General features: G+C 68.3%; 55 protein-coding genes, 4 tRNA genes and 3 pseudogenes (1 of these 62 cut by a window edge). 15 read left to right on the top strand and 47 right to left on the bottom strand.

Going from position 1 to position 55,315, the window contains the following annotated elements; all coding sequences use genetic code 11:
- The 7 genes in view from rplV to rpsJ are tightly spaced (at most 41 nt apart) and all read right to left on the bottom strand, a layout consistent with a single transcriptional unit that may run on beyond the window.
- Positions 1-78: the start of a 50S ribosomal protein L22 gene (gene rplV, locus ACWD02_RS41165; protein WP_016645177.1), read on the bottom strand. 270 nt of this gene lie to the left of the window's left edge; only the first 78 of its 348 coding nucleotides appear in the window; it begins with the start codon at positions 76-78; the stop codon falls past the left edge of the window.
- Positions 79-119: 41 nt separating this feature from the next.
- On the bottom strand, positions 120-401 hold the full coding sequence (gene rpsS / locus ACWD02_RS41160) for a 30S ribosomal protein S19 (protein ID WP_160506662.1): 282 nt from the start codon (positions 399-401) through the stop codon (positions 120-122).
- A 12-nt stretch (positions 402-413) separates the two neighbouring features.
- Positions 414-1,250: a 50S ribosomal protein L2 gene (gene rplB, locus ACWD02_RS41155; protein WP_451221524.1), complete on the bottom strand. Its 837-nt coding sequence runs from the start codon at positions 1,248-1,250 to the stop codon at positions 414-416.
- A 39-nt stretch (positions 1,251-1,289) separates the two neighbouring features.
- Positions 1,290-1,706: a 50S ribosomal protein L23 gene (rplW, locus tag ACWD02_RS41150; RefSeq protein WP_190084419.1), complete on the bottom strand. Its 417-nt coding sequence runs from the start codon at positions 1,704-1,706 to the stop codon at positions 1,290-1,292.
- Positions 1,706-2,359 (bottom strand): 50S ribosomal protein L4, encoded by a 654-nt coding sequence (gene rplD, locus ACWD02_RS41145; protein ID WP_363212684.1) that lies wholly within the window; start codon positions 2,357-2,359, stop codon positions 1,706-1,708. The genes rplW and rplD overlap by 1 nt, the downstream gene beginning before the upstream one ends.
- A 7-nt stretch (positions 2,360-2,366) precedes the next feature.
- Complete coding sequence (gene rplC / locus ACWD02_RS41140; RefSeq protein ID WP_363212685.1) at positions 2,367-3,011, bottom strand: 50S ribosomal protein L3; 645 nt, start codon at positions 3,009-3,011, stop codon at positions 2,367-2,369.
- Between the two features lie 13 nt (positions 3,012-3,024).
- Positions 3,025-3,333, bottom strand: coding sequence for a 30S ribosomal protein S10 (gene rpsJ / locus ACWD02_RS41135; protein ID WP_003948644.1), 309 nt, complete (start codon positions 3,331-3,333; stop codon positions 3,025-3,027).
- A 940-nt stretch (positions 3,334-4,273) separates the two neighbouring features.
- Here rpsJ and ACWD02_RS41130 point away from each other — a divergent pair.
- The 3 genes from ACWD02_RS41130 (at position 4,274) to ACWD02_RS41120 (ending at position 5,881) form a co-directional block, all read left to right on the top strand.
- On the top strand, positions 4,274-5,191 hold the full coding sequence (locus ACWD02_RS41130; protein ID WP_451221519.1) for a helix-turn-helix domain-containing protein: 918 nt from the start codon (positions 4,274-4,276) through the stop codon (positions 5,189-5,191).
- A gap of 88 nt (positions 5,192-5,279) precedes the next feature.
- On the top strand, positions 5,280-5,627 hold the full coding sequence (locus ACWD02_RS41125; RefSeq protein ID WP_451221516.1) for a hypothetical protein: 348 nt from the start codon (positions 5,280-5,282) through the stop codon (positions 5,625-5,627).
- Positions 5,624-5,881, top strand: a complete 258-nt coding sequence (locus tag ACWD02_RS41120; protein WP_451221514.1) for a hypothetical protein — start codon at positions 5,624-5,626, stop codon at positions 5,879-5,881. The genes ACWD02_RS41125 and ACWD02_RS41120 overlap by 4 nt, the downstream gene beginning before the upstream one ends.
- Before the next feature lie 12 nt (positions 5,882-5,893).
- Here ACWD02_RS41120 and ACWD02_RS41115 read toward each other — a convergent pair whose 3' ends face one another.
- The 16 genes from ACWD02_RS41115 to ACWD02_RS41040 all read right to left on the bottom strand — a co-directional run bounded on the left by ACWD02_RS41115 (position 5,894) and on the right by ACWD02_RS41040 (position 25,709).
- Entirely contained in the window at positions 5,894-6,400 is a 507-nt protein-coding gene (locus ACWD02_RS41115) for a hypothetical protein (RefSeq protein WP_451221557.1), read from the bottom strand.
- Between the two features lie 149 nt (positions 6,401-6,549).
- Complete coding sequence (tuf, locus tag ACWD02_RS41110; protein WP_160506655.1) at positions 6,550-7,743, bottom strand: elongation factor Tu; 1,194 nt, start codon at positions 7,741-7,743, stop codon at positions 6,550-6,552.
- Positions 7,744-7,895: 152 nt separating this feature from the next.
- Positions 7,896-10,022, bottom strand: a complete 2,127-nt coding sequence (gene fusA / locus ACWD02_RS41105) for an elongation factor G (protein WP_451221510.1) — start codon at positions 10,020-10,022, stop codon at positions 7,896-7,898.
- A 39-nt stretch (positions 10,023-10,061) separates the two neighbouring features.
- Complete coding sequence (rpsG, locus tag ACWD02_RS41100; RefSeq protein ID WP_003974303.1) at positions 10,062-10,532, bottom strand: 30S ribosomal protein S7; 471 nt, start codon at positions 10,530-10,532, stop codon at positions 10,062-10,064.
- Positions 10,533-10,534: 2 nt separating this feature from the next.
- Positions 10,535-10,906, bottom strand: coding sequence for a 30S ribosomal protein S12 (gene rpsL / locus ACWD02_RS41095; RefSeq protein WP_003948652.1), 372 nt, complete (start codon positions 10,904-10,906; stop codon positions 10,535-10,537).
- Between the two features lie 502 nt (positions 10,907-11,408).
- Positions 11,409-15,308 carry a DNA-directed RNA polymerase subunit beta' gene (locus ACWD02_RS41090; RefSeq protein ID WP_361837202.1) on the bottom strand — a complete coding sequence of 1,300 codons (3,900 nt, stop codon included), beginning with the start codon at positions 15,306-15,308 and terminating at the stop codon, positions 11,409-11,411.
- A gap of 96 nt (positions 15,309-15,404) precedes the next feature.
- Complete coding sequence (gene rpoB / locus ACWD02_RS41085) at positions 15,405-18,890, bottom strand: DNA-directed RNA polymerase subunit beta (RefSeq protein WP_451221505.1); 3,486 nt, start codon at positions 18,888-18,890, stop codon at positions 15,405-15,407.
- Positions 18,891-19,479: 589 nt separating this feature from the next.
- Positions 19,480-19,860 (bottom strand): 50S ribosomal protein L7/L12, encoded by a 381-nt coding sequence (gene rplL, locus ACWD02_RS41080; RefSeq protein ID WP_160506646.1) that lies wholly within the window; start codon positions 19,858-19,860, stop codon positions 19,480-19,482.
- Between the two features lie 113 nt (positions 19,861-19,973).
- Positions 19,974-20,504 (bottom strand): 50S ribosomal protein L10, encoded by a 531-nt coding sequence (gene rplJ / locus ACWD02_RS41075; RefSeq protein WP_363212695.1) that lies wholly within the window; start codon positions 20,502-20,504, stop codon positions 19,974-19,976.
- A 264-nt stretch (positions 20,505-20,768) separates the two neighbouring features.
- The gene (locus ACWD02_RS41070; protein WP_451221501.1) at positions 20,769-21,713 is read right to left on the bottom strand and encodes a hypothetical protein; all 945 of its coding nucleotides are present in this window, start codon (positions 21,711-21,713) and stop codon (positions 20,769-20,771) included.
- Positions 21,714-21,778: 65 nt separating this feature from the next.
- Entirely contained in the window at positions 21,779-22,672 is an 894-nt protein-coding gene (locus ACWD02_RS41065) for a hypothetical protein (RefSeq protein WP_451221498.1), read from the bottom strand.
- Positions 22,673-22,829: 157 nt separating this feature from the next.
- Positions 22,830-23,552 carry a 50S ribosomal protein L1 gene (gene rplA, locus ACWD02_RS41060; RefSeq protein ID WP_363212698.1) on the bottom strand — a complete coding sequence of 241 codons (723 nt, stop codon included), beginning with the start codon at positions 23,550-23,552 and terminating at the stop codon, positions 22,830-22,832.
- An 87-nt stretch (positions 23,553-23,639) separates the two neighbouring features.
- Positions 23,640-24,074 (bottom strand): 50S ribosomal protein L11, encoded by a 435-nt coding sequence (gene rplK, locus ACWD02_RS41055; protein WP_355803871.1) that lies wholly within the window; start codon positions 24,072-24,074, stop codon positions 23,640-23,642.
- 174 nt (positions 24,075-24,248) lie between these two features.
- Positions 24,249-25,160 carry a transcription termination/antitermination protein NusG gene (gene nusG, locus ACWD02_RS41050; protein WP_451221494.1) on the bottom strand — a complete coding sequence of 304 codons (912 nt, stop codon included), beginning with the start codon at positions 25,158-25,160 and terminating at the stop codon, positions 24,249-24,251.
- Between the two features lie 77 nt (positions 25,161-25,237).
- Positions 25,238-25,525 carry a preprotein translocase subunit SecE gene (secE, locus tag ACWD02_RS41045; RefSeq protein WP_190084400.1) on the bottom strand — a complete coding sequence of 96 codons (288 nt, stop codon included), beginning with the start codon at positions 25,523-25,525 and terminating at the stop codon, positions 25,238-25,240.
- A gap of 111 nt (positions 25,526-25,636) precedes the next feature.
- A tRNA-Trp gene (locus ACWD02_RS41040) sits at positions 25,637-25,709 on the bottom strand.
- A gap of 181 nt (positions 25,710-25,890) precedes the next feature.
- Between ACWD02_RS41040 and ACWD02_RS41035 the strand changes: the two genes are divergently transcribed.
- Both ACWD02_RS41035 and ACWD02_RS41030 read left to right on the top strand, forming a co-directional pair.
- Positions 25,891-27,117: a pyridoxal phosphate-dependent aminotransferase gene (locus ACWD02_RS41035; protein ID WP_451221491.1), complete on the top strand. Its 1,227-nt coding sequence runs from the start codon at positions 25,891-25,893 to the stop codon at positions 27,115-27,117.
- Positions 27,118-27,243: 126 nt separating this feature from the next.
- On the top strand, positions 27,244-28,263 hold the full coding sequence (locus ACWD02_RS41030) for an adenosine deaminase (protein WP_451221488.1): 1,020 nt from the start codon (positions 27,244-27,246) through the stop codon (positions 28,261-28,263).
- On the opposite strand, the gene ACWD02_RS41025 is transcribed toward ACWD02_RS41030, so the two are convergent.
- Complete coding sequence (locus ACWD02_RS41025; protein ID WP_451221485.1) at positions 28,253-28,852, bottom strand: TetR/AcrR family transcriptional regulator; 600 nt, start codon at positions 28,850-28,852, stop codon at positions 28,253-28,255. The genes ACWD02_RS41030 and ACWD02_RS41025 overlap by 11 nt on opposite strands.
- Before the next feature lie 87 nt (positions 28,853-28,939).
- On the opposite strand from ACWD02_RS41025, the gene ACWD02_RS41020 reads away from it, so the two are divergent.
- Positions 28,940-29,572 (top strand): NAD(P)-dependent oxidoreductase, encoded by a 633-nt coding sequence (locus ACWD02_RS41020; protein ID WP_451221483.1) that lies wholly within the window; start codon positions 28,940-28,942, stop codon positions 29,570-29,572.
- A gap of 19 nt (positions 29,573-29,591) precedes the next feature.
- On the opposite strand, the pseudogene ACWD02_RS41015 reads toward ACWD02_RS41020, so the two are convergent.
- The 8 genes and pseudogenes from ACWD02_RS41015 to ACWD02_RS40980 form a co-directional block, all read right to left on the bottom strand.
- Positions 29,592-30,665 (bottom strand): annotated as a pseudogene (locus tag ACWD02_RS41015) (UDP-N-acetylmuramate dehydrogenase); the annotation flags it as partial.
- A 60-nt stretch (positions 30,666-30,725) separates the two neighbouring features.
- A pseudogene (locus tag ACWD02_RS41010) lies at positions 30,726-32,146 on the bottom strand (DHA2 family efflux MFS transporter permease subunit).
- An 86-nt stretch (positions 32,147-32,232) separates the two neighbouring features.
- A complete protein-coding gene (locus ACWD02_RS41005) occupies positions 32,233-32,790 on the bottom strand; it encodes a TetR/AcrR family transcriptional regulator (protein ID WP_451221480.1) in 558 nt (185 codons plus the stop codon).
- 134 nt (positions 32,791-32,924) lie between these two features.
- Positions 32,925-33,353, bottom strand: a complete 429-nt coding sequence (locus ACWD02_RS41000) for a MaoC family dehydratase (protein ID WP_451221477.1) — start codon at positions 33,351-33,353, stop codon at positions 32,925-32,927.
- A 4-nt stretch (positions 33,354-33,357) separates the two neighbouring features.
- Entirely contained in the window at positions 33,358-33,822 is a 465-nt protein-coding gene (locus ACWD02_RS40995) for an FAS1-like dehydratase domain-containing protein (protein WP_451221474.1), read from the bottom strand.
- Between the two features lie 84 nt (positions 33,823-33,906).
- Positions 33,907-34,071 carry a 50S ribosomal protein L33 gene (gene rpmG, locus ACWD02_RS40990; protein ID WP_004571794.1) on the bottom strand — a complete coding sequence of 55 codons (165 nt, stop codon included), beginning with the start codon at positions 34,069-34,071 and terminating at the stop codon, positions 33,907-33,909.
- A 91-nt stretch (positions 34,072-34,162) separates the two neighbouring features.
- Positions 34,163-34,235, bottom strand: a tRNA-Met gene (locus tag ACWD02_RS40985).
- 48 nt (positions 34,236-34,283) lie between these two features.
- Positions 34,284-34,356: transfer RNA gene (locus ACWD02_RS40980), tRNA-Thr, on the bottom strand.
- Positions 34,357-34,709: 353 nt separating this feature from the next.
- On the opposite strand from ACWD02_RS40980, the gene ACWD02_RS40975 reads away from it, so the two are divergent.
- From ACWD02_RS40975 to ACWD02_RS40965, 3 genes are all read left to right on the top strand, one after another.
- On the top strand, positions 34,710-36,005 hold the full coding sequence (locus ACWD02_RS40975; protein ID WP_451221470.1) for an amidohydrolase family protein: 1,296 nt from the start codon (positions 34,710-34,712) through the stop codon (positions 36,003-36,005).
- Positions 36,006-36,079: 74 nt separating this feature from the next.
- A complete protein-coding gene (locus ACWD02_RS40970; protein WP_451221467.1) occupies positions 36,080-36,736 on the top strand; it encodes an NAD(P)H-binding protein in 657 nt (218 codons plus the stop codon).
- Positions 36,737-36,832: 96 nt separating this feature from the next.
- Positions 36,833-37,210 carry a nuclear transport factor 2 family protein gene (locus ACWD02_RS40965; protein ID WP_451221464.1) on the top strand — a complete coding sequence of 126 codons (378 nt, stop codon included), beginning with the start codon at positions 36,833-36,835 and terminating at the stop codon, positions 37,208-37,210.
- Between the two features lie 40 nt (positions 37,211-37,250).
- Here ACWD02_RS40965 and ACWD02_RS40960 read toward each other — a convergent pair whose 3' ends face one another.
- Both ACWD02_RS40960 and ACWD02_RS40955 read right to left on the bottom strand, forming a co-directional pair.
- On the bottom strand, positions 37,251-37,487 hold the full coding sequence (locus ACWD02_RS40960) for a hypothetical protein (protein ID WP_451221461.1): 237 nt from the start codon (positions 37,485-37,487) through the stop codon (positions 37,251-37,253).
- 69 nt (positions 37,488-37,556) lie between these two features.
- Positions 37,557-37,638: transfer RNA gene (locus ACWD02_RS40955), tRNA-Tyr, on the bottom strand.
- Positions 37,639-37,840: 202 nt separating this feature from the next.
- On the opposite strand from ACWD02_RS40955, the gene ACWD02_RS40950 reads away from it, so the two are divergent.
- Entirely contained in the window at positions 37,841-38,329 is a 489-nt protein-coding gene (locus ACWD02_RS40950) for a YajQ family cyclic di-GMP-binding protein (RefSeq protein WP_055564526.1), read from the top strand.
- A gap of 132 nt (positions 38,330-38,461) precedes the next feature.
- Here ACWD02_RS40950 and ACWD02_RS40945 read toward each other — a convergent pair whose 3' ends face one another.
- The 10 genes from ACWD02_RS40945 to ACWD02_RS40900 all read right to left on the bottom strand — a co-directional run bounded on the left by ACWD02_RS40945 (position 38,462) and on the right by ACWD02_RS40900 (position 48,006).
- Complete coding sequence (locus ACWD02_RS40945) at positions 38,462-38,728, bottom strand: GlsB/YeaQ/YmgE family stress response membrane protein (RefSeq protein ID WP_190084388.1); 267 nt, start codon at positions 38,726-38,728, stop codon at positions 38,462-38,464.
- 135 nt (positions 38,729-38,863) lie between these two features.
- Positions 38,864-39,256 (bottom strand): YccF domain-containing protein, encoded by a 393-nt coding sequence (locus ACWD02_RS40940; RefSeq protein ID WP_363212715.1) that lies wholly within the window; start codon positions 39,254-39,256, stop codon positions 38,864-38,866.
- Positions 39,253-40,116 carry a zinc metalloprotease HtpX gene (gene htpX, locus ACWD02_RS40935; protein WP_451221456.1) on the bottom strand — a complete coding sequence of 288 codons (864 nt, stop codon included), beginning with the start codon at positions 40,114-40,116 and terminating at the stop codon, positions 39,253-39,255. The genes ACWD02_RS40940 and htpX overlap by 4 nt, the downstream gene beginning before the upstream one ends.
- A gap of 187 nt (positions 40,117-40,303) precedes the next feature.
- A complete protein-coding gene (locus ACWD02_RS40930; protein ID WP_451221453.1) occupies positions 40,304-41,842 on the bottom strand; it encodes an NADH-quinone oxidoreductase subunit N in 1,539 nt (512 codons plus the stop codon).
- The gene (locus tag ACWD02_RS40925) at positions 41,839-43,437 is read right to left on the bottom strand and encodes a complex I subunit 4 family protein (RefSeq protein WP_451221450.1); all 1,599 of its coding nucleotides are present in this window, start codon (positions 43,435-43,437) and stop codon (positions 41,839-41,841) included. Before ACWD02_RS40925 ends, ACWD02_RS40930 begins: the two co-directional genes overlap by 4 nt.
- A gap of 6 nt (positions 43,438-43,443) precedes the next feature.
- Entirely contained in the window at positions 43,444-45,438 is a 1,995-nt protein-coding gene (locus tag ACWD02_RS40920) for an NADH-quinone oxidoreductase subunit 5 family protein (protein WP_451221447.1), read from the bottom strand.
- Complete coding sequence (nuoK, locus tag ACWD02_RS40915) at positions 45,435-45,851, bottom strand: NADH-quinone oxidoreductase subunit NuoK (protein ID WP_451221444.1); 417 nt, start codon at positions 45,849-45,851, stop codon at positions 45,435-45,437. The genes ACWD02_RS40920 and nuoK overlap by 4 nt, the downstream gene beginning before the upstream one ends.
- On the bottom strand, positions 45,851-46,498 hold the full coding sequence (locus ACWD02_RS40910; protein ID WP_451221554.1) for an NADH-quinone oxidoreductase subunit J family protein: 648 nt from the start codon (positions 46,496-46,498) through the stop codon (positions 45,851-45,853). The genes nuoK and ACWD02_RS40910 overlap by 1 nt, the downstream gene beginning before the upstream one ends.
- Before the next feature lie 2 nt (positions 46,499-46,500).
- The gene (locus tag ACWD02_RS40905) at positions 46,501-47,061 is read right to left on the bottom strand and encodes a NuoI/complex I 23 kDa subunit family protein (protein WP_451221441.1); all 561 of its coding nucleotides are present in this window, start codon (positions 47,059-47,061) and stop codon (positions 46,501-46,503) included.
- Complete coding sequence (locus ACWD02_RS40900; RefSeq protein ID WP_451221551.1) at positions 47,062-48,006, bottom strand: complex I subunit 1/NuoH family protein; 945 nt, start codon at positions 48,004-48,006, stop codon at positions 47,062-47,064. It abuts the gene before it with no gap.
- Here ACWD02_RS40900 and ACWD02_RS40895 point away from each other — a divergent pair.
- A pseudogene (locus tag ACWD02_RS40895) lies at positions 47,924-48,109 on the top strand (hypothetical protein); the annotation flags it as partial. The gene ACWD02_RS40900 and the pseudogene ACWD02_RS40895 overlap by 83 nt on opposite strands.
- On the opposite strand, the gene ACWD02_RS40890 reads toward ACWD02_RS40895, so the two are convergent.
- The 3 genes from ACWD02_RS40890 to ACWD02_RS40880 are packed head-to-tail and all read right to left on the bottom strand — an operon-like array spanning position 48,027 to position 50,268.
- Positions 48,027-49,220, bottom strand: coding sequence for an NADH-quinone oxidoreductase subunit C (locus ACWD02_RS40890; protein ID WP_451221438.1), 1,194 nt, complete (start codon positions 49,218-49,220; stop codon positions 48,027-48,029). The pseudogene ACWD02_RS40895 and the gene ACWD02_RS40890 sit on opposite strands and share 83 nt — an antisense overlap.
- Entirely contained in the window at positions 49,217-49,888 is a 672-nt protein-coding gene (locus ACWD02_RS40885) for an NADH-quinone oxidoreductase subunit B (protein WP_451221435.1), read from the bottom strand. Before ACWD02_RS40885 ends, ACWD02_RS40890 begins: the two co-directional genes overlap by 4 nt.
- Positions 49,879-50,268, bottom strand: coding sequence for an NADH-quinone oxidoreductase subunit A (locus ACWD02_RS40880; protein ID WP_266863289.1), 390 nt, complete (start codon positions 50,266-50,268; stop codon positions 49,879-49,881). Before ACWD02_RS40880 ends, ACWD02_RS40885 begins: the two co-directional genes overlap by 10 nt.
- A gap of 212 nt (positions 50,269-50,480) precedes the next feature.
- On the opposite strand from ACWD02_RS40880, the gene ACWD02_RS40875 reads away from it, so the two are divergent.
- From ACWD02_RS40875 to ACWD02_RS40860, 4 genes are all read left to right on the top strand, one after another.
- A complete protein-coding gene (locus ACWD02_RS40875) occupies positions 50,481-51,698 on the top strand; it encodes a sensor histidine kinase (protein ID WP_451221548.1) in 1,218 nt (405 codons plus the stop codon).
- A gap of 157 nt (positions 51,699-51,855) precedes the next feature.
- On the top strand, positions 51,856-53,214 hold the full coding sequence (locus ACWD02_RS40870) for a sensor histidine kinase (RefSeq protein ID WP_451221545.1): 1,359 nt from the start codon (positions 51,856-51,858) through the stop codon (positions 53,212-53,214).
- 212 nt (positions 53,215-53,426) lie between these two features.
- Complete coding sequence (locus tag ACWD02_RS40865; RefSeq protein ID WP_451221542.1) at positions 53,427-54,086, top strand: LuxR C-terminal-related transcriptional regulator; 660 nt, start codon at positions 53,427-53,429, stop codon at positions 54,084-54,086.
- Positions 54,087-54,368: 282 nt separating this feature from the next.
- The coding region (locus ACWD02_RS40860) for a 2-oxoacid:acceptor oxidoreductase family protein (protein WP_451221432.1) at positions 54,369-55,315 on the top strand (947 nt) is incomplete at its 3' end.

Genomic DNA, 55,315 nt, shown 5'->3' with positions numbered 1-55,315 from the left:
GCCACGGATGAGGTCCACCACTCGGCGGGCCTTCATGGGCGTGACGCGGATGTACCGCGCCTGGGCCCTGGCTTCCATGGTTGTCCCTTCGGTGTAAGTCATAGTCGTTCCACCCCGCGCTAGCGGCGCTTCGACTTCCGGTCGTCCTTGACGTGGCCGCGGAAGGTGCGAGTCGGCGAGAACTCGCCGAGCTTGTGGCCGACCATCGCCTCGGTGACGAACACCGGGATGTGGGTCTTGCCGTTGTGCACCGCGATCGTGTGGCCCAGCATGGCCGGGACGATCATCGAGCGACGGGACCAGGTCTTGATGACGTTCTTGGAACCAGCTTCGTTCTGGACATCCACCTTCTTGATGAGGTGTCCGTCGACGAAGGGCCCCTTCTTGAGACTGCGCGGCATCTAAACCCGCTCCTAGCGCTTCTTGTTCGTCTTGCGGCGGCGGACGATGTACTTGTTGCTCGCCTTCTTCGGCGAACGAGTACGACCCTCCTTCTGACCCCAGGGCGAGACCGGGTGGCGACCACCGGAGGTCTTGCCCTCACCACCACCGTGCGGGTGGTCGACCGGGTTCATCGCCACACCGCGAACGGTCGGGCGAACGCCCAGCCAGCGCTTACGGCCGGCCTTGCCCCAGTTGATGTTCGACTGCTCGGCGTTGCCGACCTCGCCAATCGTGGCGCGGCAGCGGGCGTCGACCAGGCGGATCTCACCGGACGGCATACGAAGGTGGGCCATGGAGCCCTCCTTCGCCAGCAGCTGCACGGAGGCACCCGCGGAGCGGGCGAACTTCGCGCCGCCGCCGGGCCGCAGCTCGATGGCGTGGATGGTCGTACCGACCGGGATGTTGCGGAGGGCCAGGTTGTTGCCCGGCTTGATGTCCGCGCCCGGTCCGTTCTCGACCCGGTCACCCTGCGACAGGTTGCGGGGGGCCAGGATGTAGCGCTTCTCGCCGTCCGCGTAGTGCAGGAGCGCGATGCGCGCGGTGCGGTTCGGGTCGTACTCGATGTGCGCGACCTTCGCCGGCACGCCGTCCTTGTCGTGACGACGGAAGTCGATCACTCGGTAGGCGCGCTTGTGTCCGCCACCCTGGTGGCGAACGGTCACACGACCGGCGTTGTTACGGCCGCCCTTGCTGTGCAGCGGGCGGACCAGCGACTTCTCCGGCGTGGACCGCGTTACCTCGACGAAGTCGGCGACGCTGGAGCCACGACGGCCCGGCGTAGTCGGCTTGTACTTGCGGATTCCCATTTCTCAGTCCTCGTCCGATATTCGGACCAGGGCGCTCCGTTAGGAGGCCTGGCCGAAGATGTCGATACGGTCGCCCTCAGCAAGGGTCACGATCGCGCGCTTGGTGTCAGCGCGCTTACCGAACCCCGTGCGGGTGCGCTTGCGCTTGCCCTGGCGGTTGATCGTGTTGACCCCAGTGACCTTGACCGAGAAGACCGCCTCGACGGCCTGCTTGATCTGGGTCTTGTTGGCGCCGGGCGCGACGACGAAGGTGTACTTGCCCTCGTCGAGAAGCGCGTAGCTCTTCTCGGAGACGACCGGCTTGACGAGGACGTCACGGGGGTCCGTGAAGCTCTTGCTCAGCGGCGTCTCAACGGTGTTCTTGCCCTCGGTGGCGTGGCGCTTCGCCTTGGCGAGGCGCGCGGCCTTGGCGGCCTTGGCCGCCTTGGGGGCGATGCTCGGGTGACGCGTAGCCATCAGGCTTCGCTCCCTTCGGTCTCAGCGGCCTGGGGGCCAGACACGAAGGACTCGAAAGCAGCCTTGGTGAAGACCACGTCGTCCGAGACGAGCACGTCGTACGTGTTCAGCTGGCCCGGCTCCAGGATGTGCACCTGGGGCAGGTTGCGGGCGGAGAGCAGCGAAGTCTCGTCCGCGCGGTCGATGACCAGGAGCACGTTCTTGCGCTCGCTGACCTTGCCGAGCAGCGTCTTCGCGGCCTTCGTGGAGATGTCGCCCTCGACCACGTTGGTGACAACGTGGATACGAGCGTTGCGGGCCCGGTCGGTGAGGGCGTGGCGCAGGGCCGCGGCCTTCATCTTCTTCGGGGTCCGCTGCGAGTAGTCACGCGGCTGCGGGCCGTGGACGACGCCACCGCCGGCGAACTGCGGCGCACGGGTCGAACCCTGGCGGGCGCGGCCGGTGCCCTTCTGGCGGTACGGCTTCTTGCCACCACCGCGGACTTCACCGCGGCGCTTGGTCTTGTGCGTGCCCTGACGGGCAGCGGCCAGCTGAGCGACAACGACCTGGTGGATCAGCGGAATGCTGATCTTCTCGACGTCGAAGATCTCCGAGGGGAGCTCGACGGTCCCGGCCTTGTCGCCTGCCGGCGAAAGGATGTCAATGGTGCTCATCGGTTCCTCAAGCCCCCTTGGCCGCGGTACGGACCAGGACGAGGCCGCCGTTCGGACCGGGAACTGCGCCCTTGATGAGGAGCAGGCCCTTCTCCGCGTCAACGGCGTGAACGGTCAGGTTCTGGGTGGTGACCCGCTCGTTGCCCATACGGCCCGCCATGCGGAGGCCCTTGAACACGCGACCCGGGGTGGCGCAGCCACCGATCGAGCCCGGCGAGCGGTGCTTGCGCTGGGTGCCGTGACCGGCGCCGAGTCCCTTGAAGTTGTGACGCTTCATGACACCGGCGAAGCCCTTGCCCTTGCTCTTGCCCGTGACGTCAACCTTGACGCCGGACTCGAACACCTCGGCAGTAACCTCCTGGCCCAGCGTGTACTCGCTGGCACCGGGGGTGCGGATCTCCACCAGGTGGCGGCGGGGGGTCACGTCGGCCTTGGCGAAGTGACCCTTGAGGGGCTTGTTCACCTTGCGAGGGTCGATCTCGCCGAAGGCGATCTGGACCGACTCGTAGCCGTCGGAGTCATTCGTACGGACCTGGGTAACGACGCAGGGCCCGGCCTTGACGACGGTGACCGGGACGACACGGTTGTTCTCGTCCCAGACCTGGGTCATGCCGAGCTTCTCGCCCAGGACGCCCTTGATCTGCTTAGTCATCTGTCCGCGCCTCTCAGAGCTTGATCTCGATGTCGACGCCGGCCGGAAGGTCCAGGCGCATCAACGAGTCAACGGTCTTGGGCGTCGGGTCGAGGATGTCGATCAGGCGCTTGTGCGTGCGCATCTCGAAGTGCTCGCGCGAGTCCTTGTACTTGTGCGGCGACTTGATGACGCAGTACACGTTCTTCTCAGTGGGCAGCGGCACCGGGCCTGCGACCGACGCACCAGTGCGAGTCACCGTCTCGACGATCTTCTTCGCCGAAGAGTCGATGACCTCGTGGTCGTAGGCCTTGAGCCGGATGCGGATCTTCTGTCCCGCCATGGCTACTTGGTAGTCCTTTGTCTCGAAGGCTCTGGCTCCCGGGAGGCCCTTTTTTCTACTTCCTCCGACCCACGCGGTCGGGCGTGTCGCAGTCCCGCTCACGGAGATTTCCCGAAGGATTTCCCTGCTAGGGGCTGCGGCCCAGATGACCGCGGGTCCGGGGGAAGAAACCCACCGGGCGCCTGGTTGAGCTTCCGCACCGCACTTCCCAGAAGATTCCCGTACGTCCGCTCCAGCGCTGCCTGCGGGCTTCTTACGACCGTTTGGCAGATGGGGCGACGAGTACTGTGGGACTCGCTTCCGGTCCTCCCGGCGGGAGGCGCGCAGCATCGGCACTCAACCGAGCAACCCCGACAGTCTGCCATACGGGGCACGGGCCTGGCCAATCGAAGCTTGGGATCGTACCCGGCGGGCGGCGGGGGTCAAACCCGGGGTGACTCCCTCGGGGCCGATGGCGTCGACCCGGACGGGCGGCACCGCCCTGAAGAGGGCGCGCACAGCCACCGTAAGCATTCGCATAGTCACTGGACGTCGCAGAAGTCGAAGGCCAGGCTGACGGAGTGCCGTGCCTCAGGAAGCCGCCGGACTTCATGGTGGCTGGGCTCTCGCTCCAGCCCAAACTGAGCCTCACGCCACCGGAACCCGCACCCTCATGCTCCGGTACCACTGGCGCCTTTCCCCAAGAGACCTGAGAGGGAGAGAGAACCCGCCAAACCCCACTCCACCGCTGGCAGGAGCGCCCGCCCGAACGTCGTCGGCAACGACCGGGACCTCGGTCACTCACCCGAGTGAACATCACCGGCTCCGCTAGATTTCCGCTCCCCCAACTGCCTTAGTCTCAGCCCCAGTAGGCCAAACAACAGCAGACATGCGACGGCCCCCGCCGGGACTGCAATCCCGAGGCGAGGGCCTGACCACCGAGGAAGAAGAGAGCTTCCCGATGGATACCCGAAACCCTAGCGCGCCCCCGCGCGCCCAGTCCGCCGTTGGCGGCAGTCAATCCCACGCACGAGCGACCCGACGCCCCCGCAGGGGCCCGGACGCGCGGCGACGCCTCTACGGCGGCATCTCGCACGACAACACCCGCCACACCACCCGCTTCACGGTGATCGGCAACCACCTCACCCAGCACCAGGAGCTCTCCCTCCTGGCGATCGGCCTGGGCTGCCACATGCAGTCGCTGTCCGCCGGGGCCCGCGTCGACATCAAGACGCTCGCCGCCCGCTTCCCCGAGGGCGCGACCCGTATCGCCGCCGCCCTGCGCGAGCTGGAGGCCCACGGATACCTGCGCCGCGAACGCGAACGCACCCCCGCCGGCCGCATCGTCACCCGTACGACCTCCTGCAACCAGCCACACGCGGCTGCCCAGCGACGCTCGCACCCGACCGCCTCGCCGCAGGTCCCGCCGCCCGAGACCAACGGGACTCCGGTCCCACACACGCGCCCCAACCAACCCCGCCCCCTCCCCGCCGTACCGCAACCGGCCTTCCCCGCCTCCACCCTCCTCCAGCAGGCCGCCGACCTCCTCGCCGACCTGCGCCACGAGGACCCGCGCCTGCTGCTCTCGGCCCGCGACACCGCCCGCCTCGCCCCCGGCGTCGCCGCCTGGCTGGAACGCGACGTCGCACCCACCGCCGTACGCCACGCCCTCACCCACGACCTGCCCCCCGAGGGCCCCCGCCGCCCGGCCGCCCTGCTGGCCCACCGCCTGACAGCGCTCCTTCCACCCCCACCCCCCTTCCACAGTCCACCGCCCGCCCGGCATCCGCTCCAGAACTGCGACGCCTGCGACCGCGCCTTCCGCGCCCCCGAACCAGGCCGCTGCGGCGACTGCAACAGCTCCCCGTACACCCACTGACCAGGGGAAACACTCAGCAATGTTCGCGTCCCCGCACCCCGGGAGCCCCGGCCGACTAACCTGGCCAGTGCACTCCCGGGAGGACTCCATGAGCACGCAGGCCGATCACGGGCACGAGCTGGCGCCCCGCCCTGAGCAGACCCCGGACGCCCTGCGCGCCGCCCTCGCCGTCGTCTCCCCCGCGCGCCTGCCGGAGATGCAGCGGACCAAGGACGAGGCCTTCGCCAAGGCCGTCGAATGGCAGTCCCTCAGCCCCGTGCAGAGCTGGGTACTTGCCTGGGCCCGGGACATCGAGATCGCCCGCCGCCCCGACCTGTCCGCCCGGCACGCCCGCGCCACGCGGGATCTGGAGCATGAGGACGCCGCCGTCGCCCAAGAGGCATTGCGCGAGCTGAGCGCCGTCCTGGACGAGGCCATGAAGGCAGTACGGACTTGAGCTGGAGCTGGGAGTACGCCTTCGGGGCAGAGGAAGCCGCCCGCACCGCGTCACCAGCTTTTCTCGCCGAAGTGGAGCGCAAGGCCGCCGAGCTGGTCAGGGCGGCCGAGGCGCTGTACGTCCACGGACGCGGTCGCCAAGGCGTCGACCCGAAGGGTGGCGACATCACCGTTCCCGGCGGGATGTTCCGGTACCAGATCGTCGTACGCAGCGAACGCGTCTACGTCGTCCAGCTGACGTACCTGGGCTTCTGAGTCCTGAAGGCCTCAGAACGCCTGCAGATAGACCCGCGCCCGACCGGACTCGAGAGCCTGCACGTGGATCTCGACCCACTGAACCTTCTTACGGCGGCCGTCGTTGACGCAGGGCGGGCAAACGCCCGCCCAGCGCGTTCCCTTCAGGGTCTGCGGCTCGGCAAGACCCAGATGCCCGAAGAGCTCGGCCTTCGGCACGGCTTCCGCTTTACCTGCCCGGAGGGGCTCTTCGGAGTGCAGGGTTTCCGCGATGCCCTCGGCGTCCTTCTCGCCGGTGACAAAGGACAGGAGGTAGACGTCCCCCTGAGGGTTGACCTGAACTGCGCCTTTAACCTCGGCCGCCCCCTTGGGCACCGCCACCTCCATGAAGGCTGAAGCTTCGTCCGCTCCTGCCTCCTTGTCCCAGTGCCAGTCACGTCCTTCGGTCACCGGACGATCGCCCGTGTCAGGGACGGCACAGGCGGCGAGGGAGAGACCGACAGCCAGGGCCGCGGCAGAGCACGCACCACGTTTGATCATCACTGGTCCCCCTCGCGCCACGGTTACGGCTGCCAGCACGAAAGGGCCCGTACGACCAAGGTCGTACGGGCCCTCCCGTTACTGCGTGTACTGCTGTGCTCTCAGTTCAGAGCAACCGGGTCTCCCCGATCAACGCGCAAGCGAGAAGCTTACTTGTTGATCTTGGTGACCTGGCCGGCGCCGACGGTCCGGCCACCCTCACGGATGGCGAACTTCAGGCCCTCTTCCATCGCGACGGGCTGGATGAGCTCAACGGTCATCTCAGTGTTGTCGCCCGGCATGACCATCTCGGTGCCCTCGGGGAGGGTCACGACGCCGGTCACGTCCGTGGTGCGGAAGTAGAACTGCGGGCGGTAGTTGTTGAAGAAGGGGGTGTGACGGCCACCCTCGTCCTTCGACAGGATGTAGGCCTGGGCCTCGAACTCGGTGTGCGGCGTGACCGAACCGGGCTTGATGATGACCTGGCCGCGCTCGACGTCCTCGCGCTTGATGCCACGGAGGAGCAGACCGACGTTCTCACCGGCCTGGCCCTCGTCGAGCAGCTTGCGGAACATCTCGATGCCGGTGACCGTGGTGGTGGTCTTCTCGGTCTTGATGCCGATGATGTCGACGGTCTCGTTGACCTTGAGGATGCCGCGCTCGATACGACCGGTGACGACGGTGCCACGACCGGTGATCGTGAAGACGTCCTCGATCGGCATCAGGAACGGCTTGTCGACGTCACGCTCGGGCTCCGGGATGGACTCGTCGACAGCCTTCATCAGGTTGAGGACGGACTCACCCCACTCCTTGTCGCCCTCGAGCGCCTTGAGCGCCGAGACCTTGACGACCGGGAGGTCGTCGCCCGGGAACTCGTACTCGGAGAGGAGCTCACGAACCTCGAGCTCGACGAGCTCCAGGATCTCCTCGTCGTCCACCATGTCGGCCTTGTTCAGGGCGACGACGATGTACGGAACGCCGACCTGGCGGGCCAGGAGCACGTGCTCCTTGGTCTGCGGCATCGGGCCGTCGGTGGCGGCAACCACGAGGATCGCGCCGTCCATCTGCGCGGCACCCGTGATCATGTTCTTGATGTAGTCCGCGTGACCCGGGCAGTCGACGTGCGCGTAGTGACGCGTCTCCGTCTGGTACTCGACGTGCGCGATCGAGATCGTGATACCGCGCTGGCGCTCCTCGGGAGCCTTGTCGATCTGGTCGAAGGCCGAGGCCTCGTTCAGCTCGGGGTACGCGTCGTGCAGCACCTTGGTAATGGCGGCCGTAAGGGTCGTCTTACCGTGGTCAATGTGACCGATGGTGCCGATGTTGACGTGCGGCTTAGTCCGCTCGAACTTTGCCTTCGCCACTGAATCCTCCTGCGGAGTGGTTCTGTACGCCTTGCTTCATCGGCGCCAGGTGATCTTTGCTGGGATGCCGGGGTCCGAGGCATTCCGTCCGTAGAACGGTCGGAATGCCTCAGGACTTCCGGTGACAAGCCTAAAGCGTGAACTCGGGGGAGTTACTCGCCCTTGGCCTTCGCGATGATCTCCTCGGCGACGTTCCGCGGAACCTCGGCGTAGGAGTCGAACTGCATTGAGTAGCTTGCGCGACCCGACGTCTTGCTGCGGAGGTCTCCGACGTAGCCGAACATCTCCGAGAGGGGCACGAGGCCCTTCACGACGCGAGCGCCGCTGCGCTCCTCCATGGCCTGAATCTGGCCACGGCGGGAGTTGATGTCACCGATGACATCGCCCATGTAGTCCTCGGGCGTGGTGACCTCGACGGCCATCATCGGCTCGAGCAGCACGGGCTTTGCCTGGCGCGCGGCCTCCTTGAAGGCCTGCGAACCGGCGATCTTGAAGGCGAGCTCGGAGGAGTCGACCTCGTGGTAGGCGCCGTCGAGAAGCGTGATGCGAACACCAGTCATCTCGTAGCCCGCCAGGATGCCGAACTGCATGGCCTCCTGCGCACCGGCGTCCACCGACGGGATGTACTCCCGCGGGATACGGCCACCGGTGACCTTGTTCACGAACTCGTACGACGCCTCGCCGCCCTCGATGGGCTCGATCGCGATCTGCACCTTGGCGAACTGACCGGTACCACCGGTCTGCTTCTTGTGGGTGTAGTCCACGCGCTCGACGGCCCGACGGATCGTCTCGCGGTACGCGACCTGGGGCTTGCCGACGTTCGCCTCGACGCGGAATTCGCGCTTCATGCGGTCGACGAGCACCTCGAGGTGAAGCTCGCCCATACCACCGATGATGGTCTGGCCGGTCTCCTCGTCCGAGTGGACCTGGAAGGAGGGGTCCTCCTCCGAGAGACGCTGGATGGCTACACCCAGCTTCTCCTGGTCACCCTTGGACTTGGGCTCGATGGCGACCTGAATGACCGGCGCCGGGAAGTCCATGGACTCCAGGATGACCGGCTTCTTGTCGTCACACAGCGTCTCACCGGTGGTGGTCTGCTTCAGGCCCATGACGGCGACGATGTCGCCGGCGCCCACCGACTCGATCTCCTCACGCTTGTTCGCGTGCATGCGGTAGATCTTGCCGATGCGCTCCTTCTTGCCCTTGACCGAGTTCAGCACCGCGGTGCCGGCCTGCAGGCGACCGGAGTAGATCCGGACGAAGGTGAGCTTGCCGAGGTGCGGGTCGCTCGCGATCTTGAACGCAAGAGCCGAGAGCGGCTCCTCGTCCGAAGGCTTGCGCTTGACGACGACCTCGGGGTCCTTGACGTCGTGGCCCTCGATGGCCTCGACGTCCAGGGGCGAAGGCAGGTAACGCACGACCGCGTCGAGCAGGGGCTGGACGCCCTTGTTCTTGAACGCGGTGCCACAGAACACGGGGGTGACGGTGGTGTCGCCGCCCTTGCCGGAGGCGATGGTGACGCGGCGAATGGCCTCGTACAGCTGGTCCTCGGTGGGCTCCTGGCCCTCGAGGTACAGCTCCATCATCTGCTCGTCGTTCTCGGCGACAGCCTCGAGGAGCTTCCCGCGCCACTCTTCAGCGGCCTCGGTGTGCGTCGCGGGGATGTCGACGATGTCGTACGCCTCGCCCATCTTGGTCTCTGCGGACCAGACGAAGGCCTTCATCGTGACGAGGTCGACGACACCCTTGAAGTCAGCCTCTGCGCCGATGGGCAGCTGCATGACGATCGGGGTCGCACCGAGGCGGTCGACAATCATGTCGACGCAGCGGTGGAACTCGGCACCCGTACGGTCGAGCTTGTTGACGAAGCAGATACGCGGGACGCCGTAGCGGTCCGCCTGACGCCACACGGTCTCGGACTGGGGCTCAACACCGGCGACGCCGTCGAACACCGTCACGGCACCGTCGAGGACACGGAGCGAACGCTCTACCTCGACGGTGAAGTCGACGTGGCCCGGGGTGTCGATGATGTTGATGGTGTGGTCGACGTCGTTCAGCGGCCAGTGACAGGTGGTGGCAGCAGAGGTGATCGTGATGCCACGCTCCTGCTCCTGCTCCATCCAGTCCATCGTCGCGGCGCCGTCGTGAACCTCACCGATCTTGTACGAGACACCGGTGTAGAACAGGATCCGCTCGGTGGTCGTCGTCTTGCCCGCGTCGATGTGGGCCATGATGCCGATGTTGCGCACCTTGGCCAGGTCAAGTGAAGTGGTAGCCATATCGGCTCAGTCTTCTCTCGGTCTCGATGTGGGTAGCGACTACCAGCGGTAGTGCGCGAAGGCCTTGTTGGACTCGGCCATCTTGTGGGTGTCCTCACGCTTCTTCACAGCGGCACCAAGGCCGTTGGAGGCGTCGAGGAGCTCGTTGAGGAGACGCTCGGTCATCGTCTTCTCGCGACGGGCGCGGGAGTAACCGACCAGCCAGCGCAGGGCCAGCGTGTTGGCACGACCGGGCTTGACCTCGATCGGAACCTGGTAGGTCGCACCGCCGACGCGGCGGGACTTGACCTCGAGGGTCGGCTTGATGTTCTCGAGCGCGCGCTTGAGCGTGATGACCGGGTCGTTGCCGGTCTTCTCGCGCAGGCCCTCCATGGCGCCGTACACGATGCGCTCGGCGGTGGAGCGCTTGCCGTTCAGCAGCACCTTGTTGATGAGGGAGGTCACCAGAGGAGAACCGTAGACCGGGTCGATGATGACCGGGCGCTTCGGGGCGGGGCCCTTACGAGGCATTCTTACTTCTCCTTCTTGGCGCCGTAGCGGCTGCGGGCCTGCTTGCGGTTCTTGACGCCCTGGGTGTCAAGGGAGCCGCGGATGATCTTGTAGCGAACACCCGGCAGGTCCTTCACACGGCCACCACGCACGAGCACGATGGAGTGCTCCTGCAGGTTGTGTCCCTCACCCGGAATGTAAGCGGTGACTTCGATCCCGCTGGTCAGACGCACACGCGCGACCTTACGCAGGGCCGAGTTCGGCTTCTTCGGGGTGGTCGTGAACACACGCGTGCAGACGCCGCGGCGCTGGGGCGAACCCTCGAGTGCGGGCGTCTTGTTCTTCTCGACCTTGTCCTGCCGGCCCTTCCGGACCAGCTGCTGGATCGTAGGCACTACTTCTCCGGTTTCTGTGTGCCGAATGGTAAAGCTAACCTGGAACGTCGCCGACCCACGCGGTCGGGTGTGTCGAATCCTGCAGACTCCCGCCGCAAGGCGGATAGGAGCGCAGATTGCGGTGGCCGTTCTCGGACTCACACAGCGGCTGAAGACACGCGCGCGAGCCCAGGCACACCCCAGGCACAAGGTCTGAGCGTACCTACCTCATCGGGGTTGGTCAAAACAAATGCGATCGCCCCCGACACGCCGGGCATCTGGACGCATCAAGGACGCCTCCCGGGAAGGCTTGACAGCGGCCCTCACGGCCACTAAGCGGCCCAGAGTCGCAAGCCGCGGACCAGCGACTTCCACCCCCGGGAGCGGCTGCTCAGCCCCGCCGCGCACCCTCCCCCGGGATCGCGCCGCGCGCTATCAGGGCCGTGTCGTACGTCATACCACCGGGGAACGCCGAAGGGCGGCCACCCCCCTCGGGGTGACCGCCCTTCAACAGACCTGGGGCTTACTGGTTGTAAGGCCCGTAGTCGTAGTCCTCCAGAGGCACAGCCTGGCCCGACCCCGTCCCGAAGGGCGAGTAGTCGATGTCGTCGTAGCCGACGGCCGAGTACATCGCGGCCTTGGCTTCCTCGGTCGGCTCGACCCGGATGTTGCGGTAGCGGGAGAGACCCGTACCGGCCGGGATGAGCTTACCGATGATGACGTTCTCCTTGAGGCCGATCAGGGAGTCGGACTTGGCGTTGATCGCCGCGTCCGTCAGGACCCTGGTCGTCTCCTGGAAGGAGGCCGCGGACAGCCACGACTCCGTCGCGAGCGAGGCCTTGGTGATACCCATCAGCTGCGGACGGCCGGAGGCCGGGTGGCCACCCTCCGTCACAACACGACGGTTCTCGGTCTCGAACTTCGAGCGCTCGACGAGCTCGCCCGGCAGCAGCTCCGCGTCGCCGGACTCGATGATCGTCACGCGGCGCAGCATCTGCCGGATGATGATCTCGATGTGCTTGTCGTGGATCGACACGCCCTGGCTGTTGTAGACCTTCTGGACTTCGCCGACCAGGTGGACCTGGACCGCGCGCTGACCGAGGATCCGCAGCACGTCGTGCGGGTTGGTGGCACCGAAGGTGAGCTTCTGGCCCACCTCGACGTGGTCACCCTCACGCACGAGGACCTTGGCGCGCTTCGAGATCGGGAAGGGAGTCTCGTCGCTGCCGTCGTCCGGCGTGACGACGATCTTCTTGGTCTTCTCGGTCTCCTCGATACGGATGCGGCCTGCCGCCTCCGAGATCGGGGCGACACCCTTGGGCGTACGAGCCTCGAAGAGCTCGACGACACGGGGCAGACCCTGGGTGATGTCGTCACCGGCCACACCACCGGTGTGGAACGTACGCATCGTCAGCTGCGTGCCGGGCTCACCGATGGACTGGGCGGCGATGATGCCGACCGCCTCACCGATGTCGACCAGCTTGCCGGTGGCGAGCGAACGGCCGTAGCAGAAGGCACAGGTGCCGACCGCGGACTCACAGGTCAGGACCGAACGGGTCTTGACCTCCTCGACGCCGTTGGCGACCAGGGCGTCGATGAGGACGTCACCGAGGTCGACGTTCGCCGGCGCGATGACCTTGCCGTCGATGACGACGTCCTCGGCCAGCATGCGGGCGTACACCGAGGTCTCGACGTTCTCCGTCTTGCGGAGCACACCGTCCTCGCCCTTGACCGCGATCTTGAGCTTCAGACCGCGCTCGGTGCCACAGTCCTCCTCGCGAATGATGACGTCCTGAGAGACGTCGACCAGACGACGGGTGAGGTAACCGGAGTCAGCGGTACGGAGAGCCGTGTCCGCCAGACCCTTGCGGGCACCGTGCGTCGAGATGAAGTACTCGAGGACGGACAGACCCTCGCGGAACGATGCCTTAATCGGGCGCGGGATCGTCTCGTTCTTCGCGTTCGACACCAGACCACGCATACCGGCGATCTGACGCATCTGCATCATGTTTCCTCGGGCACCCGAGTCAACCATCATGAAGATGGGGTTCGTCTTGGGGAAGTTCGCGTTCATCGCCTCGGCAACCTCGTTGGTCGCCTTGGTCCAGATCGCGATGAGCTCCTGCGTGCGCTCGTCCTTGGTGATCAGACCGCGCTCGTACTGCTTCTGGACCTTCTCGTCCTGCGCCTCGTAGCCCGCGACGATCGCCTTCTTGGCCTCGGGGACCACGACGTCGGAGATGGCCACGGTGACACCGGAACGGGTCGCCCAGAAGAAGCCCGCCGCCTTCAGGTTGTCGAGCGTCGCCGCCACGATGACCTTGGGGTAGCGCTCGGCCAGGTCGTTGACGATCTCGGAGAGCTGCTTCTTGCCCACCGAGTAGTCGACGAACGGGTAGTCCTCGGGCAGCAGCTCGTTGAAGAGCGCGCGGCCCAGGGTCGTCCGCAGCCGGAAGCTGTCGCCCTGCTGGTACTCCTGCTCGCCCTCTTCGACGGCCGGCGGGGTCCAGCCACGCGGCGGGATGGTGCCCACCGGGAAGCGGATGTCGACCTTCGCCTGGAGCGAGAGCTCCTTGGCGTCGAACGCCATGGTCGCCTCGGCGGAGGAACCGAACGAGCGGCCCTCACCGATGACCTTGCGCTCTTCCTCGTCCGTCGTGAGGAAGAAGAGACCGAGAACCATGTCCTGGGTCGGCATGGTGACGGGACGGCCGTCTGCCGGCTTCAGGATGTTGTTCGAGGACAGCATCAGGATGCGGGCCTCGGCCTGCGCCTCCGCGGAGAGCGGCAGGTGCACGGCCATCTGGTCACCGTCGAAGTCCGCGTTGAACGCGGTGCAGACGAGCGGGTGGATCTGAATGGCCTTGCCCTCGACCAGCTGCGGCTCGAAGGCCTGGATGCCGAGGCGGTGCAGCGTGGGCGCACGGTTCAGCAGAACCGGGTGCTCCGCGATGACCTCTTCCAGGACGTCGTACACGACCGTGCGGCCGCGCTCGACCATGCGCTTCGCCGACTTGATGTTCTGCGCGTGGTTGAGGTCAACCAGGCGCTTCATCACGAACGGCTTGAAGAGCTCCAGTGCCATGGCCTTCGGCAGACCACACTGGTGCAGCTTCAGCTGCGGGCCGACGACGATCACGGAACGCGCGGAGTAGTCCACACGCTTGCCGAGAAGGTTCTGACGGAAACGACCCTGCTTGCCCTTGAGCATGTCGCTCAGGGACTTCAGCGGGCGGTTACCGGGACCGGTGACCGGGCGACCACGACGACCGTTGTCGAAGAGGGCGTCCACGGCCTCCTGGAGCATGCGCTTCTCGTTGTTCACGATGATCTCGGGAGCACCGAGGTCGAGAAGCCGCTTCAGACGGTTGTTGCGGTTGATGACGCGGCGGTACAGGTCGTTCAGGTCGGAGGTCGCGAAGCGGCCACCGTCCAGCTGCACCATCGGACGCAGGTCCGGCGGGATGACCGGCACGCAGTCGAGCACCATGCCCTTGGGGCTGTTGCTGGTCTGCAGGAACGCCGAGACGACCTTGAGGCGCTTGAGCGCACGGGTCTTCTTCTGGCCCTTGCCGGTACGGATGATCTCGCGAAGCCGCTCGGCTTCCTCATCCAGGTCGAACGACTCAAGGCGCTTCTGCAGTGCAGCGGCACCCATCGAACCGTCGAAGTACGTGCCGAAACGGTCACGCAGCTCGCGGTAGAGCAGCTCGTCACCCTCCAGGTCCTGGACCTTGAGGTTCTTGAAGCGGTTCCACACCTCGTCGAGACGGTCGATCTCGCGCTGCGCACGGTCACGCAGCTGCTTCATCTCACGCTCGGCACCTTCGCGCACCTTGCGGCGTACGTCGGCCTTGGCGCCCTCGGCCTCGAGCTCGGCCAGGTCGGTCTCGAGCTTCTTGGCGCGGGCTTCGAGGTCGGAGTCGCGACGGTTCTCGACCTGCTGGCGCTCCACGGAGACGTGCGCCTCCAGGGAGGGCAGGTCACGCGTACGGCGCTCCTCGTCCACGAACGTGATCATGTACGCCGCGAAGTAGATGACCTTTTCGAGGTCCTTCGGGGCGAGATCAAGCAGGTAGCCGAGGCGCGACGGGACGCCCTTGAAGTACCAGATGTGCGTGACAGGGGCGGCCAGCTCAATGTGGCCCATCCGCTCACGACGCACCTTGGCGCGAGTTACCTCGACGCCGCAGCGCTCGCAGATGATGCCCTTGAAGCGGACACGCTTGTACTTGCCGCAGTAGCACTCCCAGTCCCGGGTCGGACCGAAGATCTTCTCGCAGAAGAGTCCGTCCTTCTCGGGCTTGAGCGTGCGGTAGTTGATGGTCTCCGGCTTCTTGACCTCGCCGTGGGACCACTGTCGGATGTCGTCCGCGGTGGCAAGGCCGATCCGCAGCTCGTCGAAGAAGTTGACGTCGAGCACTTTGTCGTCAATCCCTCTTTCGGGGTCGAGTCTCAATCATGGTCTGAACGGGTCCGGGGAGAGCCGGCCGGACACGAGGTCCGGCCGGCCAACCCGTCAGACCTCTTCGACGCTGCTCGGCTCGCGCCGGGACAGGTCGATACCGAGCTCCTCCGCCGCGCGGAAGACGTCCTCGTCGGTGTCGCGCATCTCGATGGACATGCCGTCCGAGGACAGCACCTCCACGTTGAGGCAGAGCGACTGCATTTCCTTGATGAGCACCTTGAAGGACTCGGGAATGCCGGGCTCGGGGATGTTCTCGCCCTTGACGATGGCCTCGTAGACCTTCACGCGGCCGGTCACGTCGTCGGACTTGATCGTCAGCAGCTCCTGGAGGGCGTAAGCGGCGCCATAAGCCTCGAGCGCCCACACCTCCATCTCACCGAAGCGCTGACCACCGAACTGAGCCTTACCACCCAGCGGCTGCTGGGTGATCATGGAGTACGGACCGGTCGAGCGAGCGTGGAGCTTGTCGTCGACCAGGTGGTGCAGCTTGAGGATGTACATGTACCCGATCGAGATCGGGTCCGGGAACGGCTCGCCGGAGCGACCGTCGAACAGCCGCGCCTTGCCGGACGGGAGGACCATGCGGTCGCCGTCGCGGTTCGGGACGGTGTGCTCGAGGAGGCCGGTCAGCTCGTCCTCGCGGGCGCCGTCGAAGACCGGGGTCGCGACGTTCGTCCGCGGGGCGACCTGGTCGGCGCCGATGCGCTGCAGGCTCTGCGCCCACTCCTCGCTGAGACCGGAGACGTCCCAGCCCTGGCTGGCGAGCCAGCCGAGGTGGATCTCCAGGACCTGACCCGGGTTCATTCGGGACGGGACACCCAGCGGGTTGAGGATGATGTCGACCGGCGTGCCGTCCTCAAGGAAGGGCATGTCCTCGATCGGAAGGATCTTGGAGATGACGCCCTTGTTGCCGTGACGACCGGCGAGCTTGTCACCGTCCGTGATCTTGCGCTTCTGCGCCACGTAGACACGAACCAGCTGGTTCACGCCCGGCGGCAGCTCGTCGCCCTCTTCACGGTCGAAGACGCGGACGCCGATGACCTTGCCGATCTCACCGTGCGGCACCTTCAGCGAGGTGTCGCGCACCTCGCGCGCCTTCTCACCGAAGATCGCGCGGAGCAGACGCTCTTCCGGCGTCAGCTCGGTCTCACCCTTGGGCGTGACCTTGCCGACGAGGATGTCGCCGGCGACGACCTCGGCACCGATACGGATGATGCCGCGCTCGTCGAGGTCGGCGAGGACCTCTTCGGAGACGTTCGGGATGTCCCGGGTGATCTCCTCCGGGCCCAGCTTGGTGTCACGGGCGTCGACCTCGTGCTCCTCGATGTGGATCGAGGAGAGGACGTCGTCCTGTACGAGGCGCTGCGACAGGATGATCGCGTCCTCGTAGTTGTGACCTTCCCAGGGCATGAACGCCACGAGCAGGTTCTTGCCGAGGGCCATCTCGCCCTCTTCGGTCGCGGGACCGTCGGCCAGAACCTGGCCCTCGATCACGCGGGCGCCCTCGTCGACGACAACCTTCTGGTTGACGGAGGTGCCCTGGTTCGACCGGGAGAACTTGGCGATGCGGTACGTGGTGTACGTGCCGTCGTCGTTCGTGACCGTGACGTAGTCCGCGGAGACCTCCTGGACCACACCCGCCTTCTCGGCCTTGATCACGTCACCGGCGTCGACCGCACAGCGGTACTCCATGCCGGTGCCGACGAGGGGAGCCTCGGCGGTGATCAGCGGCACGGCCTGACGCATCATGTTCGCGCCCATGAGGGCACGGTTGGCGTCGTCGTGCTCGAGGAACGGGATCATCGCGGTCGCGACCGACACCATCTGGCGCGGCGAGACGTCCATGTAGTCCACGTCGTCGCCGGGGATGTAGTCGATCTCGCCGCCACGACGGCGGACGAGCACGCGCGCCTCGGTGAAGCGCATGTCCTCGCCGAGCACGGCGTTGGCCTGGGCGATGACGAAGCGGTCCTCTTCGTCGGCCGTCAGGTAGTCGACGTCGTCGGTGACGACGCCCTCGACGACCTTGCGGTACGGCGTCTCGACGAAGCCGAACGCGTTGACGCGGCCGTACGAGGCGAGCGAGCCGATCAGACCAATGTTGGGACCTTCAGGCGTCTCAATCGGGCACATGCGGCCGTAGTGAGACGGGTGAACGTCACGGACCTCGAAGCCGGCCCGCTCACGGGAGAGACCACCCGGGCCAAGCGCCGACAGACGGCGCTTGTGGGTGAGACCCGACAGCGGGTTGTTCTGGTCCATGAACTGCGACAGCTGGCTGGTGCCGAAGAACTCCTTGATGGAGGCGACGACCGGCCGGATGTTGATCAGGGTCTGCGGCGTGATCGCCTCGACGTCCTGGGTCGTCATCCGCTCACGCACGACGCGCTCCATACGAGCCAGACCCGTGCGGACCTGGTTCTGGATGAGCTCGCCGACGTTGCGCAGACGACGGTTGCCGAAGTGGTCGATGTCGTCGGTCTCGACGACGATCGACGTGCCGCTGTCGCCAACGGTCTCGGTCTCACCGGCGTGCAGCTTCACCAGGTACTTGATCGAGGCGATGATGTCCTCGACCGTGAGGATGCCCGCGTCGAGCGGAGCGTCCGCACCCAGCTTCTTGTTCACCTTGTAGCGGCCGACCTTCGCGAGGTCGTAGCGCTTGGGGTTGAAGTAGAGGTTCTCAAGCAGCGTCTGAGCGGCCTCACGGGTCGGCGGCTCGCCCGGACGGAGCTTGCGGTAGATGTCGAGCAGCGCGTCGTCCTGGCCCTGGGTGTGGTCCTTCTCCAGGGTGGCGCGCATGGACTCGTACTCGCCGAACTCCTCGAGGATCTGCTCGGTCGTCCAACCGAGAGCCTTGAGCAGAACGGTGACCGACTGCTTGCGCTTGCGGTCGATGCGTACACCGACCATGTCGCGCTTGTCGATCTCCATCTCCAGCCAGGCACCCCGGGACGGGATGATCTTGGCGGAGAAGATGTCCTTGTCGGACGTCTTGTCGATCGAGGAATCGAAGTAGACACCCGGCGAACGGACCAGCTGCGACACGACGACACGCTCGGTGCCGTTGATGACGAAGGTGCCCTTGTTCGTCATGAGCGGGAAATCGCCCATGAAGACCGTCTGGGACTTGATCTCGCCGGTCTCGTTGTTGGTGAACTCAGCGGTCACGAAGAGCGGGGCGGCGAACGTGAAGTCGCGCTCCTTGCACTCGTCGATCGAGTTCTTCGGAGGCTCGAAACGGTGGTCACGGAACGTCAGGGACATCGACCCGGAGAAGTCCTCGATCGGGGAGATCTCCTCAAAGATCTCCTCCAGACCGGACTTGGTGGGGACGTCCTGTCCGCTGTCCAGAGCCGCCTCGACACGAGCCTTCCACGCGTCATTGCCGAGCAGCCAGTCAAAGCTTTCGGTCTGCAGCGCAAGAAGGTTCGGAACCTCGAGGGGCTCCTTGATCTTTGCAAAGGAAATGCGCAGCGGGGCGGTGCTTGCGCCGTTGTTCGTATTCGCGGTCGAGGCAGTGCGCGAGGCGGCCAAGAGGGGGTCCTTCCGAGGGCTCGGACTCACTACGCGCGTACCGGTCCCAGGTTGGACGCAGGGACGGAACACCCCAGGTCAGGGAAAGTCCAGTCCACTGTGCTCAAGCATGGGCATGCCCCTGGTGACGGGCAGGAGGCAGCTAACAGGCAGCGCAAAGGGTCAGTGTAGCCACTAGGCCCACTGATGTCCAGTGCGGGTTTTTGAAGACCCTCGTTGTTCTCAACCCCTGCTGCAAGCCACGCCCTCGATGCACATCGATACTGCCCTCTTCGCCGTCGATCCATGCCTCGGATGCGGATCGATGTGACGACGCGTCCTGAGAATTGCGCGCTGCGTGCAGTTCGTCAAGGCCCCCCTGCCCCGACTTGGCTCTCAGCTCGTCACCGTCACGGCCGTTCCGGGGCACGACGAAGATCACCATACTCGTCGGGGCGGGCTTCGCAAGGCAGCCGTGGGGTGCGCCGGAGAACGCCGAAGGGCGACCACCCAGATGGGTGATCGCCCTTGACGTGCGCTGCCTGAAGCAGCGCCGAAAAGTCCTGCCGCCTACGCGCCCACAGGCGCGCGGCAGACGACTCGCGAGGAGTTACTTGACCTCGACGGAGGCGCCGGCGGCCTTGAGGGACTCGGCAGCCTTCTCAGCGGCCTCCTTGGCGACCTTCTCGAGGACCGGCTTCGGGGTGCCGTCGACGAGGTCCTTGGCCTCCTTGAGACCCAGGGAGGTGAGCTCGCGCACGACCTTGATGACCTGGATCTTCTTCTCGCCGGCGCCGGTGAGGATGACGTCGAACTCGTCCTGCTCCTCGGCAACCTCGGCGGCGGCGGCCGGGCCGGCCGGGGCAGCGGCGACGGCCGCGGCGGCGGTGACGTCGAACTTCTCCTCGAAGGCCTTCACGAACTCGGAGAGCTCGATGAGGGTGAGCTCCTCGAACTGAGCAAGCAGGTCTTCCTGGCTGAGCTTCGCCATGATGGGCGATCCTTCCACTAATTCGGCTGGTGCCGGGTGTATATGAAGGCGGGCGTACGTTCGGCCCGCTGCGACCGTCGCCCTAGCGGGCGGCGATCAATGCGCGAGCCGAATTACTCGGCACCGCCCTGCTCGGCCTTCTTGGCACGAAGCGCCTCCGCGGTGCGGACGAACTTCGAGGGAAGCGCCTGGAAGAGCTGCGCAGTCTGCGTCTGCTTGCCCTTCATGGCGCCCGCCAGCTTGGCGAGCAGAACCTCGCGGGACTCGAGGTCCGCGAGCTTCTTGATCTCGTCGGCGGACAGCGCCTTGCCGTCAAGGACACCGCCCTTGATGACGAGGTTGGGGTTGTCCTTGGCGAAGTCACGAAGACCCTTCGCCGACTCCACCGGGTCACCGGTGACGAAGGCAACAGCGGTCGGACCCGCGAACAGGTCGTCCAGCTGGTTGATCCCGGCCTGGTTGGCCGCGATCTTGGTCAGCGTGTTCTTCACCACGGCGTACTCGGAGTTCTCACCGAGCGAACGGCGCAGCTGCTTGAGCTGGGCCACGGTGAGACCCCGGTACTCGGTCAGCACGGCGGCGTTCGAGCTGCGGAACTTGTCCGTGAGCTCGGCTACCGCGGCAGCCTTGTCGGGCGTCGGCATAGAGCGTCGGCCTCCTTCCGGGTGATGAGGACCGCTCAGAAGGGGCTGACAAAACAAAACGCCCCGGCGCAGGCGCCGGGGCATGAGCTCGACCTGACGGAATCCCGTCCGGGAGCACTCACTTCCACAGTCACCTACGCGGGTCGTCCGCAGTTTCAGCGGATCCTTCGGCCACCGAACACTCTTGCGAGCACACGGCAACGACCAGCGGTCTTTGGCTTCTGTGGAAGAGTACGCGAACGGGTTCTCGTCAGGCAAATCGGCTCAGGCGCCGCTGTCCGAGCCCATGTCCATACCGCTCTTCTCGAGCTCCTTGAACATCTCCATCAGGTCGAAGGTCTCGCCGGCCGGCGGAGCGGACACCTTGGCGGTGGCCCCGTAGTCCGAGAACTTCTGCGAGGTCTTCATCGTGCCCTCGGGGCTCTTGATGTCGATGTCCATGCGGACGGGGTAGTCGTCCTCGTTGACCCAGACCTCGGTGTCGTAACCCTTGATGCCCGACTTCTCGATGCTCTTGAAGAGCTCGTCGCGCTCGCTCTTGCTGAGCACGTCGCTCAGGCCCTTGTTCGACTCCATCATCTCCTTGACGGAGAGACGGCCCTTGTAGCGCTGGGTCGAGACACCGTCGACCTTGGCCGGGCCGGCGTGCTTCAGGTTCGGCGAGTCCAGGAGCATCGCGAGCTGCTGGGCCGGGTCCTGGTTCATGCTGTCCAGGCCGCCGGTCATCTGCTTGGCGAGCTTCTCGTCACCGGCCTGCTCGGCGATGGTGTTGAGGTCCATCTTCATCCACCGCTTGCCGTCCATGTCCTTGGCGGCGGCGGTCCCCATGTCCATGTACATCACGTTGTCGAGCCAGCGCATCCGGATCTCCTTGGGAGCCTCCGGGTCGCCTTCCGTGAGCGCCGAGCCCGACATCGTCATGTCCATGACGGTCGGGTCCCAGCCCATGACGCCGGACATCTTCATGTTGCCGGACGCGCCCGCCATCGACTTCGGCGCCGACATCGTCATCTCGACCTTGGCCGACTTGGCCTTCGAGGTCTTCTCGTACGCCGCCGTGATGACCTCGGTCACCTGCGACCGGGACTGGGTCTCCCCCGAGCCCGTCCCGTTGGCCTTGCCGTCCTTGTCGGAGCCTCCGCAGGCCACCGCACCCGTACACAGCAGCGTGGTGGCGAGCACGGCGCCCGCCATTCTCTTCACAGTCATGACCCCACCCCTAGGAACACATGATCGACATAATTCGGTCCGGCGAGAATACCTGACCCCCGAGATCAGGCCTGCGGCTGCTGCTTCATGAGGTCCTTGAAGCTCATGGTGTCCGAGGCCGCGGGCTTCTCCACGGAGACCGGGGTGCCGTAGTCGCTGTAGTAGACGGTCTGGTTGAAGGCGCCGGTCTTCATGTCGGCCTTCTCGGTCTTCTTGACCAGCAGATCGTCGTCGTTGACCCAGATGTCGATGGTCTCGGTGCTCATCCCCGCCTGGCTGAACTGCTCCTTGAGCTCGGCCAGTTGAGACGCGTCCAGGTCGGAGTTCTTGCCCGTCAGATCGGCGACATCGACCTCGCCGGAGTAGTGCGTCGTCTTCGTGCCGCGCACCGTCTCCTCGCCCACGCGCTTCACGTCACCCGAGGCGAGCAGCATCTTGACCGACTGGTTCGGGGTGGTGTTCTGCATCTGGTCCTTGAAGGCGTCACCGGCGGCGCCGCCCAACTCGGCCAGCGTCTCGTAGTCGTACTCGATCCAGTGCTTGCCGCCGCCGGCCTGCGAGGCGAACTGGTCGCCCATGTTCGCGTAGAAGCCCGTCTTCAGATAGCGGTAGTCGATCTTCGACTGGCCCATCTGCTTCATCTGCTCGGCCTGGGTGCCGCCGGTGAGGGTCGCGGTGACGTTGCCGGTGATGCCGTCCGACCACGCCATGGCGCCGTCCATGTTCATCGACATCTGGGTGCCCATGACCGTCTTGCCCTCGATCTTGGCCGAGTCGGCGTCGTCGGTCTTGTCCTCGATGGAGCGCAGGGCGGCTATCGGGCTCAGGGCGACGGAACCGTTCTTCTTGCCCTTCGCGTCACCGTCGCCGCCGCCGGAGGAGCCACAGGCCGCGACCCCGGTCAGCGCGGCGGCCACCGCGATCGACAGGCCCGCGCGTCGCATGGTCGTGCTGTTCATGACATCCCACCCCTTGTACTCGTGTGAATCCTGCACGCTAGCGCAGTCCCCCGACAGCTCTGAGGGACATGCACGAATACGAGGACGGGCCCCGCACCTCGAAAGGTTGCGGGGCCCGTCCACACAGAACGCGTACGCGACGCGGCTGCCGTCAGAATCAGACGGCGGCCGGGTCCTCCTCGACGAGGAGGTTGCGGGTGCGGTTGCTGTCCAGCGGAATGCCGGGGCCCATCGTGGTGGCCAGCGCGGCCTTCTTGATGTAGCGACCCTTGGCGGCCGACGGCTTCAGACGGAGGATCTCCTCCAGCGCCGCGGCGTAGTTCTCCACCAGCTTGGTCTCGTCGAAGGAGACCTTGCCGATGATGAAGTGCAGGTTCGAGTGCTTGTCGACGCGGAACTCGATCTTGCCGCCCTTGATGTCGTTGACAGCCTTCACGACGTCGGGGGTGACGGTGCCGGTCTTCGGGTTCGGCATCAGACCACGCGGACCGAGCACGCGGCCGAGGCGGCCGACCTTGCCCATGAGGTCCGGGGTGGCGACGACGGCGTCGAAGTCCAGGCGGCCCTTCGCGACCTCGTCGATGAGCTCGTCGGCGCCGACGATGTCGGCCCCAGCGGCTTCCGCGGCCGCAGCACGGTCACCGGTCGCGAAGACCAGGACCCGGGCGGTCTTGCCGGTGCCGTGCGGGAGGTTCACGGTGCCACGGACCATCTGGTCGGCCTTGCGCGGGTCGACACCCAGGCGGAAGGCGACCTCGACGGTGCCGTCGAACTTGGTCGCGGAGGTCTCCTTGGCGAGACGGACGGCCTCGAGCGGGGCGTAGAGCTTGTCCCGGTCGATCTTGGCGTCCGCAGCGCGGAGAGTCTTGCTGCGCTTCACTTCTGCTCCTGGTGGTTTCAGGTGTGGAGTCGTGGTGCGGACCAGCGCTTGGTCCTACCACTGAGAAAGGTCAGACGGGTGAGGCTCTTAGCCCTCGACCGTGATGCCCATGGAACGGGCGGTGCCGGCGATGATCTTCGACGCGGCGTCCAGGTCGTTGGCGTTGAGGTCTTCCATCTTGGTGGTGGCGATCTCGCGGACCTGCGCCTCGGTGATCTTGGCGACCTTGGTCTTGTGCGGCTCGCCGGAGCCCTTCTCGACACCCGCGGCCTTGAGGATCATCTTGGCGGCCGGCGGAGTCTTGGTGATGAAGGTGAAGGAGCGGTCTTCGTAGACCGTGATCTCCACCGGGATCACCCAGCCACGCTGCGACTCGGTCGCGGCGTTGTAGGCCTTGCAGAACTCCATGATGTTGACGCCGTGCTGGCCCAGCGCGGGGCCGACCGGCGGGGCCGGGTTGGCTGCGCCGGCCTGGATCTGGAGCTTGATAAGCCCCGTGACCTTCTTCTTCTTGGGAGGCATTGCTCTCTCCGGGTCCTAGTGAGAGTTTCCAGCCACCATCCAGTCATCCGGATGGAGGCATACCGCACCACGATAACGGGTATAGTCGCGCGGCCAAAAACCGAGCAGGTCAGACAGGCTTTGAGAGCCCGTCTGACCTGTTCGGAGGCGTATGTTCCAGAGGAGCCGCGAGGGCTAGTTCTTCTGGATCTGGTCGAAGCTGAGCTCGACCGGGGTCTCGCGGCCGAAGATCTCGACGAGACCCTTGACCTTCTTCGAGTCGGCGTTGATCTCGTTGATCGTCGCCTGCAGCGTCGCGAACGGGCCGTCGGTGACGGTGACCGAGTCGCCGACCTCGAAGTCGAGCACCTGGACCTCGACCTTGCGGGACGGCGCCGGCTTGCCCTCGGCCTCGGCAGCCTCACGGGCGGCCTTCTCCTCGGCCTCCGGAGCGAGCATCTTGACGATCTCGTCCAGGGTCAGGGGGTACGGGTCGTAGGCGTTGCCCACGAAGCCGGTGACGCCGGGGGTGTTGCGGACGACGCCCCAGGACTCGTTCGTCAGGTCCATGCGCACCAGGACGTACCCGGGGAGCTTGTTCTGACGGATGGTCTTGCGCTCGCCGTTCTTGATCTGCGCGACCTCTTCCTGCGGCACCTCGGCCTGGAAGATGAAGTCCTCGACGTTCAGCGAGACGGCACGCTGCTCGAGGTTGGTCTTCACGCGGTTCTCGTAACCGGCGTAGGTGTGGATGACGTACCACTCACCGGGGAGGGTGCGGAGCTCGTCGCGCAGGGCCACGATCGGGTCGACCGGCTCGGCCTCTTCCTCGGCCTCCGCGTCCTGCGCAGTCTCAGCCTCGGCGTCTTCGGCGTCTTCGGCGTCCTCGTCGGACTCGGCGGCGGCTTCTTCGCCGGCCTCGGCGTCCTCGTCGGACTCGGTGTCGGTCTCGACGTGCAGCGCCGACTCTTCGGCGGGTACGCCCGCGGCGGCGTCGGCAGCCTCGGCCTGGTCCGGGTCCTCGGAGTCCGCCGCCTCGACGATGTCGAGCTGGTCCTCCACGGACTCCGCCGACTCGATGGCGTCGTTCAGGTTCGGGTCAGACACGGTGGCTGCTTCTTCCTGGATACAGAGGGGTGGAACGCGCGAAACGGGCGCCGGGTACGGCGCCCTTCGCTCTCGGCTCAGCCGAAGACGTACTTGACGGCCTGGTTGAACCCATAGTCAATCACGGTCACAAGGCCGATCATGATGACGACGAAGACAATCACCACGGTGGTGTACGTCGTGAGCTGACTGCGAGTCGGCCAGACGACCTTGCGGAGTTCCGCGACGATCTGGCGGTAGAAGAGCGCGAGACGGCCGAAGGGGCCCTTCTTGCCGCGCTTGCCGCCCTTGCGGGCCTTCTTCTTGGACTCCGGCGCCTCGTCCTGGGCATCAGGCATGTCGATGGAGCCCACGGCGTCCGTCACTCGTCCTCACCTGATTCCGGGTCGTGGCCGTGCCGCGCCCGGTATGAGCCGCACGGCGGTGCAATGCAGTACGTACATGTGCGCACACATCCTGGTGAGAGGAGTGTGTAGCAGGGCCGGAGGGACTTGAACCCCCAACCGCTGGTTTTGGAGACCAGTGCTCTACCAATTGAGCTACGACCCTTTGATTTCCCCCAACCTACCGCATCCGCCCGGGTGCACAGAGTGCGAGGAGAAGGTGCGGCCGGTGAGGGCCAACGAGCAGTGAGTGTACGTGCTCTGCGGCGCCCCGTCGAACAGAAACGGATCCGGTGGTCTCGCGAAGGCGCGTGCCGGGGGTCTTCCCGGTCTGGAACGATGGGGCGATGAGCGCTTCCACTTCTCCCACCGAGCGCCGGGTCTCCGCCCGCGTCGGCGCGATCTCCGAGTCCGCGACCCTCGCCGTCGACGCCAAGGCGAAGGCCCTCAAGGCCGCCGGGCGACCGGTGATCGGTTTCGGTGCGGGTGAGCCCGACTTCCCGACGCCCGACTACATCGTCGAAGCCGCCATCGAGGCCTGCAGGAACCCGAAGTACCACCGCTACACCCCGGCCGGCGGGCTCCCCGAGCTCAAGGCCGCGATCGCCGCGAAGACGCTGCGCGACTCCGGGTACGAGGTCGACGCCTCGCAGGTACTGGTGACGAACGGCGGCAAGCAGGCCATCTACCAGGCGTTCGCCGCGATCCTCGACCCGGGCGACGAGGTCATCGTCCCGGCTCCGTACTGGACGACGTACCCGGAGTCGATCCGTCTCGCGGGCGGCGTGCCGGTCGATGTCGTCGCGGACGAGACCACGGGCTACCGCGTCTCGGTGGAGCAGCTCGAGGCCGCGCGCACGGAGCGCACGAAGGTCGTCCTCTTCGTGTCGCCGTCCAACCCGACGGGCGCCGTCTACAGCGAGGCCGACGCCGAGGCGATCGGCCGCTGGGCCGTCGAGCACGGCCTGTGGGTCATGACCGACGAGATCTACGAACACCTCGTCTACGGGGACGCGAAGTTCACCTCGCTCCCGGCGATCCTGCCCGAGCTGCGCGACAAGTGCGTCGTGGTCAACGGCGTCGCCAAGACGTACGCGATGACCGGCTGGCGCGTGGGGTGGATCGTCGGCCCGAAGGACGTGGTGAAGGCCGCGACGAACCTGCAGTCGCACGCCACGTCGAACGTGTCCAACGTCGCGCAGGTGGCGGCCATCGCGGCCGTCTCCGGCGAGCTGACCGCCGTCGAGAAGATGCGCGAGGCCTTCGACCGGCGCCGCAAGACGATGGTGCGGATGCTGAACGACATCGAGGGCGTGTTCTGTCCCGAGCCGGAGGGCGCCTTCTACGCGTACCCCTCGGTGAAGGGCCTCATCGGCAAGGAGATCCGCGGCAAGCGCCCGCAGGACTCCGTGGAGCTCGCCGCGCTGATCCTGGAGGAGGCCGAGGTCGCGGTCGTCCCGGGCGAGGCCTTCGGGACGCCGGGTTACCTCCGTCTTTCGTACGCCTTGGGTGACGAGGACCTCGTCGAGGGCGTCTCGCGGATCCAGAAGCTGCTTGCCGAGGCCCGCGACTAGCCTGCCGCCGGTCTCGCGCGGGCCGTCTCCCCTCTCCGGGGAGGCGGCCCGTTTCTTCGTTCGGGGAAGACCACGAAGGGGGAAAGTGGCTATCGGGACGCCACGCGCGTACGGCAAGATCCTGGAATGGAGCGTGTACGTGACGTAAGAGAGCTGCCCAAGGCCCACCTGCATCTGCACTTCACCGGGTCGATGCGGCCCACGACCCTGCTGGAGCTCGCCGACAAGTACGGGGTGCGGCTGCCCCCGGCGCTGACCGGCGGTGAGCCTCCGCAGCTGCGGGCGACCGACGAACGCGGGTGGTTCCGCTTCCAGCGGCTCTACGACATGGCGCGGTCCTGCCTGCGGGAGCCCGATGACATCCGGCGCCTGGTGCGGGAGGCCGCCGAGGAGGACATCCGGGACGGGTCGGGGTGGCTGGAGATCCAGGTCGACCCGACGTCGTACGCGCCGCGGCTCGGTGGGCTCATCCCGGCCCTGGAAATCATCCTGGACGCCGTCGAGAGCGCCTCGCGGGACACCGGCCTCGGAATGCGCGTGCTCGTCGCCGCGAACCGCATGAAGCACCCTCTGGACGCCCGCACGCTGGCCCGCCTCGCGGTGCGGTACGCCGACCGCGGCATCGTCGGCTTCGGGCTCTCCAACGACGAACGCCGGGGCTTCGCGCGGGACTTCGACCGGGCCTTCGCGATCGCGCGGGACGGCGGCCTGCTCGCGGCGCCGCACGGCGGTGAGCTCAGCGGGCCGGCCTCGGTGCGGGACTGCCTCGACGACCTGCACGCGGGGCGGATCGGGCACGGGGTGCGGGCGGCGGAGGACCCGCGGCTCCTGAAGCGGCTCGCGGAGCGCGGGGTGACCTGCGAGGTGTGTCCGGCGTCGAACGTGGCCCTGGGTGTCTACGAGAAGCCCGAGGACGTACCGCTGCGCACCTTGTACGACGCCGGGGTGCCGATGGCCCTGGGGGCCGACGATCCGCTGCTTTTCGGGTCACGACTGGCCGCGCAGTACGAGATCGCGCGCAAGCACCACGCCTTCGACGACAGCGAGCTTGCCGAGCTCGCCCGGCAGTCGGTGCGCGGCTCGGCGGCCCCCGTCGACGTACGGGAGAAGCTGCTTTCGGGCATCGAGGAGTGGCTCAGCGGCTGATGCCCGCGAGGAGCGTGCGCGCGAGACCGGCGGCGAACTCCTCGACGGGCTGCGGGGGTTGCTTGCCGATCGTGGAGTCGTAGGCGAAGGCGCGCTGGGCGCAGGCTCCCAGGAGGAGCGAGGCGGCCGCGAACGTGTCGGCGCCGGGGGCGATCCGGCCTGCGTCACGTTCGGTGCGGAGGTAGGCGTCGAGGGCCTCGATGGGCACGTGCGGGCCCGTGCCCATCTCCTGCATGGAGTCCTCGTGGCGGCGCTTGAGCTTGGTCTCGGCGTAGAGGGAGGCGGCGATCGGGAAGCTCTGGGCATAGAAGTGGCTGGCCAGGCGGGCGATCTCGGCGAGGTTCTCCTCCACGGGGCGCTCCCCCGGGTCTTCCGCCAGGCGGCGCAGGAGCGGGCCGAGCCGGGGCAGCCTCTCCTGGAGGACGCCCACGAACAGCTCCTCCTTGCTCGCGAAGTGCTTGTAGAGGGCTGCTTCGGAGCAGCCCGCCGCCTTGGCGATCTCCTTGGTGGTGGCACGGGCGAGGCCGATGGTGAGCATGAGGGCGTGCGCCGCGTCGAGGATGCGGGCCCGGGTGGGCTTCTGCTGCATGTGCCGTCCAACCAACCTTGACGAAGAGGTGAGCGGATACTCACCCTAGGGGTGAGTGAATACTTACCCACCTGGGGAGGGTGCGCGATGAGGCTCACGGTGTTCGGTGCGACCGGAGGTGTCGGCGGGGAGATCGTCAGGCAGGCGCTCGCGGCGGGCCACGAGGTCACGGCGGTCGTGCGTGATCCCTCGCGGCTGAGGGCGACGGGCGAGGGCCTCGAGGTGTTCCGGGCCGACCTGACCGATCCGGAGGCCCTGCGGGCGGCGGTGGCCGGACGGGACGCCGTCCTCTCGGGGCTCGGACCGCACAAGAGGGCGGACGCGGGGATCGCGGCACCGCTCACACGTTCGGTGCTGCACGCGATGGAGGCCGAGGGGGTGCGCAGACTGGTGGTGGTGAGCGCGTCACCGGTGGGTCCTCCTCCCGAGCGCCAGACGGTGCTCGACCGGATCGCGGGCGCCCTGGTCAGCAAGATCCTGAAACCGGTGTACGACGACCTGCGGGCCATGGAGGCGGACCTGGCGACCAGCGCGACGGACTGGACGTCCGTGCGCCCGCCGAGGCTGCAGGACAAGCCGGCCACGGGTGTCTACCGCCGGGTCGTCGGGGGCACGCCCACCAGCGGGCGGTTCATCGGCAGGGCCGACGTGGCGCACGCGATGCTGGCGGCGGTCGACGACCTGACGACGGTGAAGCAGGGCGTGGGCGTCGCCTACTAGCCCGCCGCCCACCGGGGGCTCAGAGGCTGACGCCCACCGTCACCGGCTCGTTGACCAGCGTGACCCCGAAGGCGTCCCGTACCCCGGCGACGACCTCACGGGCGAGGGCCAGCAGGTCCTCCGTGGTCGCGCCGCCGCGGTTGGTCAGGGCGAGGGTGTGCTTGGTGGAGATGCGCGCCGGGCCCTCTCCGTAGCCCTTGGTGAAGCCCGCCTTGTCGATGAGCCAGGCGGCGGAGGTCTTCACGCGGCCGTCCTCCGTCGGGAAGGCGGGAGGCGCCACGTCCGGGCCGAGACGGTCCACCACGCGCGCGTGGAACGCGGTGAACTCCTCCTCCGTGAGGATCGGGTTGGTGAAGAAGGACCCGGCCGACCAGCTGTCGTGGTCCTCGGGGTCCAGCACCATGCCCTTGCCCGCCCGCAGCTTCAGGACGGTCTCACGGGCGACGGCCGCGGGCACCCGGTCGCCCGCCTCGACGCCGAGCGTGCGGGCCGTCTCCGGGTACTTCAGCGGGGCACTCATCCCCTGGGCGTCCTCAAGAGCGAAGCGGACACGCAGCACCACGAAGCGGTCGGGCTCGGCCTTGAAACGGCTGTGGCGGTACGAGAAGTCGCACTCGGCGTTCGGGACGGTGACCGTCTCGTGGGTCTTCCTGTCGTACGCGACCACTTCAGTGATGGTCGCCGAGACCTCCTGGCCGTACGCCCCCACGTTCTGGATCGGCGTCGCGCCCGCGGAGCCCGGGATCCCCGCGAGGCACTCGATGCCCGCGAGGCCGGCCTCCACGACGCGGGCCACCGCGTCGGTCCACACCTCGCCGGCCGCCAGCTCCAGCTTCGTGCCGTCGAGTTCGAAGCCCTTCGTGGCGATGCGCAGAGCGGTGCCGTCGAAGCCCTTGTCCCCGATGACCAGGTTCGAGCCGCCGCCGATGAGCAGCAGCGGGGTCCCGGAGTCGTCGGCTTCGCGGACGGCGGCGATCACCTCGGCGTCGGTCGTCGCGGTGATCAGACGGGCCGCGGGACCGCCGAGCCGGAAGGTGGTCAGCGGGGCGAGGGGAGCATCGTGGAGTTCCTGCACGTGCTCAAGGGTACGGTCCGTGGCCCCGCCGCTCGGGCGGGGCCACGGACCGTGGGGGCAGGAACGGGCGGAGCCGGTTCAGACTCCGGCCGCAGTGCGCTCGTCGGCCTCGGCCGGCTCGGCGCCGATCCGCTTCGCGGTCGCCGCCTTCCCCGGGAGCAGCGCCGCCGCGACCGCGCCCACGGCGACCATCGCGGCACCGGCCCACAGCGCGGGCCCGAGGCCGTCCACGAAGTTCTGGGCGGACTCGTAGCCACCCTGGGCGGAGAACACCGCGGCGAGGCTCGCGATGCCGAGGGCACCGCCCACCTCCCGCAGGGCGTTGTTGGCGCCGGACGCGATGCCCTGCTCGGACGGGCGGACGCTGGACATCACCAGGTTGGCGGCGGGGGCGAAGTACAGCGCCATGCCGACCCCGCTGAGGATCAGGGCGGGGAGCTGGGCGGCGTACGACACCTCGGAGTCCACGATGACCGCGAACCAGGCGAGGCCGACGGCCTGGAGCGCGAGGCCCGCGGTCACCACGGGGCGGCCGCCGAATCGGTCCGCGAGGAAGGCCGCGACGGGAGAGACGAGCATCGGCATGCCGGTCCAGGGGAGCATCCGCAGGCCCGCCTCGGTGGGCGAGTAGCCGAGCACGGTCTGCAGGAACTGGCTGAGCAGGAAGATCGAGCCGAACATACCCACGAACATGAGGAGGCTCGCCGCGTTGATCGCCGAGAACGCACGGCTCCGGAAGAGCCGCATCGGCAGCATCGGGTTCTCACTTCGGATCCCGTGGCGCACGAAGAGGGCCAGGAGCGCGCCGCCGCCGATCAGTCCGACCAGGACGGTCGCACTGGTCCAGCCGTCGATGTTGCCGCGGATCAGCGCGTACACGATGCCGAAGAGCCCGCCGCTGGCCAGCAGCGTTCCGGTGATGTCGAGCGGTGCTCCCGTGCCGTACGACTCGGAGAGCCGCAGGCGGGCCAGCGGCAGCAGCGCGAGGCCGAGCGGGACGTTCAGCCAGAAGATCCACTGCCACGAGATGTGTTCGGTGAGGCTGCCTCCGATGAGCGGACCACTGGCGACCGCGAGGCCGTTGACGGCGCCCCAGATGCCGTACATCATCCCGCGCTTGGCCACCGGGACGGCCGCCGTCAGCAGGGTCAGCGTGAGCGGCATCATGATGGCCGCGCCGACGCCCTGGACCGCGCGGGCGGCGACCAGCGCCTCGATGCCGGGCGCGAGGGCCGCGGCGGTGGAGGCTCCGGTGAAGATGGCGAGGCCCGTGATGAAGAGCTTGCGGCGTCCGAAGCGGTCACCCAGGGCCGCGCCGAACATCAGCAGTACGGCGAAGGTGAGGGTGTAGGCGCTCACCGTCCATTCGAGGTCGTGCAGCGCTCCCCCGAAGTCCTCGCGGAGACGACGAGGTTGTCGAGGGCCGCCATGAATCCGGCGACGCTGGTGATGGCGAGGGCCCAGGCCGCTTCCCCGCGCCGTGCTGGCTGCTGTGACATTGCTTTCCCCTGTGGTTAGTTATTGATGACTAACTTTCATGGGCGCAAAAGTACGCACCCCCCTGCCGCGCGCCGGAGCGCGCGCTTCACTGCTTGGGCTGCACCGACTCGTAGAAGCCGGTCCACACCCGATGCTCCGGACTGAACCCCATGGACACCAGGACGTTCACGAGCATCCCGTACGCGAGGAACTGCGTCGTCTCCTCGACATCCGCTCCCAGTGCGAGGCGGACCGTGTCGTACATCTCCATCCAGGCGGCCCGCAGCGCCTCGCCGAACTCCCGGTCACCGGACGCCTCCGCGGAGGCCACGGCGACGTACATCTGCATCTGCATGAGGAGCTTGTCCGGGTCGTCGGCGATGAGCGCCTGATAGGCCTCACCCATGGCGTGCAGGGCCTCCTCCCCCTCGAGCCCCTCGGCCGCCTTCCTGAAGACCTCGGTGACCTCCTGGCAGCAACGCCCGGACGCGGCGAGGAAGATGGCCTGCTTCCCCGGGAAGAGACGGAAGAGATACGGCTGCGAGACACCCACCCGCTTGGCGATCACCTCGGTGGACGTGCCGTTGTAGCCACCGCGGGCGAACTCGATCATCGCCGCCCGGATGACACTCTCGCGTCGCTCTTCCGCACTCATCCTGACCATGTAATGAAGTTAGTGGCCAATCACTACCTTGGTCAAGTGGTCGTGACGACGAGCCACGAAGTAAGGGGCGTCCGCTGTAGCGGGCGCCCCTTACTTGTACGGCTTACTTGTACGACCCGCGATACCCGCGACCGTCAGGCGAGCTGGACCACGGCGCGGGACATGCCGAGCACCTTCTGGCCCCCGCTCATCGCCACCAGGTCCACCCGGACCCGGTTGTCGTCGAGCTTCACGGCGACCTTCGCGCTGACCTCGATCAGCGCGCCCTTGTCGTCGTTCGGGACGACGACGGGCTTGGTGAAACGCACGCCGTACTCGACGACCGCGGCCGGGTCACCCGCCCAGTCGGTCACGACCCGGATCGCCTCGGCCATGGTGAACATGCCGTGCGCGATGACGTCAGGAAGGCCGACCTCGACCGCGAACTTCTCGTTCCAGTGGATCGGGTTGAAGTCACCGGAAGCGCCCGCGTAACGGACGAGCGTGGCACGCGTCACAGGGAAACTCTGGGGCGGCAGTTCGGTGCCGACCTCGACGCTGTCGTACGAAATCTTGGCGGTCATCGCGTCACGCTCCCTCTGCCGCGGGCTCCGCCGCACGCGCGACGAGCTTGGTCCAGGCGGTCACGACGTGCTCGCCGGCCTCGTCGTGGACCTCGCCCCGGATGTCCAGGATGTCGTTGCCCGCCAGCGACTTGATGGCCTCGATGGTCGAGGTGACCGTCAGCCGGTCCCCCGCACGCACCGGGCGGGTGTACGTGAACTTCTGGTCCCCGTGCACCACCCGGCTGTAGTCGAGCCCCAGCTGCGGGTCCTCGATGACCTGGCCCGCGGCCTTGAAAGAGATGGCGAACACAAAAGTCGGCGGGGCGATCACATCAGGGTGCCCGAACGCCTTGGCGGCCTCCGCGTCGGTGTACGCGGGATTGGCGTCACCCACCGCCTCGGCGAACTCACGGATCTTCTCCCGGCCGACCTCATAGGGATCGGTGGGCGGGTAGGACCGCCCCACGAAGGACTGGTCGAGCGCCATGGACTCCGTACCTCCTGCAGGTATGGGTAAACGACGCGAGGCCGCCCCCAGAAATCGGGGACGGCCTCGTGTACGAGCCTGTGTCTAGCGCGTTTCGCGGTGCGCAGTGTGCGCGTTGCAGCGCGGGCAGTGCTTCTTCATCTCAAGACGGTCCGGGTCGTTACGCCGGTTCTTCTTGGTGATGTAGTTCCGCTCCTTGCACTCCACGCAGGCCAGCGTGATCTTCGGGCGGACGTCTGTGGCAGCCACGTGAGTGCTCCTTGACGGACGGATGGACGGATGAACGCAAAAAAATAGTAGCCGATCGAAGGTCCGACCCCACAATCGGCTACCAATTCAGTAGCGGTGACCGGACTTGAACCGGTGACACAGCGATTATGAGCCGCTTGCTCTACCGACTGAGCTACACCGCTGCAGATGCCGGATCCCCTCGCCCGAAGGCGAGGATCAACCAACATCAGAGCCCCAATGCGGAATCGAACCGCAGACCTTCTCCTTACCATGGAGACGCTCTACCGACTGAGCTATTGGGGCGAGCGATGAAGACATTACACGGTCGGTCGCCGATCGCCCAAATCCGTTTCGCCGGGGCTGTCCGGGGGCATCTCGGCAGTCGCCCCGGGCGTCTCACCACGTCACTTCGGCGCCTCGCGCCACACCGGTTCGGCGGCACGTACCGCCCCTGTCCGGAGCTCCCCGCCACGCCTCTTCGGAGTCCCGCACCGAGCCCCACACCACGCCGGTACGACTATTTCGCTCCTCCTCGAAGAGGGCCGGTCGTCGCCCTAGGCTCGACCCACTCTGCGTGATCTTGGACGTTTTCGTCCGGACGCCTCCGTCCCGGATGACGCCACGCACCGCAGCCGCCCCCGAGCCTCAGGAGCGCGATGCCCGACAGCCAGCCGCAGCCCCACTCCTCCGGGCCCTCCGGCTCTTCCGGCTCTTCCGGTGAGGACGCCGACGCCTCCGCGCTGCTCCTCTGCGGCGCCCGGCTGACCGACGGCCGGACCGTGGACGTGCGGCTCGGCTCCGGACGCATCGAGGCGGTCGGCACGGCGGGCAGCCTGACCGCGCACGGCACGCGCGTGGACCTCGGCGGCTATCTCCTGCTGCCGGCCGCGGCCGAACCGCACGCGCACAGCGACACGGCCCTGTCCGCGGACACCGAGGGCCCGGTCTCGTACGAGGTCGCCGACGTCCAGCGCCGGACCACCGAGGCCGCCCTCCTGCAGCTCGGGCACGGCGCGACGGCCCTGCGCTCGCACGTGCGGATCGGCGACGTCCCCGGGCTCACGTCGATGGAGGCGGTGCTGCAGGCGCGGCGTTCGCTGCGCGGCCTGGTCGACCTGGCGGCCGTGGCCGTGCCGCGCCTGCTGACCGGGGTGGCCGGCGCCGACGGGCTCGCGATGCTGCGGGACGCGGTGAAGATGGGCGCATCCGTGGTGGGCGGCTGCCCCGACCTGGACCCCGATCCCACCGGGTACGTGGAGGCGGTCCTCGAGGTCGCCGCCGAACACGGCTGCCCCGTCGACCTGCACACGGACGGGGGCGACCCGGCGCGGCTCGGGCGGCTCGCCGCGATGGCGGGCGGGCTGCGGCCCGGGGTGACGATCGGGCCGTGCGGCGGGCTCGGGCGGCTGCCGTCCGATGTGGCCGGGCGGACCGCGGAGCAGCTGGCGGCGGCCGGTGTGACGGTGGTGTGCCTGCCGCAGGGCGGGTGCGGAAGCGTGGAGCGGCGCGGAGCGGTGGCGCCGGTACGGCTGCTCCGGGCGGCCGGGGTGCGGGTCGCCGCGGGCAGCGGGGCCATGCGGGACGTGTCGAACCCCGTGGGGCGCGGTGATCCGCTGGAAGCCGCCTATCTGCTGGCCTCGCGGTGCGGTCTTCGCCCCGGGGACGCGTACGGCGCGGTCAGCTCAGCGGCACGGGCCGCGATGGGGCTCCCCCAGGTCCGGGTGGAGGCGGGTTTCCCCGCGGAGTTGCTGGCGGTGCGGGGCGACCATCTCGCGGGGGCGCTCTCGCTCGCGTACAGCCGCATCGTGGTGCACCGGGGGCGCGTGGTGGCACGGACGAGCGCGGTGCGGGAGTACTGCGACTCGGCGGCCGCCGTGGCGCTCGACCTGCCCCGGCAGGGCCGCTCGCAGGGGAGCGGTCCGGGACGGCCGAAGGGCGCGGAACCCTCCTGAGGGCGGGCGACGCGTCCTGGCGTGCTCCCGCGTGCGCGGGGCGATCACGCGAGAGCTGTCGTACGGTCGGAGACATGCGCATTGTCATCGCTGGTGGTCATGGTCAGATCGCGCTGCGGCTCGAGCGGTTGCTCGCCGCGCGGGGTGACGACGTCGTCGGGATCGTCCGCAGAAGCGGGCAGGAGGCCGATCTGCGGGACGCGGGTGCCGAAGCGGCACTGTGCGACCTGGAATCGGCGTCCGTCGACGAGGTGGCCGGGCTTCTGGAAGGCGCCGACGCCGCGGTCTTCGCGGCCGGCGCGGGTCCGGGCAGCGGCGCCGACCGCAAGAACACCGTGGACCGCGACGCCGCCGTACTGTTCGCCGACGCGGCCGAGCGCGCGGGCGTGCGGCGCTATGTCGTCGTGTCGTCGATGGGCGCGGACCCCGCGCACAAGGGCGACGAGATCTTCGACGCCTATCTGCGCGCCAAGGGCGAGGCCGACGCATCCGTACGCGGCCGCAAGGCCCTGGACTGGACGATCCTGCGCCCCGGCATGCTGACGGACGACGCGGGCACCGGTCTCGTGCGCCTGGAGGCGTCGACCGGGCGCGGGCCGATCCCGCGTGACGACGTGGCCGCGGTCCTCGCCGAGCTGGTCGACTCGTCGGCGACGGCGGGCCTGACACTGGAGCTGGTCAGCGGGTCGACGCCGGTGTCCGTGGCGGTCAAGTCCGTTGCGGGGAACTGACGTTCGTTCGGGCCGTATGGGTATGTCGGTCTCCTGAGGGATGCCCCGCGCGCGGGGCGGTGCTTGGCTGGAGGCACCGCCTACGTGAGGAACGCCATGCCTGCTTCCGATGTGCCCGCCGCGCAGGAAGCCCTCTTGCGGCAGATGTACGCCGTCTTCGGTACCGAAGAGCGCGATGCGTTCATCCCGCGCTCCCTGGCACCCGACGTGAATTGGCCGAACCTCCTGGACAACACCCGCGCCCGGGGCATCGCCGCGGTCCGCGCCTACTGGGCACGGCAGTTCGCGGTGATGCATCCCCTGGTGCACCTGGAGCGGCTACGGCTCGACGACGACGGGCGGCGGGTCGTGGCGACCGTGCGGCCGGGGCTGCGGGACGAGACGGGCGACCACTGGGCACCGACGACGGTCGAGCACGTCTACACGTTCCGGGAAGACGGCCTGGTGAGCCGGATGGACGTACGGCAGCGGTGACCGCCCCGCGCCGGACGCCGTGAAGGCCCGTGGGAGCGCCTCAGAACAGCGGGAGCTGCCCGGGGAAGTCCGGGACCGCGTAACCGTCCAGAGCGGGCTGTGCGGCGCCCAGCATGGCCTGCCTGCGCGAGCCGGGGCAGGAGACGAGGTCACCGCGGCCGCGCGGGCCCGGCGGATCATGCCGGGCGAACCGGCCTCCGACGACCGCGATCTCCCGGCGGCACTCGAGGCAGTTCCTGCGGCGCGATGAGGACGGCATGGCTGGCATCGACGACATACCCCTCAGCGTACGAAAAGACCCCCTCCGACTTGCGTTTCCGCAAGACCGGAGAGGGTCTCCTTCGTGTGGCGGCGCCAGGATTCGAACCTGGGAAGGCTGAGCCGGCAGATTTACAGTCTGCTCCCTTTGGCCGCTCGGGCACACCGCCTGGGTCGCTGCCTGGAAGCGTCCGCTTTGGGGCGGCGTTCCGTGGCAACGACGTAAACGATACCTGATGGACAGGGGTGCTTCGCCACCCGATTGATCGGCCCCCGGCGCGGGGGCGGTGGCTAGGCTTTGCGGATGCGGCCAGGGACCGAAGGCCGTGCACCAGCCGAGTACGCAGACCCCGATACAAGGAGCCACAGGACATGGCCGACTCCAGTTTCGACATCGTCTCGAAGGTCGAGCGGCAGGAGGTCGACAACGCCCTCAACCAGGCCGCCAAGGAGATCTCGCAGCGCTACGACTTCAAGGGCACGGGCGCCTCGATCGCTTGGTCCGGCGAGAAGATCCTGATGGAGGCGAACGGCGAGGAGCGGGTCAAGGCGATCCTCGACATCTTCCAGTCCAAGCTGATCAAGCGGGGCATCTCGCTGAAGTCGCTGGACGCGGGCGAGCCGCAGTTGTCGGGCAAGGAGTACAAGATCTTCGCCTCGATTGAAGAGGGCATCTCCCAGGAGAACGCGAAGAAGGTCGCCAAGATCATCCGTGATGAGGGCCCCAAGGGCGTCAAGGCGCAGGTCCAGGGCGACGAGCTGCGGGTCAGCTCGAAGAGCCGCGACGACCTGCAGGCCGTACAGGCGCTGCTCAAGGGGCAGGACTTCGACTTCGCGGTGCAGTTCGTCAACTACCGCTGATTGCCGGTGCGTGCGCCAGTAAGTACTGCTGGCCGCTCGTCGTACGACGCCGAAGGGCGGGCACCCTCTCCGGGTGCCCGCCCTTGCTGCTGGCCGCAGATCGGGGGAACGGCGCCTGGGGGCGCGGATGGCTCAGCGGCGCGAGTGGCCGAAGAGGATGCGGTAGGCGACGAGCAGGACGAGCGAGCCGCCGATCGCGGCTGCCCAGGTCGCGCCGTCGTAGATGTCGGTGGCTATCGGGCGGTCGAAATAGCGGGCCGAGAGCCAGCCGCCGATGAAGGCGCCGGCGATGCCGATGACGGTCGTGCCGATGAAACCGCCCGGGTCGCGGCCGGGCAGCAGGACCTTGGCCACGACACCGGCGAGCAGCCCTAGAACGATCCAGCTGATGATGCCCATGCGGTGTACCTGCCCCTCTTCGTGCTGTTGTCCTTGAGGACGTCACGGGAGCGGGGCGCGGTTGCGGTGGTCAGCCTGATGCGGTGTATGACACACGAGGGCCGCGCCGCTGTGCGGCACGGCCCGGCGAGTATGTCAGCGCGCGGCGAACGGCTGGTCCGTGCGCACGATTTCGCGGCCGAGCGGCATCAACGACACCGGGATCAGCTTGAAGTTGGCGACGCCCAGCGGGATGCCGATGATCGTGACGCACAGGAGGAAGCCGGTCACGATGTGGCCGAGCGCGAGCCACCAGCCCGCGAGGATCAGCCACAGGACGTTCACGACGCAGGACGGCGCGCCCGCGTCGCGGCGCTCAACTGTCGTGTATCCGAAGGGCCACAGGGCATAGCGGCCGATGCGGAAGCTGGCGACGCCGAACGGAATGCCGATGACCGTGATGCACAGGAGCACCCCGGCCAGGAGATAGCCGAGGAACATCCAGAAGCCGCACAGGACGAGCCAAATGACGTTCAGGATTGTCTTCACTGTTGGCGACCTGCCATCTGCTCGAGCCGGGCAATGCGCTCCGCCATCGGCGGATGCGTGGAGAACATCTTGGACATGCCCTGCCCCGGACGGAAAGGGTTCGCAATCATCATGTGACTTGCCGTCTCAAGGCGTGGCTCGGGCGGCAGCGGAAGCTGCTTCGTCCCCGCGTCGAGCTTGCGCAGGGCGCTCGCGAGGGCCAGGGGGTCCCCGGTGAGCTGCGCACCGGACGCGTCGGCCTCGTACTCCCTGGAACGGCTGATCGCGAGCTGGATGACCGAGGCGGCCAGCGGACCCAGAAGCATGATCAGCAGCATGCCGAAGATGCCGGGGCCTTCGTTGTCGTTCGACCTGCCGACCGGGATCAGCCAGGCGAAGTTGACGAGGAACATGATCACCGAGGCGAGGGCGCCGGCGACCGACGAGATCAGGATGTCGCGGTTGTAGACATGGCTGAGCTCGTGGCCGATGACGCCCCGCAGCTCGCGCTCGTCCAGGAGGCGCAGGATGCCGTCGGTGCAGCACACCGCCGCGTTGCGCGGATTGCGGCCCGTCGCGAACGCGTTCGGCGCCTCGGTGGGCGAGATGTAGAGGCGGGGCATGGGCTGGCGGGCTTGCGTCGAGAGCTCGCGGACCATGCGGTAGAGCTGGGGGGCCTCGAATTCGCTCACCGGGCGCGCGCGCATGGCGCGCAGGGCGAGCTTGTCGCTGTTCCAGTACGCGTACGCGTTGGTGCCGAGCGCCACGAAGAGCGCGACGATCAAGCCCGTACGTCCGAAGAAACTGCCGATGACGAGGATGAGAGCGGACAGTCCCCCGAGGAGTACGGCGGTCTTCAGCCCGTTGTGCCGGCGGTGCACGGTACGCCCTCCTGTGGTGCGTGGGGGAACCCTCTGTCTGCTGGTGCTTCCACTCTTCAGTGGACCCTCCCGTACTGGTCAACGCCAGGCGGGGAGCACTAGTTCCCTTGTGCGCGCGGGAGCGGCGCAGGAGTGACGTGGGCCGCTCGGGTGACGGCCCGAGCGGCCCTACGGGGAAGGCGGCCCGTCAGAACAGACCGGTGTCGGAGAACCTCAGGACGAGTTGCGGCGCTCCGGAGAGCGCGATGCCGAGGACCGCGGTCAGGGCGATGGCGACCGTCAGGGGGGCCGGTACGCGGTGCTTGGCCGGCTGGCCCTCGGGGGCGCGGAACAGGAGCGCGGTCCACTGGAGGTAGTAGAAGAGCGCGATCACGACGTTCACGGCCATCACCACGGCGAGCCAGCCGAGGCCCGCGTCGACCGCCGCCGAGAAGACGGTGACCTTCGCGAAGAGGCCGATGATGCCCGGCGGCAGGCCCGCGAGGCAGAGCAGGAAGAACCCGAGCACCAGGGCCGCGAGGGGGCTCCTCGCGTACAGGCCCCGGTAGTCGCTGACGCGGTTCAGGCGCTGCGTACGGCCGACGAGCGCGGCGACGGCGAACGCCCCGAGGTTCACGGCCGCGTACATGAGGGCGTACGCGACGGTGGAGCCGACGGCTTTCTCGGCCTCGGCGGGGTTGTCGGCGTATCCGGCGGCAGCGATCGGCACCAGGAGGTATCCCGCCTGGCCCACCGAGGACCAGGCGAGCAGACGTACCGCGCTGTACGCGCGCGTGGCCTGCTGACGCAGCGCAGCCACGTTGCCCGCCGTCATGGTGAGAGCGGCGAGCACGGCCAGCGCCGGGCCCCACACATCGGCGTACGAGGGGAAGGCGACGACGGTGACGAGGATCAGGCCCGTGAAGCCGACCGCCTTGCCGACGACGGAGAGATACGCGGCGACGGGCAAGGGCGCGCCTACGTAGGTGTCGGGCACCCAGAAGTGGAACGGAACGGCGGCCACCTTGAAGGCGAAGCCGACGAGGGTGAGGGCGACACCGGTCTGGGCGAGCGTGTCCAGCTGCCCGTCGACGTGCTGGAGCTCCTCGGCGATCTCCGTGAGGTGCATGGTCCCGGTCGCGGCGTACACGAAGCTGACGCCCATCAGCGTCACGGCGGTCGCGGTGACGGAGGAGAGGAAGAACTTCAGGGCCGCTTCGGAGGACCGCTTGTCGCCGTGCCTGAGGCCCACGAGCGCGAAGGCGGGCAGGGAGGCGACTTCAAGGGCGACGATGAGCGTGGCGAGGTCGCGTGAGGCGGGCAGCAGCGCGGCGCCCGCGGCGGAGGAGAGCAGCAGGAACCAGAACTCCCCTTCGGGGAGCTCCTTGTCGGTGCCGTTCGCGTCCTTGAGTGTGCTGATCGAGAGCAGCGCCGCAAGCAAGGCACCGCCGATGACGAGCAGTTGGATGACGAGCGTGAAGCGGTCGGCGGTGTAGCTGCAGGCCTCCGCGCCACCGGTCAGGCAGAACGTCGACCGGTCGTCGTTCAGGATCGGCAGCAGGGAGAGGGCGGCCACGGCGAGGCCCGCCACGGAGACCCAGCCGAGCAGCGCCTTCTTCTTGTCGCCCACGAAGAGGTCGGCGACCAGCACGAGGAGACCGACGACCGCCGCGATGGTGGGCGGAGCGATCGCGAGCCAGTCGACGGACTGGACGACGCCGGCGGCGCTTTCGGCGGCCACGGTCACGACTTGCCTCCTGAGAGGAGCTGCTGCACGGCCGGGTCGGTGAGGCCGAGCAGAGCGGCGGGCCAGAGTCCGGCGAGGACGGTGAGGGCGACGAGCGGGGTCCAGGCGGCGAACTCGTAGCCCTGGACGTCGGCGAGCGCCGGGGTGTCGGTCTTGGCGGCGCCCTGGGCCCCTTGAGCCACCGGGCCCATGCAGACGCGGCGTACGACGATGAGCATGTACGCCGCAGTGAGCAGGGTGCCGACGGCGGCGATCGCCGTGAAGGTGAGGAAGGCCGGGCGGCTGAGTCCTTCGGCGGGCTTGAACGCGCCGAACAGGGCGAGCATCTCGCCCCAGAACCCGGCGAGGCCCGGAAGGCCGAGCGAGGCGACCGCGCCGAAGGCGAGGAGGCCGCCGAGGCGGGGCGCCCTGCCGTAGAGCGCGGCGCCCGATTCCTGCGCGAGGGTGTCGAGGTCGCTGGTGCCCGTGCGGTCCTTCAGCGCGCCGACGAGGAAGAACAGCAGGCCGGTGATGAGGCCGTGCGCGATGTTGGCGAACAGCGCGCCGTTCACGCCGGTCGGGCTCATCGTCGAGATGCCGAGGAGCACGAAGCCCATGTGGCCCACGGACGAGTACGCGATGAGGCGCTTGAGGTCGCCCTTCGCGCCCTGCTTGGCGAGGGCGAGGCAGGCGAGCGAACCGTAGATGATCCCGACCACGGCGAAGGCCGCGAGGTACGGCGCGAAGGTGCGCATCCCGTCGGGCGTGATCGGCAGCAGGATCCGGACGAAGCCGTACGTGCCCATCTTCAGCAGCACGCCGGCCAGCAGGACCGAGCCGACGGTGGGCGCGGCGGTGTGCGCGTCCGGCAGCCAGCTGTGCAGCGGCCACATCGGCGTCTTGACCGCGAGGCCGATCCCGATTGCCAGAACGGCGATGACCTGCACGGATGTGCTCAGGGCGGGGTCGTTGTCAGTGGCGAGTGCCACCATGTCAAATGTGCCGGACTTGAGGCCGATGAGGAGGAGGCCGAGCAGCATCACGACGGAGCCGAGAAGCGTGTAGAGGATGAACTTCCAGGCGGCTTGCGTGCGTTGGGCGCCGCCCCAGCGTGCGATGAGGAAGTACATCGGGATGAGGACCATCTCGAACGCGAGGAAGAACAGCAGCAGATCGAGGACGGCGAAGGTCGCGAGGGTGCCGGACTCGAGCACGAGGATCAGCGCGACGAATGCCTTGGGAGACGGGCCCGCAGGCATTTTGAAGTAGGAGTACAGCGCGCAGAGGAAGGTCAGCAGCGCGGTCAGGACCAGGAGGGGGAGCGAGATGCCGTCGATGCCGAGGTGGATGCGCACGTCGAGTGCGGGGATCCAGCTGATATCGGTCGTGGCCTGCATCTTTGACGGGTGGTCATGGTCGAAGCCGAGTGCGAGGACGATCGCCGCGATGAGGATCGCGCCGGTCACGATCATGCCGTGGCGCAGCACGGCCTGGTCGGGTGACTTCCCCTTCAGTCCGGGCGGGGCCGGGAGCAGGGCGGCCACGGCGCCGAGGAGCGGGCCGACCACGATCAACGCGAGAAGAAGCTGCATCACGGATTCACTGATATCGATCACGGCTGCTCACGCTCCGGCGGTGGCGACGAGGACGGCGGCGACAGCCAGGACGACGGTGCCTGCGAGCAGCGCGCTCAGGTAGGTCTGCACGTTGCCGGTCTGCGCGCGGCGGACGGCCGCGCCGAGCCAGCGGGGTGCGGTGCCCGCACCGCGCACGTACGTCTCGACGACCTCGCGGTCGAGGAACCGGACGAGGCGCGCGGCGGCCTGGACGGGGCGCACGAACAGGGCGGCGTAGACGGCGTCGAGGTGGAAGCCGACGGCGGCGTGCCGGTGCAGCGGGCCGAGCAGGAGGCGGCCGGGGTCGGCCGGGTCGTGGGCGGCGGCCACGTCTCCGTACACGGGGGCGTGCGAGGCGATGGCCTCGGCTTCGACCAGGCCTCCGTCGGCTCCCGCGTCGGCGGCGACCGCGCCCATCGGGTGGCGGGCGGCGAGCGCCGTGGTGTGGCGCCACGCCCCGTACGTGACGAGCCCGCCGACGAGGGCGAGTCCCGTGCCGAGGACGGAGGTGGTGAGGGTCGGAGTGAGCGAGTGGCCGTCGAACCAGTCCGGCAGGACGCCGACGGTCAGGCCGAAGGCGAGTGAGGGGACGGCGAGCACCCAGAGCACGGCGGTCATCGTGATCGGCTGGCGGCCGTGGTCCGGGGCTTCGGGGCCCTTGCCGTTGAAGGCGAGCAGCCACAGACGTGTCGCGTAGGCGGCGGTGAGGAGGGCGGTCAGCAGACCGGCGATCAGGACGATCCAGCCCGCCGCGGTGGGGGCGGTCTCGGAGTGGCCGGTGGCCGCGTGTTCGGCCGCGCCCAAGACGGCTTCCTTGGAGAAGAAGCCGCTGAAGGGCGGGATCGCGGCGAGCGCCAGGAGCGCCACGGTCATCGTCCAGAAGGCGTCGGGGACCCGGTCGCGCAGGCCCTTCATACGGGACATCGCGGCGAGGGAGTTGGTGCCGGCGGCGTGGATGATCACGCCGGCGCCGAGGAAGAGGAGCGCCTTGAAGGCGCCGTGCGAGAGGAGATGGAAGACGGCGGCACCGCGGTCGCCCACGGCGAGGGCGCCGGTCAGATAGCCGAGCTGGCCGATCGTCGAGTACGCGAGGACACGCTTGATGTCGTCCTGGGCGAGCGCGGCGAGTGCCGAGCCGGCCATCGTGACGGCGGCCATGACGGCGAGGACGACCAGTGCCGCAGCGGATGCGGCGAAGACCGGGAGGAGCCGGGCCACGAAGTAGACACCGGCGGCGACCATCGTCGCGGCGTGGATGAGCGCGGAGACGGGCGTGGGGCCCGCCATCGCGTCGGGCAGCCAGGTGTGCAGCGGGAACTGCGCGGACTTGCCCGCCACACCGGCGAGGAGCAGCAGGGCGATCAGCGTCGGGTGGTCGAGGCCGCCGCCCGCGACCGTCGCGAGGACGGTCGTGATGCGGAACGACCCGGCGTCGACGGCGAGCGCGAACAGGCCGATCAGGAAGGGGACGTCGCCGAGCTTGGTGACCAGGAAGGCCTTGAGGGAGGCCGCGCGGGCTTCGGGCGTCTCCCAGTAGTGGCCGACGAGGAAGTACGAGCAGATGCCCATGATCTCCCAGCCGACCAGGAGCACCATCAGGTCGCCGGAGTAGACGACGAGCAGCATCGCGGAGGTGAAGAGGGAGACGAGAGCGGCGTACGAGGGGTAGCGCGGGTCGTCGCGCAGGTAGCCCGTCGAGTAGATCTGCACGCAGGAGGCGACGACGCCGACCAGGACGGCGACGAGGGCGGCGAAGCCGTCGATGTGCAGGGCGAGTTCGATGGGGACCGAGCCGGTCGGGGTGAGCTCGGTGGCGGAGTCGATGTCGGTGCCGCCGCCGTGGCGGGCGGCGACCATGACGGCGATGAACAGCGCCGCCAGGGTGGGCAGCACCGCGAGGGGACGTACGAGACCCGGGACGGTTCGGCCGAGCAGCAGGCCGGCGACGGCGCCGAGGAACGGCAGGAGGGGGACGAGTACGGCGAGGGTGGTCGTGGTCACGCGGTGGCCTCAGCCTTCTGCGACTTCTGCGAGGACTTGGCCGGGGCGGGCTCTTCGGTGGCCGCGCCCTCGGCGTCGCCCTCGTCATCGTCGTCGGGGTCGTCGGGCCCCTCGGCGGTGTCGCGGAGGTCGTCGACGGCGGAGGAGCCGCGGTTGCGGTAGACCGCCAGGACGATCGCGAGGCCGATGCCGATCTCCGCGGCTGCGATGGCGATGGTGAAGAGGGTCAGGGCCTGGCCGGAGTGGAGGGCGTCGCGGAGCCAGACGTCGAAGGCGACCAGGTTGAGGTTGACGGCGTTGAGCATGAGCTCGACGGACATCAGGACCAGGATCGCGTTGCGGCGGGCGAGCACTCCGTACAGGCCCACGCAGAAGAGGAGGGCGGCAAGGACGGCGGGATAGGCGAGGTGCATCAGCGCTGCTCCTTGTCGCCGGCGGCACCGGTAACGGGGCTGTCGCCGGTGGCGTCGGTCTTGCGGGGCAGGCGGGTCTTGCGGGGCAGGCGGGTCATGCGGGCGTTCCTGCGGGAGAGGACGATCGCGCCGACCAGGGCGGCCAGGAGCAGGACCGAGAGCGCCTCGAACGGCAGCACCCAGTGCCGGAAGAGGAACTGCCCGGTCACCGCGGTGGAGCCCTGGGCCTCGTCGGCGGCGCGGTCGAGGTCGATCCAGGTCGTCCGGAAGGCGTCGACGACGACCCAGACCAGGGCGGCCGCCGCGAGGACGGCCACCGCGAGCGCGACCGGGCGGTTGCCCGAATCGGCGTCCGGGGAGCGGCCGATGGGGGCCCGCGTCAGCATCAGGCCGAAGAGAAGGAGGACGACGACGGAACCGACGTAGATCAGTACCTGTACCCAGGCGATGAACTCGGCGGTGAGCAGGAGGTACTCGACGGCCAGGCCGCCCAGCGTCGCCACGAGCCACAGGGCGGCGTGCACCAGTTGCTTCGTGGTGACGGTGACGATCGCCGAGCCGAGGGTCACGAGGCCGACCAGGAGGAAGGCGATCTCCACTCCCGTCGGGGAGAGGAAGCCTTGCGGGGCGGCGGCTGCGAGGGTCACGCTCACGCGGATCCCTCCTGTCCGGCGGCTTCGGCTTCCTGCGCCGCGGCCAGCTTCTCCGCCGCCTTGCGGGCGGTGACGATCTCCTTGGGGTCCTCGGCCGCGGGGTCCAGGGCCGGTGGGGCCGGGACCGTCCACATCCAGTCGCGGAGCTTGTCGCGCTCGTGGGTGAGTTCGTGGATGTCGGTCTCGGCGTACTCGAACTCCGGGGACCAGAACAGTGCGTCGAAGGGGCAGACCTCGATGCAGATGCCGCAGTACATGCAGAGGGAGAAGTCGATGGCGAAGCGGTCGAGGACGTTGCGGCTGCGTTCGCGGCCGCCCTCGACGGCCGGCGGGACCGTCTCCTTGTGCGAGTCGATGTAGATGCACCAGTCCGGGCACTCGCGGGCGCAGAGCATGCAGACCGTGCAGTTCTCCTCGAAGAGCCCGATGACGCCCCGGGTACGGGGCGGGAGTTCGGGCTGGTGCTCGGGGTACTGCTCGGTGACGGTCTTCTTCGTCATCGTGCGGAGGGTGACGGCGAGGCCCTTGGCCAGGCCGCTGCCAGGGATCGGAGGCATTTAGTTGATCGCCACCTTCACGATTCCGGTGAGCGCGATCTGCGCGAGGGCGAGCGGGACGAGGAGGGTCCAGGAGAGCTTCTGGAGCTGGTCCTCGCGGAGACGGGGGTAACTGACGCGCAGCCAGATCACGACGAAGGCGAGCAGTCCGGTCTTCAGGAGGGTCCAGACCCAGCCGAGGCCGTCGGCACCCCATGGGCCGTGCCAGCCGCCGAGGAAGAGGACGGTGGTGAGGCCGCAGAGGACGACGATCCCGGCGTACTCGGCGAGGAGGAAGAGGGCGAAACGGAGGCCCGTGTACTCGGTGTACGCACCGAAGATGATCTCCGAGTCGGCGACCGGCATGTCGAAGGGCGGGCGCTGGAGTTCGGCGAGGCCCGCGACGAAGAAGACGAGGGCGCCGACGATCTGCCAGGGCAGCCACCACCACTCGAAGGCGTTGAGGATGCCGGGGAGCGACACCGTCCCGGCCGCCATCGCGACCGAGGCCGCGGCGAGCAGCATCGGGAGTTCGTACGCCAGGAGCTGGGCGGCGGTGCGCAGGCCGCCGAGGAGGGAGAACTTGTTGGCGCTCGCCCAGCCCGCCATGAGCGAGCCGAGTACGCCGATGCCCATGACCGCGAGCACGAAGAAGATGCCCGCGTCGACGAGTTGGCCGACGGCGCCTTCGCTCGGGCCGATGGGGATGGCGATCAGGACGAGGAGGTAGGGCAGCAGGGCGATGGCGGGGGCGAGCTGGAAGATGCGGCGGTCGGCCTCGGCCGGTACGACGTCTTCCTTCTGCGCGAACTTCACCCCGTCGGCGACGAGCTGGGCCCAGCCGTGGAAGCCGCCCGCGTACATGGGGCCGAGGCGGCCCTGCATGTGGGCCATCACCTTGTGCTCGGTCTGGCCGATGACCAGGGGCAGGACGAGGAACACGGCGAAGACGACGAGGAGGCGCAGGGCGACGTCGAGCGCGTCGGTCACTCCGAGCCTCCTGGGCGGTCGTTGTCTTCGGGGCTGCCGGCTTCGCTGCTGCCGGCTTCGGGGGTGCTGTCTTCGGAGCTGCCGGCTTCGGGGCTGCTGTCTTCGCGGCTGCTGGCTTCGGGGCCGTCGGTCGTGGCCGGTGCGGTGTCGGCGGGCTTCTCGGGGGCGGCCGGGGCGGGCTCCTCCGTGTCCTCGAACGCCGGGCGGGCCTGGTGCCACGGGGCATCAGAACTGACCGCGCGGGGCTCGGGCTTCGGCTCCGGTACCGGAGAGGGCTCGGGGGACGGAGAGGGCTCCGGCTTCGCCTCCGGTGCCGGAGAGGGCTCCGGCTTCGCCCCCGGTGCCGGAGTGGGCTCAGGAGCCGGAGAAGGCTTTGCCTCCGGTGGTGTCTCCGCTGGCGGAACAGGCTCTGGCGTCGTTCGCTGTGATGCCGAGCCCTGGCTCACGCTGCGCGAGCGGCGCGGAGTCCGGGCTTCCGGCTGCGCGGCCTCTGCCTGGCCCGCGGCCGCCGGAGCAGCAGCCGCCGCCTGGCTCGCCGAACCCTCCCCCGCCGTGCGCGCCCGGCGTACGGGACGGTCGCCCGCCGCTCGAGCGGCGCCGCGGGCCGGGCGGGCCGGGGCTGCCGGGAGTTGGCCCTTCAGGGGGCCCCATTCGTTCGGGTCGGGTACGCCGGGAGGCAGCATCTGGCGGCGCTTGGGCCCGCCGTGCTCCGACTCCCCCGGCTCCTTCGCGCCGGGCCACGCCTTGGCGACCCGGGCCGCCAGGACGAAGTCCTTGCGCAGGGGGTGCCCTTCGAAGGTGTCCGGCAGAAGCAGCGGAACCAGGTGCGGGTGGCCTTCGAAAGCGACGCCGAACATCTCGTGCGTCTCGCGCTCGTGCCACGCCGCGCCCGCGTAGACGTCGACCGCCGTCGGCAGGACCGGGGCCTCGTGCGGAACGGTCGTACGGATGAGGAGGCGACGTACAGGAGAGAGGGCGACGACGTGGGCCGAGACGTGGAAGCCCGTGCCCGGTTCGTCGACGGCGCTCAGCCAGTCGAAGTAGGTGCAGGTCAGCGTCGTGCGCGCGGTTTCGAGCGCCGCGATCCACGAGCTCGGCGGGACGTCGACCGTCAGGAGGTCGTACGACTCGTCCGCCGTGGCCTCGGCACCGAAGAGCTCCTCGACGGGGCTCGGCAGCCAGCCGGTCATGACGTCCCCTCCCCCGCCGCGGCCTCGCCCGGCACCGGCGGCTTCACGAGTCCGCTCTGCAGCGCTGCCGCGGAAGGACGGTTGCCATGCCCCTTCCCGCGGCCGTAGCGCTCGCCCAGCGACTCCGCCGCGATCTTCTCCTGGAGCTTGAGGATGCCCTGGAGCAACGCCTCGGGCCGCGGCGGGCAGCCGGGTACGTACACATCGACCGGGATGATCTGGTCGACGCCCTTGGTCACCGCGTACGAATCCCAGTACGGGCCGCCGCAGTTGGAGCAGGCGCCGAAGGAGATGACGTACTTGGGCTCGGGCATCTGCTCGTACAGGCGCTTCACGGCCGGGGCCATCTTGTCCGTGACCGTGCCGGAGACGACCATCAGGTCGGCCTGGCGCGGGCCGGGCGCGAACGGGATCACGCCGAGCCGGATGAAGTCGTGCCGGGCCATGGAGGCGGCGATGAACTCGATGGCGCAACAGGCGAGGCCGAAGTTGAAGACCCACAACGAGTACCGGCGGCCCCAGTTGAGGACCACCTTCATCGGCTCGGGGGCCAGCCGCGAGAGCACGCCGAGCTTCTGTGGCTCGGGCGTGGACAGCACGGTCGGCTCGGGCAGGAGCACGGGCTCCGGGGTCACGTCCGTGCGAGGACGCTCCGGGGTCACGTCCATGTGAGGACGCCCTTCTTGTATGCGTACAGCAGGCCCACGGTCAGGAAGCCGAGGAAGATGAACATCTCCACCAGCGTCGTCGCACCGTAGCCGGGCGCGGCGAAAACCGTCGCCCATGGAAAGAGGAAGATCGAGTCGACGGCGAAGATGACGTAGAGGAACGCGTAGACGTAGTAGCGGACCTGGGTGTGCGCCCATCCCTCGCCGACCGGGTCGACACCGCACTCGTACGTCAGGAGCTTCTCTGGTGTCGGCACGACGGGCCTGAGCAGGCGCCCCGCGCCGAAGGCGACGGCGACGAACAGCACGCCGACGACGGCGAGCAGTCCGACGACGGAGTACGACTGGTAGTAGCTCGCCGCGACGTTCGTCACGTGCACGTCAGCCCCTCACTCCCTGACCGCCTCTGAGACCGCCTCTGACACTCAGCACTGTTCGACGATCTGTACGCACGGGAGTCTAGGGCCTGCTAAAGGTGAGGTAAGCAGAGCGTCACGCATCGGGTGGGGTTATCCCCCGGGAGTCCTGGCGGCCCTCCTCATGGCATCGCGGCGTCGAGCCGTGCAGTCTGACGCATATGACCGCACGCGCCATGTCCTCGACCACGTCTTCGGCGTACCCGCCGCATCCGCCGTACGCGCCGCCGCCCCCCGCCCGCTTCGCGGCGTACGACGCGCAGACCTGGAAGGAGATCGCCCACCTCCTCGCCAACCTGCCGATCGGCGTGGCCGGTTTCGTCTACGTGGTCGTGACGCTCGCCGCCGGCGGCGGTCTCGCCGTGACGGTCGTCGGCCTGCCGCTGCTCGCGGGCGCGCTGCTCGGTGCCCGCCTGATCGGCAGGGCGGAGCGGGCGCGGGCGCGCAAACTGCTCGGGCTGCGGATCGACGAGCCGAGCCCGATGCCCAAGCAGCGGGGCCATGGCTTCTTCAGCTGGCTGTGGTCGAGCCTGAAGGATCCGGTCGGCTGGCGCACGATGCTGTACTCGTTCATGCGGCTGCCCTGGGGCGTGGTGACCTTCGCCGTCACCCTGACCGGGCTCTTCGTGCTCTGGCCGGTGCTCCCTTACATCGTGCGCGGCCTGACGAACGCCGACCGGGCGATGGCGCGCGGGCTGCTCTCCCCCTCCGACGAACTGGAGCGGCGCATCGTGGAGTTGGAGTCGGACCGCGGTGTCGTCGTCGACACCGCCGCCGCCGACCTGCGCCGCATCGAGCGCGACCTGCACGACGGGGCGCAGGCCCGCCTGGTGGCACTGGCCATGGGGCTCGGTCTGGCCAAGGAGAAGCTTCTGGAGGGGCAGGCCGACGACACCGTGGCGGCGATGGTCGACGAGGCGCACGGCGAGGTGAAGCTGGCCCTCCAGGAACTGCGCGACCTGGCCCGTGGCATCCACCCGGCGGTCCTGACCGACCGCGGCCTGGACGCGGCGCTGTCCTCGGTGGCCTCGCGGTGCACGGTCCCGGTGAAGGTGACCGCCGATCTGCCGGCGCGCCCGGCCGCCGCGATCGAGGGCATCGCGTACTTCACGGTCTCCGAGCTCCTGCAGAACGTCAGCAAGCACAGCGGGGCCCGTACGGCGTCCGTGGACGTGTGGCGTGCCGACCAGCGGCTGCTCATCCAGGTGTGGGACGACGGCGGGGGCGGCGCGCGTCTGGACGGGGGTTCGGGCATGGCGGGGCTCGCCGACCGGCTCGGCGCGGTCGACGGCCTGTTCGTGATCGAGTCCCCGGAGGGCGGCCCCACGACGATCACGGCGGAGCTGCCGTGGCGCGATCGGGGCCTGGACCGGGAGCAGCCGGCCCGGGGGTAGGGAAAACCCCCGGTCGAAGACACCTACGCACCACATGGTCCGGATCAGCCGCGGCCAGCACGCTTGAGATACGACGCCGAACCAGCGCGTGAACCAACGAGCGTGAACCGAAGAGCGTGAACCGAAGAGCGTGACCGAGCAGAAACGGACGACACCGATGGCCACGGAGTACGGACAGGAGTACGGGCGCATGAACCGTTCGGAGTTCCGGGGATCCGACCTCGACGATCGGCGGCACCGTCTCCCCGCCGGGCTGCGGGCGCCGATCGAGGCCCGCGCCTGGAAGGAGTTCGGCTATGTGCTCCTCAGCCTGCCGATCAGCATCGTCACGTTCACGTTCGCGGTCACGATGCTGTCGGTCGGCGCGGGGCTGCTGATCACGTTCATCGGCATCCCGGTGCTCGCCGCCGGTCTTGCCGCCTGCCGCGGCATCGGCTCGCTCGAACGGGTGCGGGCGCGGGCGCTCCTGGGCGTCGAGGTGGCCAACCCCGAGCCATTGCGGCCCAAGAACGGCGGCGGGCCCATGGCGTGGATGGGTGCCGTGCTCAAGAGCGGCGTCTCCTGGCGGCACGTCCTCTACTCCATCCTCCACATGCCCTGGGCGGTCTTCTCCTTCACCGTGTCGGTGATCTTCTGGACGTACAGCTGGGCGATGCTCACGTACCCGCTGTGGCAGTGGCTCTTCCCGGTCTGGGGCGGCCAGGACGGCATCCAGCTCTACCGCGACAACGGTCACCAGATCTACCTGGACAACCCCTTCGAGATCGGCGTCACCGCCCTCACCGGCCTGCTGATCACGCTCGCCACGCCCTGGATCATCCGAGCCCTGACCACCGTCGACCGCGTCATGGTGGCCGGTCTGCTCGGCCCCTCCAGCCTGGCCACGCGCGTCGTCGAGCTGGAGTCGGACCGCGGTGTCGTCGTCGACACCGCCGCCGCCGACCTGCGCCGCATCGAGCGCGACCTGCACGACGGGGCGCAGGCCCGCCTGGTGGCGCTCGCCATGGACCTGGGCCTGGCCAAGGAGAAGCTGACCGAGGACCCGGAGGCGGCGGCGCGCATGGTGGGCGAGGCGCACGGCGAGGTGAAGGTGGCTCTCCAGGAGCTGCGCGACCTGGCCCGCGGCATCCACCCGGCGGTCCTGACCGACCGTGGCCTGGACGCGGCGCTCTCCGCGCTCGCCGCCAGGTGCACGGTTCCGGTCCAGGTGGAGGTGGATCTTCCCGCGCGTCCCGCGGCCGCGATCGAGGGCATCGCGTACTTCACGGTCTCCGAGCTGCTGCAGAACATCAGCAAGCACGCGCGGGCGTCCCACGGCTCGGTCGACGTGTGGCAGGTCGAGGACCGGCTGATGCTCCAGGTCACCGACGACGGTGACGGGGGCGCGGACGTGACCGGCGGTTCCGGCCTCGCCGGACTCGCCGAGCGGCTCGACGCGGTCGACGGGATCCTGGTCGTGGATTCACCGGTGGGCGGGCCCACGACGGTGACGGCCGAGTTGCCCTGGCGGGCGTAGCCGCGGATCGCCCTCCGCACTCACCCACCCGGTCGCCCCGCAGAGCGGGGAGGCCGGGTGGGTGCTGCCGTGCCCGCGACGAGTGAGCACGGTGCAAGCGGTTGTCCGCGAACGCCGTTACGCCCTTCGCAGGCGTTCGTACGCGCGATACTGAGGTGCCGGGGGACAACCAGAATCAAATATGCCGGGGGGCCGTGAACGTGGAGGACAAAGTGCGGGTCGTCATCGCCGAGGATTCAGTGCTGCTCAGGGAGGGCCTGACCCGGTTGCTGACCGACCGCGGGCACGACGTCGTCGCGGGGGTCGGCGACGCGGACGCGCTGATCAAGACGATCAACGACCTCTCCTCCGCGGGCGCGCTGCCCGACGTGGTCGTCGCCGACGTGCGGATGCCGCCGACGCACACCGACGAGGGGGTGCGGGCCGCGGTGCACCTGCGCCACCAGTTCCCGGGGCTCGGGGTGCTCGTCCTCTCCCAGTACGTCGAGGAGCAGTACGCCACCGAACTGCTGGCCGGGTCCAGCCGAGGTGTCGGCTATCTGCTCAAGGACCGTGTCGCCGAGGTGCGCGAGTTCGTGGACGCCGTGGTGCGTGTCGCGCAGGGCGGCACGGCGCTCGACCCGGAGGTCGTGGCGCAGCTGCTCGGCCGCAGCCGAAAGCAGGACGTCCTCGCGGGGCTTACTCCTCGCGAACGCGAGGTACTCGGTCTGATGGCCGAGGGCCGGACGAACTCGGCGGTGGCAAGGCAGTTGGTGGTGAGTGACGGCGCGGTCGAGAAGCACGTCAGCAACATCTTCCTGAAGCTGGGACTTTCCCAGAGCGACGGGGACCACCGGCGCGTGCTGGCGGTGCTCACCTACCTCAACTCCTAGCCATCTGACACCCTGTCAGTTCATTGACAGCAGCGGCAACCGCACACCGCACGAGCACGAGCACGGAGAACAGTCCTAGAACCAAAGGATGAGTGGGGGCGTCTTCCATGTCGGGCCGGAGGGTGAGGCAGACCATGACAAAACGGGGCATTGCAGCGTCTCAAAAGTGCGTCCGTCATGCGATCAACCCCAGGAAGGCGACCCTTACAGACGTAGGGTGGGCCTTGGGAAGGCCGGTCGCCCAGCCCTTCCCGCTCAGCCGCCCGAGGGAGGTCCAGTTCAGTGACCAGCCAGGTCAGTAGCCCAGCCGAGCAGGCCGATGGGGCAGTCGTCGGAGAGCAGCGCAAGCATGCTGGTGAGAAGGATGTACGCCGTCTGGACCGGGTGATCATCCGCTTCGCGGGTGACTCGGGTGACGGCATGCAGCTCACCGGTGACCGGTTCACTTCGGAGACGGCGTCCTTCGGGAACGACCTCTCGACACTGCCGAACTTTCCCGCCGAGATCCGTGCTCCTGCCGGGACACTGCCGGGTGTCTCCTCGTTCCAGCTGCATTTCGCCGACCACGACATCCTCACGCCGGGCGACGCGCCGAACGTCCTGGTCGCGATGAACCCGGCCGCGCTGAAGGCGAACATCGCCGATGTGCCGCGCGGCGCGGAGATCATCGTCAACACGGACGAGTTCTCCAAACGGGCGATGCAGAAGGTCGGCTACGAGGTCTCGCCGCTGGAGGACGGTTCACTGGACGGCTACAGCGTCCACCCGGTGCCGCTGACGACGCTGACGGTCGAGGCGCTCAAGGAGTTCGACCTCTCGCGCAAGGACGCGGGCCGCAGCAAGAACATGTTCGCGCTGGGTCTGTTGTCGTGGATGTACCACCGGCCGACCGAGGGAACGGAGAAGTTCCTGCGGACGAAGTTCGCCAAGAAGCCGGACATCGCCGAGGCCAACATCGCCGCCTTCCACGCCGGTTGGAACTTCGGCGAGACGACGGAGGACTTCGCGGTCTCGTACGAGGTCGCTCCCGCCGCCCAGGCCTTCCCCACCGGCACCTACCGCAACATCTCGGGGAACCTGGCCCTCTCGTACGGTCTGATCGCCGCGGGCCGGCAGGCGGATCTGCCGCTCTATCTGGGCTCGTATCCCATCACCCCGGCCTCGGACATCCTGCACGAGCTCAGCAAGCACAAGAACTTCGGTGTGCGCACCTTCCAGGCCGAGGACGA

The organism is Streptomyces sp. NPDC002853 (assembly GCF_053591915.1).
This window is presented reverse-complemented; position numbering and strand designations above follow the sequence as displayed.

Excerpts from the sequence above, each read along its gene's own strand:
- ACWD02_RS40875 (WP_451221548.1), top strand. The coding sequence starts at position 50,481 with ATGTCCTCGACCACGTCTTCGGCGTACCCGCCGCATCCGCCGTACGCG.
- ACWD02_RS40970 (WP_451221467.1), top strand. The coding sequence starts at position 36,080 with ATGCGCATTGTCATCGCTGGTGGTCATGGTCAGATCGCGCTGCGGCTC.
- ACWD02_RS40975 (WP_451221470.1), top strand. The coding sequence starts at position 34,710 with ATGCCCGACAGCCAGCCGCAGCCCCACTCCTCCGGGCCCTCCGGCTCT.
- ACWD02_RS40870 (WP_451221545.1), top strand. The coding sequence starts at position 51,856 with ATGGCCACGGAGTACGGACAGGAGTACGGGCGCATGAACCGTTCGGAG.
- ACWD02_RS41020 (WP_451221483.1), top strand. The coding sequence starts at position 28,940 with ATGAGGCTCACGGTGTTCGGTGCGACCGGAGGTGTCGGCGGGGAGATC.
- rplW (WP_190084419.1), bottom strand. The coding sequence starts at position 1,706 with ATGGCTACGCGTCACCCGAGCATCGCCCCCAAGGCGGCCAAGGCCGCC.
- rplL (WP_160506646.1), bottom strand. The coding sequence starts at position 19,860 with ATGGCGAAGCTCAGCCAGGAAGACCTGCTTGCTCAGTTCGAGGAGCTC.
- ACWD02_RS40885 (WP_451221435.1), bottom strand. The coding sequence starts at position 49,888 with ATGGACGTGACCCCGGAGCGTCCTCGCACGGACGTGACCCCGGAGCCC.
- rpsG (WP_003974303.1), bottom strand. The coding sequence starts at position 10,532 with ATGCCTCGTAAGGGCCCCGCCCCGAAGCGCCCGGTCATCATCGACCCG.
- rplK (WP_355803871.1), bottom strand. The coding sequence starts at position 24,074 with ATGCCTCCCAAGAAGAAGAAGGTCACGGGGCTTATCAAGCTCCAGATC.
- ACWD02_RS40890 (WP_451221438.1), bottom strand. The coding sequence starts at position 49,220 with ATGACCGGCTGGCTGCCGAGCCCCGTCGAGGAGCTCTTCGGTGCCGAG.
- rplB (WP_451221524.1), bottom strand. The coding sequence starts at position 1,250 with ATGGGAATCCGCAAGTACAAGCCGACTACGCCGGGCCGTCGTGGCTCC.
- ACWD02_RS41030 (WP_451221488.1), top strand. The coding sequence starts at position 27,244 with ATGGAGCGTGTACGTGACGTAAGAGAGCTGCCCAAGGCCCACCTGCAT.
- ACWD02_RS40995 (WP_451221474.1), bottom strand. The coding sequence starts at position 33,822 with ATGGCGCTCGACCAGTCCTTCGTGGGGCGGTCCTACCCGCCCACCGAT.
- rpsJ (WP_003948644.1), bottom strand. The coding sequence starts at position 3,333 with ATGGCGGGACAGAAGATCCGCATCCGGCTCAAGGCCTACGACCACGAG.
- ACWD02_RS40945 (WP_190084388.1), bottom strand. The coding sequence starts at position 38,728 with ATGGGCATCATCAGCTGGATCGTTCTAGGGCTGCTCGCCGGTGTCGTG.
- ACWD02_RS40950 (WP_055564526.1), top strand. The coding sequence starts at position 37,841 with ATGGCCGACTCCAGTTTCGACATCGTCTCGAAGGTCGAGCGGCAGGAG.
- ACWD02_RS41035 (WP_451221491.1), top strand. The coding sequence starts at position 25,891 with ATGAGCGCTTCCACTTCTCCCACCGAGCGCCGGGTCTCCGCCCGCGTC.
- ACWD02_RS41130 (WP_451221519.1), top strand. The coding sequence starts at position 4,274 with ATGGATACCCGAAACCCTAGCGCGCCCCCGCGCGCCCAGTCCGCCGTT.
- fusA (WP_451221510.1), bottom strand. The coding sequence starts at position 10,022 with ATGGCTACCACTTCACTTGACCTGGCCAAGGTGCGCAACATCGGCATC.
- ACWD02_RS40965 (WP_451221464.1), top strand. The coding sequence starts at position 36,833 with ATGCCTGCTTCCGATGTGCCCGCCGCGCAGGAAGCCCTCTTGCGGCAG.
- rpsS (WP_160506662.1), bottom strand. The coding sequence starts at position 401 with ATGCCGCGCAGTCTCAAGAAGGGGCCCTTCGTCGACGGACACCTCATC.
- ACWD02_RS41025 (WP_451221485.1), bottom strand. The coding sequence starts at position 28,852 with ATGCAGCAGAAGCCCACCCGGGCCCGCATCCTCGACGCGGCGCACGCC.
- rplC (WP_363212685.1), bottom strand. The coding sequence starts at position 3,011 with ATGACTAAGCAGATCAAGGGCGTCCTGGGCGAGAAGCTCGGCATGACC.
- ACWD02_RS41125 (WP_451221516.1), top strand. The coding sequence starts at position 5,280 with ATGAGCACGCAGGCCGATCACGGGCACGAGCTGGCGCCCCGCCCTGAG.
- ACWD02_RS41070 (WP_451221501.1), bottom strand. The coding sequence starts at position 21,713 with ATGACTGTGAAGAGAATGGCGGGCGCCGTGCTCGCCACCACGCTGCTG.
- ACWD02_RS41005 (WP_451221480.1), bottom strand. The coding sequence starts at position 32,790 with ATGGTCAGGATGAGTGCGGAAGAGCGACGCGAGAGTGTCATCCGGGCG.
- ACWD02_RS40905 (WP_451221441.1), bottom strand. The coding sequence starts at position 47,061 with ATGCCTCCGATCCCTGGCAGCGGCCTGGCCAAGGGCCTCGCCGTCACC.
- ACWD02_RS41115 (WP_451221557.1), bottom strand. The coding sequence starts at position 6,400 with ATGATCAAACGTGGTGCGTGCTCTGCCGCGGCCCTGGCTGTCGGTCTC.
- ACWD02_RS41065 (WP_451221498.1), bottom strand. The coding sequence starts at position 22,672 with ATGAACAGCACGACCATGCGACGCGCGGGCCTGTCGATCGCGGTGGCC.
- ACWD02_RS40960 (WP_451221461.1), bottom strand. The coding sequence starts at position 37,487 with ATGTCGTCGATGCCAGCCATGCCGTCCTCATCGCGCCGCAGGAACTGC.
- rplD (WP_363212684.1), bottom strand. The coding sequence starts at position 2,359 with ATGAGCACCATTGACATCCTTTCGCCGGCAGGCGACAAGGCCGGGACC.
- ACWD02_RS41000 (WP_451221477.1), bottom strand. The coding sequence starts at position 33,353 with ATGACCGCCAAGATTTCGTACGACAGCGTCGAGGTCGGCACCGAACTG.
- nuoK (WP_451221444.1), bottom strand. The coding sequence starts at position 45,851 with ATGCACCTCGCCTATCCCGCCGTCCTTGCCGCCCTCCTCTTCTGCGTG.
- rplJ (WP_363212695.1), bottom strand. The coding sequence starts at position 20,504 with ATGCCGACGCCCGACAAGGCTGCCGCGGTAGCCGAGCTCACGGACAAG.